This window comes from Lederbergia graminis (assembly GCF_042655485.1).
Lineage (GTDB): Bacteria > Bacillota > Bacilli > Bacillales > Bacillaceae_C > Lederbergia > Lederbergia graminis.
Map to the genome: position 1 here is coordinate 57,672 of NZ_JBHSMC010000010.1, position 57,671 is coordinate 115,342.

Consider the following 57,671-nt stretch of genomic DNA (forward strand, 5'->3'; position numbering starts at 1 on the left):
AAAAATGGTTCGTGAAGCAGTAGAAGAAGGGGTTAGAGAAATCAATAAGGAACTCCGGAAAAAACGTGAGGAATTTGGTTTAGAAACGGCTAAGACCAAATCCAGCGATGAATAGGAGGGCGAAGAAAATTGTCTTCGAATGTGACAACTAATACTAATGGGAGCTCGGTAGCGGAAACGCTACCGGGACACCATGTCCCAGTGGGAAGATGGAAGAAAACATGGACAGAAATGAAACGCAATAAGATTTCTTATTTACTTCTTGCACCATTTTTGATCCTGTTTACGGTATTTACAATAATTCCAATTATTACATCTGTAGCATTAAGTTTTACGTACTACAACATTATTGAATCTCCAAATTTTGTAGGGTTGTCGAATTATCGATTGCTATTTGTAGATGATGATATATTTCTAAAAGCTATAGGAGTTACCTTTACACTAGCATTTGTAACAGGACCACTTGGATATATCCTATCATTCCTATTAGCTTGGTTTATTACGCAAGTACCACAAAAATTCCGATTTTTCTATACGCTATGTTTCTATACGCCGTCCGTAACAAGTGCGGTTGCTATGTCAGTAGTATGGTTGTATTTCTTTGCAGGGGACCGAAAAGGGTTATTAAACCACTTCTTAATCAAACTCGGTATTTTGAATGAACCATATTTGTTCTTGCAAAATGTTGATTCAATTGTCCCTGTAATTATATTCGTTTCATTATGGATGAGTATGGGAATTGGATTCCTTGCTTTCTTAGCTGGTTTACAAAACGTTCCTAAAGAATTGTATGAAGCGGGTAAAATTGATGGTATTAGATTCCGCTGGCAAGAACTATGGTATATAACACTACCTTCTGTAAAACCACAATTATTATTCGGTGCTGTTATGCAGGTGGTTCAGTCATTACAAATCTTTGATGTAAGTACCCAGCTTGTAGGATTCCCGAGTCCATTGTATGCAGGACATACAATTCTATCCCATTTACATGACTATGCGTTTATCCGTTTTGAAATGGGATATGCATCAGCAATTGCTGTTGTCCTATTCCTCATCATGCTCGGCCTAAATAAATTTATCTTTGCAATACTGGGGAGGGATTAAAGGATGAGAGCTGGAGTCGCCAGAAAAAGAATTGATTGGGGAGGAGTTTTTCTATATACCTTTCTGACAATAGGCGGATTGTTGTTCCTGGCACCATTAGTGTACATGGCATCAACATCTGTAAAACCTGTCAGTGAATTATTCCTTTTCCCACCGAGGTTTTTCCCGATCAACCCAACATTAATTAACTTTCGGGACTTATTCTTTATAACAGGTACAACAACTGTACCGTTTTCACGCTATATATTTAATAGTGTGGTCGTAACATCTGCAATTGTAATTTTTGGGGTCCTTATCTCTGCTATGGCTGCGTACCCATTAGCAAAGCATACGATGCCGCTAAAAAGTACAGTATTTAACTTAATCGTTACAGCTTTAATGTTCTCGCCAGTAGTATTACAAATTCCTCAATACTTAATCATCAGCCAATCTGGAATGATGAATACGTACTGGGCAATGATACTACCTGGACTAGCAGCTCCTGTTGGTATTTTCTTAATGATTCAATTCCTGAAGCAAATTCCGGATTCGTTACTAGAATCGGCAAGGATAGAAGGTGCCAATGAATGGGTAATTCTTTGGAAAATTGTTGTACCTTTATTAAAGCCAGCAATTGCCACATTCGCACTATTTAGCTTTATCTCAGCTTGGAATGATCCATATGCTTCTACGATGTATGCAACGAAAGATCAGATTAAGACGATTCCATTTGCAATTACATCCATTAGTGGTGGAGCTGGTGTTGTAGCGCGTGTTGGTACATTTGCTGCTGCAAGTTTCTTGATGATAATTCCAACAATTATGGTGTTTATCATCACTCAGCGAATGGTTTTACAAACAATGGCTCATTCCGGAATGAAGGAATAGGAGGTGGCTAACATTGAAGAGATTTTTGCCTAAATGGATATGCGCTGCAGCTGCAGCCACTATGTTATTGGCTATTCCCGTAACAAGTTCAGCGCAAACTCCTTACGAAGGCTATATATGGAATACGGAAGGACAAGACGTTCGTTCAATAAATGGATATGTGTATGATAGTTCAATAGATGGTGCGTTTTTACCATCAGGGCCACTGAATAACCCAGAGGATGTTTTTATTGGACCTGATGACACAGTGTATATTACGGACACTGGAAACAATCGCATTGTCCATGTGGATAAAAATAATGAATTAATAAAAGTAATTGGAGATACAGAGGGGCCTGGACTTCTTAATGGACCAAAAGGTACTTTCGTTAAAGAAGATGGCACAGTATATGTGGCAGATACTAAAAATCAACGTATCGTACTTTTTGATCACAATGGAAAGTTTATTAAAGAACTTCCAGCACCAGATAGTCCTTTACTAGGTAGAAACTTCACGTACTCTCCTTCTAAACTAGCAGTAGATAAACGTGACTATCTTTATGTCGTGAGTGAAGGTAATACAAGAGGTTTGATGCAAATAGATTCTACTGGAGACTTTAAAGGATTCTTTGGTTCTAACGATGTTCCTTTCAGTCTTACAAATTTAATTGTTAGATTAATTGCAACAGAAGAACAAAAAGCAAAGTTACCATCTGTCCAAGCACTAGCGTTTTCGAACTTGGCACAAGATGAAGACGGTTTTATTTATACGACAACATTAGGAACGGACTTTAACCAAATTAAGCGTCTATCCCCGGTTGGTGTTGATACATTAAACCATGGTATGAATAAATACGGTGACTTAATAAGTTATGGTGGGCCATTTGAAGTTTCATCTTTTGTCGATATTTCAATAAATAAAGACGGACTGATGACTGCACTAAACTTAACAACTAGCAGAGTCTATCAATATGACAAACTAGGAAATCTATTATTCGTATTTGGTGGAAATGGTGCTCAAAACGGTGTTTTCACTACGCCATCAAGCTTAGCTGAAAACTCAGAAGGCATCATATATGTTGTGGATAAAGCACGTGCTAGAGTAGATTTATTCAGAACAACACCATTTGCTGATCTTGTACATGAAGCATCCAGATTATATGTAGAAGGCTACTATGAAGAAGCACGTGATCTTTGGGAAGAAGTTATCCAGCTAAATGGTAACTTTGATATTGCATATCACGCGATTGGGAAAGCGCTATATAAAAATGAAGAATATAAAGAGGCAATGGAATATTTCCGAAAAGCAAATGCTAGAGAAGACTACTCAGAAGCATTTCGTCAGTATCGTGTAGAATTTGTTCGTGATAATTTTGCTTGGTTCTTCGGAGGAGTAATTGTTTTATTCCTAGTTATTCGCTACGGAATTCCATTAACGAATAAGCTTATTCGTAAACGTAGGTTGAAGAAAATGGAAGAAAGCTCGCTTGTGAAGGAGGAGGAAGCGTCTTGACCACACTTAAAAATATGAAACAAGTAATGGCTCATCCACTAGATTTCTTCTATGAATTGCAAAACCCAAGCCGCTTGAAATGGTCTCACGGCGTTATATTAATACTCCTTGCTTTTGTTGCGAGAATGGCTTCACTCTTATTAGTAGGCTACCATTTTGAAACTCGTGAAGCATATCAAATTTCTTATGGGCATGAGCTTATATGGATAGTAGTTCCTTGGATTACATGGTGTGTGGCTAACTGGAGTGTTAGTACAATTTTAGATGGTGAAGGTAAATTTAAGGAAATCTTTGTTGGTAGTGCTTATTGTTTAGCACCGTACATCGTGTTTATTATTCCGATCACGTTATTAACGAATGTAATCGCTCTAAGTGAAGGGGAGTTTTATCGAACACTTTCTATGTTTGTATTTGCTTGGGTTGGATTGCTGATTCTAATTAAAGTGAAAGTTCTTCATGATTTTGAATTAGGAAAACTGATCTTTATTACGTTTATTACGCTACTAGCAGTGGCAATAATCTGGTTCCTAGGGATATTGCTATATGGATTATTAAGCCAATTCATCAGTTTCTTCTTTGATATATTCAAAGAAATACGATTTAGGCTGTAGGAGGTGGGAAATATAATGAAGGACCAGTTGGCAAATTCAAAGAAAAAAATATCTATTTTCTTCATTTGTCTGCTTCTAATTTTTAGTTTGCTACCATTCAATGGTTTTGCCGAAGAAACAGATGGGGAAGAGGAAGCAGCAACTACTGCTGAAACAACTGCTGAAGAGGAAGCAGCAACAGATACAGAAGCTACTGATGAAAACGCTGGTGACACAGCAGCAGATGAAGAAGAGGGAGAAGTAGAATACTATCCGATTACAGCAACAAAAAAGGTAACAGAAAATGCAAATCTAGAACTCTATATAGATGAAAAATCTGGAAATATTAGACTTGTAAATAAGAAATCTGGTTATGAGTGGCTAGGATCACCACTAGTACCGACTTCTACACTAGCAAATAATAAGAAGTTTATGGATTCGCCTGTTCATATAACAACTACAGATGGATCAAGTATTTCCCAGACGTACACGTTAAAGGAAACAGGAAATAAACTCGAATACACTGACATTGAAAATGGTATTCGAGTAGACTTTGAACTAGTGGAGGAAAAACTTCGCTTTGCAGTAGAATACACGTTAACAGACGACGGTTTTATTGTTAGAGTTCCAGACGACTCTATCAAAGAAGAAGGTACAGTACGTCTAATTTCACTTGAAGTATTACCGTTTTTCAATTCTGCGGATGAACAGTTAGATGAAGGTGCAGTGTTCCTGCCTGATGGTTCAGGTGCACTAATGAAAGTTAGGAAAGTACATCCGAAATATTACAATAGTTACTCAGAGCCTGTGTATGGACCTGACCATACATTCTTAGAGCAACTAGGTGAAGTATTAGCAAGTGGATTTACAATTGGAGATGCTCCAAAAGAAGAAATCGCATTACCTGTATATGGAATCTATCAAGCTGGCAAAGGCTTTTTAGCTATCCTGACAGAAGGGGAAGAAACAGCTAATATTAATGCAACGCCTGCAGGAGTACGTAACATTCCAATTTATCGCGCAGGTCCAGAATTTGTGTATCGTAGTCAAGACGTAGTGTTTATCGGATCATCTGGTAGAATTCCACTTTTCCAAGGTAAAAGAACGGAAGCCGATCGTGAAGTGAAGTTTATCCTTCTAGAAGATGAAGAAGCACACTACGTTGGAATGGCACATGCATATCGTGAATATTTGCAAGAAACAGCAGGTCTTGAAAAAGTAACGGAAAATACAACTCCACTTCATGTATTATTAGTGGGTGGTATTCTCCGAGAAGAAATAGTTGGGTCAACGTTTATTGATATGACAACCTTTGAACAAGCAAAAGAAATAATCGAAAAATATGCTGATGCAGGTGTGGAATCATTAAAAATCACCTTCAAAGGTTGGACGAAAGATGGATTATATGGTAACCAACCTGAACATAAAGCTGAACGCAAATTAGGTGGCAAGAAAAAGCTAGAGGATTTAGCAGAATTTGCGAAAAAACAAGGTGTTGATTTATATCTTGATGCAAACTATGTTAGACCTTTTAACGAAAGTAAAGGGCTAAAGCCAACGAAAGATGCGGTTAGAAGTATTGACAGGGAAGTAACGGAAAGTCCGAATTATCATGTGTCTAGTCGATTAGGTAATGTCGATCAAGTATTCTACTTAATGCGTCCTGACCATGCTGAAGAATATGCAAAAGATGAAATTGAAAAATATCAAGATTTAGGAGTATCAGGGGTTCATTTAAGTTATATGGCAGATATGCTTTACTCTGATCAAAATCCAAAGCATCTTTATACTAGAGCTCAAACGAAAGAATCTTGGGTAAAAACAATCTCATTATTCCGCGAGAAAATTGGTAAGGTGTCAGTAGATTATGGTCATGCATATGCATTAGGTCATGTGGATGAAATTAACCAAATCCCAATGGATTCCAGCCATTTCGTAATCTTAGATGAAACTGTTCCATTCTATCAAATTGTTATTCACGGTCTCGTACCTTATTCAGGACAACCTTCCAACTTGAGAAATGATTCAAAAGTGGAATTGTTGAGAATGATTGAATACGGTGCAACACCGAGCTTTGAACTTACGTATAAATCAACAGATAATCTCAAGAGAACAATGGAAGACCGCTTATTTAGCTCAACCTTTGATTTCTGGTTTGATCGTTCTGTTGAAGAGTACAATCGCTTCAAAGAAATACATGAACTAACAAAAGGTCAGTTAATTGTTGGGCATGAACAAGTACAAAATAAAGTGTATGTAACAACATATGAAAATGGTACACAAGTGATTGTTAACTATAATAGATCACCAAAGTCAGTGGATGGCTCAGTAATAAAAGCCTTAGACTATGAGGTACGTAAAGGGGAGAGAAGATAATCATGAAACTATCGATGAAAACTCGTCATATAGTAGAGGGATATTCATTTGTATCCATTTGGATTATTGGATTCTTTCTCTTTATGGCTGTCCCACTGGGTAGATCATTGTTTTATACATTCAATGACTTAAAACCAACACGTGATGGACTTGTTGCAACATTTGTAGGTTTACGAAACTATCGTCAAGCTTTTACGACGGATATACATTTTGTACCTTTATTAACAGAAACAATGAAAGATATTGTCACGAACGTTCCATTGATTCTAATTTTTGCGATGTTCAGTGCTATCTTACTGAATCGACACACATTTGGTAGGACATTTTTTAGGGGAGTATTCTTCTTACCGGTCATTATTGCTTCCGGTGAAGCACTTCGTAAATTATTACAACAAGGTGCAGCGAACTTGCCAATTTTTGCGGATTGGGGTTTGTTCCGACAATTGAGTAATTTCATCCCTGAAGTTGTTCTTATGCCATTACTTGAGTATGCGGATTCATTAACACTAGTAATGTGGGATTCCGGTGTTCAGATATTAATATTCTTAGCTGCATTACAGACGATTTCACCATCGTTATATGAAGCAGCGAAAATAGACGGAGCAACCAGTTGGGAAATTTTCTGGAAGATCACTTTCCCGATGTTAATTCCAATGATCTTCGTAAACACGTTATTTACCATTGTTAACTCGTTTACGAATCCGGACAACGGAATTATGAACCACTTACTACACACTGTGTTTGTATCGAATGACTATGATTATGGTTCTACAATAGGATGGTTATACTTTATCTTCATCTTCCTAGTATTAGGCATAGTGTTCTTAGTGTTCCGAAGAGGAATGGCGAGTAATAATAATTAAAGAGGGGAGTGTATTCAATTGGATCTTCCTATCGTTGGTAAGGTGCAAGATCTAGTTCAGAAACGTGTGACCAATGAAAAAAAGTCATTATATGCACGACGATCTAGATCATTTATCGGAAATTTGTTTTATTATTTACTGTTATTTAGTTTATCGTTCGTTTTCCTTTATCCGTTGCTATACATGATTTCACAATCATTAATGCGACCATCAGATGTTGCGGACGCTACGATACAATGGATACCGAAACAATTTGAATTAAATAACTATGTGGAAGCTTTTAAAGCAATCAACTATTGGAATGGTTTATTGAATAGTATTTGGATTTCTTTAGGAAGTGCTATACTCCAAATTATAAGCTGTTCATTTATTGGATATGGATTTGCACGTTACAAGTTTCCTTTGAAAGGATTATGGTTGGCTTTAGTTGTCTTTACATTCCTAGTTCCACCAACAACAATCGTTGTTCCACTGTACATTTTTTACAGTGATTTAGGATGGATTGATACACTATTTCCATTTATCTTCCCTTCAGCAATGGGATTTGGATTAAAAGGAGCATTGTTCGTTCTCATCTTCATGCAATTCTACCGTGGTCTTCCTAAAGTTATGGAAGAAGCTGCTAGAATTGATGGAGCAGGTGCTTTTAGAACGTATTGGACTATCATGTTCCCATTAGCGAAACCAGCGATGGTAGTAGTATTCTTGTTCTCCGTCGTTTGGCACTGGAACGATGTATTCCAACCAAATATGTACTTGTTACTACCTGAATTCTTTAACTTAGCGCAAAACCTAGCAACATTTAATGGTAATGCCAATGCGGAAGGTTTGGATCAAGTAGCAAGACAAGTGGCACAAGGGGAAGCAATTGGTTTTGCTCCAACATTAATGAACCAAATTATGGCAGCGGTTATGTTGACTATTCTACCAATCTTAATACTGTATTTATTTGTACAGCGTGCCTTCGTTCAAGGGATTGAAAGATCAGGTATTGCCGGAGAGTAATAAATACTACAAAGGATATCCGCATCCTGTCTTAGGATGCGGATATAACCTTATATGTAGAAAGAAAGTGGTGAATTCGTGGAACCAATTATTAAAGTAGAAAATGTTGTGAAATCTTTTAATCAAGGTAGTAAAAAAATCGATGTATTAGATGGTATTAATATGTCAATTGAAGCAAATCAATTAATAGCGTTAAGAGGAAGATCAGGTTCCGGTAAAACAACTTTACTAAATTTACTCGGTGCTCTAGATCGACCTACTAGCGGTGATATTTATTTTGACGGAAATCATATTAATAAAATGAATGAGAAACAAAGATCCGAATTGCGTAGAACAGAGATGGGATTTGTCTTTCAATCCTATGGGTTAGTTCCACTTATGTCGGTTGAAGAAAATGTTGAATTTGGTTTACGAATTGCGGGAGTTCCGCGATCGGAATGGAAGGAAAAAATAGCTGAATCAATTGAATTGGTCGGATTATCAAAAAGAAAAAAACATCGTCCTTTTGAATTATCAGGTGGAGAACAGCAAAGGGTGGCAATTGCACGAGCTATTGCTTCAAAACCAAAAGTAATCCTAGCCGATGAACCTACAGCTGAATTGGATAGTAAAATGGCTTTTCGAATTATCCACGCATTTCAAGAAATAGTAAAGAATAGTTCGACAACCATTATTATGACAACTCATGATCCTGGCATCTTAGAAATACTAGACCATGTCTATACATTGGAGGATAAGAACATTGCCTATCGTAAACAAGAAATTATTGTCTAAACCATCTTTTAAAGGTTTAAGTATTGTTGTTTCCTTAAGCGTTGTACTCACTGGTTGTTCCTTTTTGCCGAAAGAAGAGCCTGTATTAGCACCACCTTTAGTAGAACCAGCAGAAATGGATTATGAAACTGTTGAAGTTACAAAGGGCGATTTAATTAAAAAAGTCCAAGGTGCAGGAGCGCTCGTTTCTGAAGCACAACATGACTTGTTCTATTCTAAAGACGGGGGTAGATTAGAAGAGGTCTATGTGACAACAGGTGACACAGTAAAGAAAGGTCAACTGCTAGTAAAATTGGAAACTGGTAACTTAGAATTTGATATTAAACAAGTAGAACTAGATTTAAAGAAAGCACAGTTAAGATTGAAGCAATTGCAGGAAGCAGAACACGTAGATAAATATGGAATTGAAATTACGAAATTAGATATTCAAGGTATCCAGAATCGTCTTAACCTCATGTATAATCAATTAGCTGAAGCAAAGATTACTTCACCAATAAATGGAGTCATCACATATGTTACAGACATTGATCAAGGTCAACATGTACCTGCATATCAACGAGTTGTACAAGTAGCAGATACAAGTAAACTAAATTTACAATATACTGCTATCTCTGATTCAGATGTCGTTGATGTTAAAACAGGTATGGAAGCAATCGCTGAAATTAATGGTGAAAAAATTGCAGGAGAAGTTATTCAAACACCAATTGACATCCCAGCTGATGTTTTTAAAACTAATCCGGAGCATTATGGTAGGACAGTTGTAGTTGGTTTTGATGAACTGCCAGAAGGAGTTTCTGTAGGATCGATTATTAGAATGGAAATTATTACTGCTAAGCAAGAAGGTGCACTTATTATTCCAAAGAATGGTCTAAGAACGAGTGCAGGCAGAAACTATGTACAAGTCCTTAAGGATAACACAAAACGAGAGGTAGATATTGAAGTAGGAATTATCTCTGCTACAGAAGTTGAAGTTGTTAAAGGACTCGAAGAAGGGGACGTCATCATCTTAAAGTAGGGGGGATAAGTACGTGGCAATTTTTAAACTAATATTCCGAAAAATGCTCAACAACCGCTGGCTAACGGGTAGCTTATTCCTTGGTTTAATAATCACTGTGTCCCTTGTTTCGAGTATTCCAACTTATACTTCGAGTGTGCTACAGAAAATGTTAATTTCTGAGTTAGAAGACTATCAGGTGAAAAATAATGAGTTCCCAGGTGAATTTACGTTCTCAGATACGTTCTCAAAAGCAAACATTGATAATGGTGGGGAAGCATTACTCGCAGTAGAACAAATAAAGAAGGACATTGTAACGGAAGCGAACCTACCAGTACTAACAGATGTGGATACTCTTGCAACAACTCCACTGAAGGTTGTGTACGGTGATGGTCGTGATGATGGTAAATCTCTTCAACCAGGGAAGTTAATTGCATTAACGAATTTAGAAGAAAACATTAATTTAGTAGATGGAAAGTTTCCAAGTCCAGAACCCGTGGACAATGTGTATGAAGTACTAGTAACAGAACAAGCACTTATGAAAAGAGATACTGTTATTGGAACGGAATATATTGTCCAAGAGGGAGATATTCAATTCCGTATAAAACCAGTAGGTGTATTCCAACCTGGTGGAAATGAAAATCCGTACTGGTCGCTAATAAAGGATAACTTTTCGGAAGATTTTATAATACATGAAGATCTATTCCGAAGTCTCATTGTGGAAGAACATGAGAATTTACTAGGAATAGGCAGATTCAGTACAGCATTTGATTATTATGATATTACAGACAAGGATATACCTAGGTTACTAGGAGTAGAAAACTCTTTAAAAACAGAGATCAACAAGGTAAAAAGTGCGTCGATTCTATTCCAATTCCCGATAAAGGATATTTTACGTTCGTATATTACGAAAGGCGAACAACTAACCATCATGTTGTGGTCGCTAAATGTTCCAGTTTTGATCATGCTCGTCGTTTACTTATACATGATTTCAAAACTGATTATAGAGCGACAATTAACAGAGATATCAGTTTTAGCGAGTCGTGGAGCAAGTCGCTGGCAAATTCTCGGTATCTATTTTATCGAAATATTGATATTAGGTGTACTAGCCTTTTTCATTGGACCTTATTTAGGTTTACAACTAGTTAAAGTATTAGGAGCATCGAACGGTTTCTTAGAATTCGTTCAACGGTCAACTTTACCGATTGAATTATCAGTGGATGCATATATATATGCTCTAATAGCAGTCATTGCTTCTATTATTATGATTATGATTCCTGTTTACAGGGCATCAGGACAAAGTATTGTAAATCACAAGCAGGAGTCTGCTAGAAAGTTCGGAAGACAAAACTGGTATACAATGATTTTTGAATTATTGCTATTCGGTATTTCTGTATATGGATTAATGAATTTCAATCGTAGACAAGAAGAACTATTAGCAATTGATGGTAATCCATCTGATTTGATGATTGATCCAATCTTATTCTTTATCCCTGCACTATTTATTATTGGTCTTGGTTTGATCGTATTGCGCATATATCCATGGATACTAATGGGGATTTATAAAATTGGTGAAAGATTTTGGCCAGTATCCCTATATAGTACATTCTTACAAGTAAGTAGATCCTCCAGACAATACCAATTTCTCATGCTGTTTTTAGTGATGACGATTGGAATTGGGGTATTTAGTGCAAGCGCAGCTCGAACAATTAACAATAATTTGGAAGAGCAAATTTATTATCGTCATGGTGCGGATATTAAAGTATCAGTACGCTGGGAGAGTACTCAGACAAACCCAAGCTCTTACTATCCAGTTACTGGGCCAGGAGGATCTGGTTCAGGTGATGTGGAGCAACAGACACCAGACTTTACAGTGAATGAAGTTGTATTTACTGAGCCAGACTTTACTCCATTTACAGAAATTCCGGAAGTAGAGCAAACAGCTAAGGTGTTTTTGAAAGAGAAAGTGACAGCCGGAACTAATTCAAAAAGTATTAGTCATGCATCTTTAATGGCGATCGAGCCGAAGAACTTTGGTGAGGTGAACTGGTTTAAATCATCTTTACTACCACACCACTGGTATGATTATTTAAATTTGCTTGCTAAAGAACCGAGCTCCGTTCTTATTTCCCGCGAAATAGCAACTAAACTTGGGGTAGATGCAGGCGATTATATTCGATTAAACTGGGGTAGATACGATGGAGCTGAATTTGTCGTATATGCAGTCATCGATTATTGGCCAACTTTTAACCCATTAGAAAAGGCTCCAGATTCTGATCATAATGCCGGACTAATCGTAGCAAACTTACCGTATGTCCAAAATATGATAAGTATAGAACCATATGAAGTTTGGATGAAGTTAAAAGAAGATGCTACTCGAGAGGAATTCTACGAAAGTATTTCAAATAAAGGAATTCCAATCCTAGCGATGAAAGATATTTATCCAAATCTAGTTGATTTAAAAAATAGTGGTTTATTATTAGGCTTAAATGGAACGATGACGTTAGGATTCCTAATATCATTAATGATTTCATTCATCGGTTTCATCTTGTATTGGGTCCTAACAATCAAGTCGAGAACACTACAGTACGGTATATATCGAGCAATGGGTATTCCGATGCGGAAATTAATTGGTATATTAGTTTCTGAACAAGTACTAACATCCGGTGTGGCATGTGCACTTGGCGTGATTATTGGAGGAATAACTAGCATTCTATTTGTTCCATTATTTAAGCTATCCTTTAACATTAAGGAAATGATGCCTCCATTTGAAGTTGTATCGGACGCAAGTGATGAGATGAAGATTTATGGGTTTGTGATTGTTATGCTTGTTCTCGGCTGTTCTATTTTAATAGGATTCTTGAGAAGCATTAAGATTCATCAAGCGATAAAGTTAGGTGAGGATTAATATGATAGATTGCCAAAACTTAATGAAAATATATAAAATTGATGATGATAATGAGGTTATCGCCCTTCAAGGACTTGATTTACAAGTAGAAAAAGGGGAAATGATGGGCATTATCGGAAACTCTGGGAGCGGAAAGTCCACCTTATTGAATATGCTAGGTGGACTGGACCGTCCCACGGCAGGTAAATTGATTGTAGATGGTAAGGATTTACTGCGCCTTTCGGATAAAGATTTGGTGAAGTATAAGCTAGAAACAGTCGGATTTGTATGGCAAAACAATGCTCGTAACTTAATTCCTTACTTAACCGCTGTAGAAAATGTGGAACTTCCAATGTTAATTAAAGGCAAGCATAAACGCGAACGTGCCAAGGAATTGTTGGAAATGGTAGGAATGGGTCATCGTATTAATAATAAGCTACATTCCTTATCAGGTGGGGAACAGCAACGTGTCGCAATTGCCATTTCGCTTGCAAACAACCCAAGTCTTATTCTAGCGGATGAGCCGACAGGTAGTGTTGATACGAAAACGGCGGATATTATCCTAGATGTTTTACGAAATCTAAACCGTGAATTAGGTGTAACAATCGTCATCGTTACCCACGATACGCAACTAACAAGAAAGATGGATCGTGTTGTTGCGATTCGAGATGGGAAAACATCGAGTGAAATATTACGTCGCTCTGCCTACCTAGATATGGAGTTAGAAGAAGAACAAGGCGAAGACGATGATACACATGTGGAATTAACTGTCCTGGACAGTGCACGAAGAATCCAGGTGCCAGAGGATTATTTAGAGGCAATAGGAGTAAAAGATTCCAATAAAGTAAGGATGGAAATAGAAGACGGCAAAATTATCATTCTTAATCCGAATGAAGCAAAGAAAAAAGTCAAAGTATAACAATCTCCTCCATTGTGCCTAAAACTTTTTATCTTTGAAAGAAAAAGGGTATATGTGTATAATGTATTTAATTATATAATTTAAAAGTTTTCTAGGGTTCCGCAACTAGTTGTTGGTCTGGTCCGAGAGAAAACTCACGCAAAGTCGTGTCACGGAAGGATAAAAGCCTGGGAGAAACTGTTTACAGTTTTCTCTCAGGCTTATTTAGTTTATGACGTTTGGAGGAGTCAACAAATGAATAAAAACTGGTTAAAAGTATTTATTGCAGCAATAATAGAAGTTGGTTGGGTAATAGGGTTAACTCATGCTTATGATTTCTGGACATGGACTTGGACAGTCATCGCGATAATTGTCAGTAATTATTTAATGATTACCGCGGCTAATGTACTTCCTGCTGGAACAGTCTATGCTATTTTTGTTGGGTTAGGAACAGCAGGTACTGTTATATCTGAAATAATATTTTTTGAAGAACCATTAAAATGGGAAAAAATCATCTTAATTTGCATACTGTTAGTCGGAGTCATCGGATTAAAAGTAGTAACGGATGAAAAACAAGAGCAGGGAGTTGAATCTTAATGGCGTGGTTTACATTAATATTAGCAGGCTTATTAGAAACATTTGGTGTTGCTATGATCAACCAGTTGTCTGTGAAAAGGAATTGGCAAACCGTTATCTTACTAATTTTAGGATTTGGCTCCAGTCTTGCTTTACTCAGTTATTCATTGCGTTATATCCCAATGGGTACCGGTTATGCGATATGGACAGGAATAGGTGTTGTTGGCGGCGCCCTAGTTGGAATGATATTTTATGGAGAATCTAAGGAGTGGAAACGACTAGTCTTCATCGCTATGGTTCTAGCCGCTGCTATAGGATTAAAACTAGTATCTTAATTTATTTCGAATGGTAGATTACGACTTTCCGTTAAATCGCTAGGACTTTATTTGCTTGGGCTGTGTTGCATGCCAAGCTAGAGAGTGTTTTATAATAGGGGGCACGATGGAAGTTTCATCGTGCCCGTTTTACGTTAGAATAAAGTGAAGTGGTCACAATGGAAGCTTTACCATGCCCGTCTCCCGTGTATTTCAAGGTGGGAGGTAACGCAGGAGGCTTCATCGAGCCCAGTTCACGTCAGAATCAAGTGAAGCGGTCACGCAAGAAGCTCCATCGTACCCATTTCACATCAAAATCAAGAGAAGCGGTCACGCAGGAAGCTTCATCGTGCCCAGCTCACGTTAGAATCAATGAAGGTGGTCACGTTGGAGGGTCCATCGTTCCCAGTTCACGTTTGAATCAATGAAGGCGGTCACGCAAGAAGGTCCATCGAGCCCAGCTCACGTTTGAATCAATGAAGGCGGTCACGTTGAGGGTCCATCGTACCCATTTCACATCAAAATCAAGAGAAGCGGTCACGCAGGAAGCTTCATCGTGCCCAGCTCACGTTAGAATCAATGAAGGTGGTCACGTTGGAAGGTTTATCGTGCCCAGTTCTCGTTAGAATCAAAGAAGGCGGTCACGCAAGAAGGTTTATCGTTCCCAGTTCCCATTAGAATCAATGAAGGTGGTCACGATGGAGAGTTCATCGTTCCCAGTTCCCGTTAAAATCAAGTGAAGCGGTCATGCAGGAAGCTTCAACGCGCCCAGCTCATGAGAAAATCAAGGTGATAGGTCACGCAGGAGTCTTCATCATGCCCAGCTCCTGTCAGAATTAAAGAAGACGGTCAATCAAGAAGCCCCATCATGCCTAGCAACATCAAATTCAATATAAAAGGTCACATAAGACTCCGCCGTCCATCAATAGTCACACGAAAGGCATTTCTACCTTCAAATCTCCTCCATCCTCAAACCCTATTAACAAAAAAAGAGCTAAATCTAAAAAGATTTAGCTCTTTTCTCTCATTATTGAACAGCTTCTTTTTCTTCGCTAATAGCTGAACTATCCTCAAATAGTCTTTCAATCTTTTCAAAGCAGCGATGGCAAAGTGAGTAGTTAATAAAAGCGATAAAAGCGAAGATGAACAATGCCAATGGCGGTATAATCAGAAAGACGAAAAATAATGCTACAGATGCAATTAAAACTAATAGAGTAGTTGGGAAATATGCTAGCGAGATAATAAACGTATTCTTTAAAACATCCCTAAGTCGTAAATTATAATGAACCATGACAGGGAATAAAAATGCTGACATAAAAGTAAATAATAAAGCAATTAAAAATAACGGAACCAGTAGTGCTAAGCGTAGTCCGGACTGTGTCTCAATAACAAAGATATAATCAACATAGAGCAGGACTGCGAAAGGAATCCATAGAAGCCCTACTAGGAAGCTTTGTTTAAAGTTCAGCTTAAATTGCTTTATAAATGGTTTTAATACGGTTGTTTCACCTTTTATTTTCCATTGTCTAATTACGCTATGCATAGCTGCTGTGGCAGGAAATATGGTAACTATTGGAATGCAAGCGATTACCCAAATGAGATTAAGAATAAAGATGTTTGAAAGTTTTTCTAAAAATATATAGATTCGATTATTTAATATATTGTTCATAGCGGTCACCATCTTCAATGTTTATTAATTTAAAAGTATCATATTATCAGAGAAAAAGAAAGACTTGATGTAAGCGTTCTATTAACTATTTTTGAAATAGAAACTAAATTAGTATTTAATAGAAAATTTTAATATTATGGTTGACAAGGAAACCTGTAAACGATATCATACATCATGTAAACGATACCACATGTCGAAAAAACAAAGAGAATTGTCGGATGCTAAATAAGTATTATAATTCTGTTAATTTTAACCCATATACAAACACCATAGACTATTAATGCATGTGGAAGATATTAATTAATTTAACTAATAAAGAGGAGGAATACTTAATGAAGGGGAAAATGAAAGTTTTCTTGTTTCTAGTAATTTTCGCTGTTGTTATTGCTGGTTGCTCTAGTAACAAAAAAAGTGATAATGACGCTAATGGCGATAATGCAGCAGGAAATGTACCAACAGAAATTACGTATACACATGAGTTTGATCTAGAAGGAGAGATTGACTTTTGGTCATGGGATGAAATGTTTGAGGATGTAATTGTGGAATTTAATAAATTATATCCAAACATTAAAGTAAACTTGACCGTATTACCAATGGGAGAATTACATGATAACTTAGCAACTACTATCGCTGCTGGTAGAGGGGCACCTGATGCAGTTCATGTAGAGCAAGGCCAATTCCCTAGATATCAAGCAGAAGGACTATTAGTAGATTTCCTTCAGCCAGAATATAATCTCCAACGTTATAAGGATTTACAATCAGAATATAACTGGGAGCGTTGGAAATCTGTTGATGGTAAGAGATTACTAGGTTTCCCGTGGGATGTAACAGCTGGGGTATTCTATTATCGTGAAGATATTTATGAGCAAATGGGACTTCCAACAGATCCAGAAGAGTTAGGTGAATATTTACAAGACCCTGAAAACGTATTAGATGCTGCGCGTACTTTAGCAGCAAATGATATTTATATGTATGAATTTAGAGATTCACCAGCAATTCAATATGGAGATGCGGTTGGTTATTTCGATAGTGAATTAAACTATACTCGTAATGATGAAAGAATGATAGAACTTTTAGATTTTGTGAAAGAAGGAGTTCAAATAGGTTGGGCACCGCAAATGTCACTTGTTTTTAGTGATGAAGGGAAGCAGTTAGTGAAGCAAGGTAAAGCAGCATCATTCCCTGCAGGAACAAATGGTTCACGACATCTGGAAGAAGCATTCCCAGATTTAAAAGGGAAGTGGCGTGTAACGAAGGTGCCTGCTGGTGTTAACTTTGGGTTAGGTGGTTCTACATTCTCGATCCCAGAACAAAGTGACAGCAAAGACGCAGCATTTGCATTCCTAGAGTTCCTCAACTTCTCGGAAGAAGCTTGGAAAATATATGTAGATAAAGCTGTCCAACCAGCATGGAAACATATTACTCAGCTTCCGTGGTATTTAGAGCATACAAATGAGTACCTTGGAGGACAGAAGGATTTTGCGTTTTATGAAACAATTGTAGATAATATTCCAGTTCGTCGTGTAACTCCTTTAGATGGTCCAGCTTGGCCACTATATATCGACAAGATTAATGAATCCATTGATAAAAACATTGATTCAAGAACAACTCTTCAACAAATTGAAGACAATACATTGAAACAACTCGGTCCAGATATTGAAAAACTAAAAGAAGAATATGGTATGGAGTAAGTGACAGAAAGAGCACCACTATAAACAGTGGTGCTCTTTGAATATATTGGAAATAGCACTTTAATTTAGTATCTGACTATGGTAAAATAACTACAACTGGTAATAACCATGTGTCCAGTTAGAAAAACATCATTAGGATTACATGTAAGGAGAAAAAAATGATTAATAAGGATAGTCGCTTACCACTTTACTATCAATTAACCGACATTATTATTGAAAAAATTGAATCTGGTTTTTATAAGGAACATGATAAACTTCCTTCTGAACGAGAGCTGTGTGAAATGTATGATGTAAGTCGTACGACAGTTAGACAAACGATGCAAGAACTTGAGAAAGAAAACTATATTTACAAACAGCATGGTAAAGGAACGTTTGTATCTCCTAAAGTGATTAATCAAAGTCTTGTTCAATTTTATAGCTTTACAGAAGAAATGAAAAAAATTAATAAGGTTCCATCCACGAAAGTGTTGGATTTTAAAATTATTTATCCTAGTAGTAACATAGCTAAAAACATGAAGATAGAAGAAAGTGCACAAGTATATGAAATAACACGTTTGCGTTATGCGGATAATGAACCAATGATGTATGAAACATCCTATGTACCGGTACATCGATTTCCTAATTTAACAAAGGATGATTTAGAAAATAATCCGATGTATAACATCTTTCGCGATCATTATTCAGCAACGATAACACGTGCTAACGAGAGCTTTAAAGTTACAATACCTACTGACCTAGAGGCAGAGAGATTGCATATTCAAGAGGGAGAGCCGAGTCTTCTCATTATACGAACTACATATGAAAAAGATTTGGTAATTGAATACACGGTTACGATTGCTAGAGGAGATAAATTTACGTACACGGTGGAACTCAAGTAGATAATTTTATCTACTTTCAATTAAGTGGTAGTGACAACATTACAATATTGGGAGATGAAAAAATGCAAAGTTATCAAGCGGAAACATGTCATACGATTAGGGAGATAAAGCAACAACCAGAACTATGGAGGAAAGCGATAGAACAATTATCAGCTAAAAAAGAGGAAATCGAGCGCTTTTTACGAAATATAGAAACAAAGCATAAGCATGCTCGAGTAATATTTACTGGAGCAGGAACAAGTGCATTTGTTGGCGAAACAATCTACCCATATATACGAGATGCTATTCGTAAAAGAGGATGGGAATCAGAATGTGTATCCACTACAAATTTAACAGCTACCCCATATTATTATCTAGATAAAGAGATTCCAACAATAATAGTTTCCTTTGCACGTTCAGGAAATAGCCCTGAAAGTATTGCCGCTGTTGAAAATAGTGAAAAAATAGTAAACGATTTTTATGAAATTACGATTACATGTAATAAGGATGGAGCACTAGCACAAAGAGTTAGAAATACACAACAACAGCTTGTCCTCGTACTACCAGAAGAAGCAAATGATAAGAGCTTAGCAATGACTAGCAGTTATTCAACGATGATGATTTCAGCACTTTATTTATTTCACAACAATAAGGAAGTCTTTGAGAGAGAAACAACTGCTACAGCAGAAGCAGGTAAAAATATGTTAGCGTTGAGTAGTAAGTCGATTGAAAAATTAATGAAGAATGATTTTTCAAGACTTGTATATTTGGGATCTGGTGTATTTGAAGGGCTTTCAAGAGAGTCCGCTTTAAAGTTATTGGAGCTATCAGCTGGGAAGGTTGCAACATTATATGATACAACCTTAGGTTTTCGTCATGGACCAAAATCTTATATTAATAAAGATACGAATATCATAGTCTATCTTTCTAATAATCCGTACACAAGAAAATATGATGTGGATATGTTGAAAGAATTATATGCATATAAAGATCGTGGTCCTATCGTGGTGCTAACTGGAATAGAGGATCAAGACTTGGTGAATTACTGTGATGATGTCGTAACACTTCATAGTGATTTAGAAGATATACAATTAGCGTTTGCTTATATTATTTTTGCACAATTACTAGCTTATGAGAAGTCTTTACAAATCGGTTTATCTCCTGACAACCCATCTCCAACTGGGGCAATAAATCGAGTCGTTCAAGGTGTAACAATCTATCCGTATGTGGGGGAAAAGTAAGATGAAGACGACAACAAATAGCTTATTACTTTCAGCACAAGCTGGGAAGTACGCAGTTCCAGCATTTAATGTTCATAACCTAGAAATAGCGAAAGCAGTGTTAGAAGTTGCGGAGGAATTACAATCACCAGTTTTACTTGCTGCAACACCAGGAACGATAAAATATATGGGAGAAGAATTTTTAATCGGCATTATGGAAGCGGCACGGAAAAAATATACGATTCCTTTTGAAGTACATTTAGATCACCATGAAAATGTAAGCGATATTAAAAGTTTAATAGATATGGGAGTCGGCTCGGTAATGATTGATGCGAGTCACTATCCCTTTGAAGAAAATGTAAGCATTGTCACTGAAGTAGTACAATACGCACATAAAAAAGGAGTCGTAGTCGAAGCAGAGTTAGGTAGACTTAGTGGGATTGAGGACGATATGAGTGTTGATGAAAAAGATGCCATCTATACAAATCCAAGAGAGGCACTTGAGTTTGTGGAACGAACAGGTATTGATTCATTAGCAGTGGCCATTGGAACAGCACACGGGCTTTACAAAGGAGAGCCGAAATTAGATTTAGAACGCCTCCAAGAAATTCGTGCAGTTGTGGATATTCCACTAGTTCTTCATGGTGCATCAGGATTACCAGAAGCACTTGTCCAAGAGACTATTGGTATGGGGATAACGAAAGTAAATGTTGCTACTGAATTGAAAAATGCTTTCGTTGCTGATTTAAGAAAATATTTGATTGAAAATCCAGATGCCAACGATCCAAGGAAGTATTTTGCTGATGCAATTGATTCGTTGAAGAAAGTGGCAAGAGACAAAATATTTATGTGCAAAAGTTTGCAGAAAGCGTAGATTGCAATGATATTGACAGTAACTCTAAATCCAGCAATTGATGTATCCTATCATGTACAACATTTTCAAATAGGTCATGGGCATCGAGTAGAAAATGGCAATAAGACTGCAGGTGGGAAAGGGTTGAATGTCTCTCGGGTTCTGCAACAATTAAATAGTGAAGTACTGTGTACTGGTTTATTAGGTGGAAGCACTGGTACTTGGATTAAGAATCAACTAGACAGTGTAAACTTAATGCATGATTTTTTGGAAATTACGGGAGAAACAAGAACATGTTTAGCTATGTTAGACCCTATAGCAGGAACACAAACAGAATTAATGGAAAGAGGACCGACAATTTCGAAAGAGGAAGTGGAACGTTTCCGAGACCATTTTAAACATCTGTGTCAGAAAGCAAATATAGTTATCGCTTCAGGTAGTATGCCAAAAGGGATGCCAAGTCCATTTTATCAGGAAATGGGGGAAATTACTCGAGAATTACATATACCATTTCTTTTAGATACAAGTGGAAACGCACTTACGGAGGGAATTGAAGGTAGACCTTTCTTGATAAAACCAAATGAAATGGAACTTCGTGCGTATGTTGGTAGAGAGCTTTCAAATGAAGAAGAGATGTTAGAGGCAGCAAAGATAATTTGTAATAAAGGAGTACAGTATGTATTGCTTTCATTAGGTTCTAAAGGTGCTATTTTAGTAGGACAAGAAAATATATTGAAAGCTGAGATTCCCGAAATGGAAGTGAAAAATCCAGTCGGATCAGGAGATAGTATGTTAGCAGGGATGGCATATGCTCTACAACAAGGGTTCTCTATTTCCAAGTCATTAGCATTCGCCTGTGCATGCGGGATGGCAAATGCAGTCGAGGAACAAACAGGTTATGTTGAAAAAGTAGTAGTGGAAAAATTAGTTCCACAAGTTAAAGTGACTCCTTTAAATGAGGGGAGATAAATATGAAATATAGTGCTTGTTTTGATATAGGTGGAACTTATATAAAGTTTGGTGTTATTTCAAGTAGTGGAGGAATTTTTACTACTGGAAAAGTAGCAACTCCTAAGGAAAACGCTGCAATCCAAATTCCTGAAATAATTGCCCACCAAGTGGCATTAATGAGTCAAAAATATGAGATTCAAAATATTGGAATCTCTGCATGTGGATTAATTGATCATGAGCGTGGAGAAGTATTATTTTCCGCTAATATTAAGGACTATTCCGGATTACAACTTGCAAGAATAGTAAAGGAAAAAACAAATTTACATGTGTCTGTTGAGAATGATGTTAGATGTGCTTGCCTTGGAGAAGTTTGGCTAGGTGCAGCTCAAGGGAAGCAGGATGTTGTTCTTCTCACACTTGGTACTGGAATTGGGGGAGCAGTAGTAATAAATGGTCGGTTAATGCGAGGAGCAGGCTATTTAGCAGGTGAACTTGGTCATATGTCTATTGTTCATGATGGCGAAAGTTGTCCATGTGGTTTTAAAGGCTGTCTAGAACGGTATGCATCAACAGGAGCACTTGTCCGTCATTATACGAGAATCTCTGGTAACGACAGTGCAAATGGTAACGACAGTGCAAATGGTAAGGAGATAATGGATTTAGTGAAAAAACAGGATCCTCATGCAAGAGCAGCATATGATAATTTTTTAGATTACTTATCTACTGGTCTCGTGAATATTACTCACCTCTACAATCCTGAAGTTATTATTATTGGGGGAGGAATAACAGCACAAGGAAAGTCATTATTAGAAGATATACAAGAAAAATATCAACATAAAGTGATGGATGTATATAAAGTGTCTACAGAAATTACATTGGCTAGGTTAAGGAATCATGCGGCATTGTACGGCGCTTATACAGTAGTGAATCAGGTGGAGGAGATGGTTAGATGAAGAAAATACAATTTCAATTGGCAGACGCTCTAGAGAAAGTATTCCCAGATCGTCAGCCAAGAGAATTTGCTCAAAGGGAAATTTCTATATTCCTGGAAGAACAATATTCATTTCAAATTGCGTATTATCAGAAAGCAGATAGTAGTGATTATGTTAATATTCAGATCATAACAAACGAAGGAATAGAAACGACTATTAGCAAAGTGGAGAAAGTTCCATCTAATTTACCTGCTTATCCCGATAACTTCGATGATAATTATATAACGACAACTCCAGGATTATTACCTGATCTCCTATTACCAGCGGAGAATAACAGGATGGAATTGGAGAAGGATGGTTGGAATGCGCTTTGGGTTGATTTGAAGGCGCATTCAGGAGCAGGCTTGAATACGGTGGTAATCAAGATTACGGATTTAGAAGGAAAAGAATTATGGAATGAGCAGCTCTCATTATGGGTTATTCCTCATTCTTTGCCAAAGCAGAAATTAATCCATACGGAGTGGTTCCATACGGATTGTTTGGCAGACTATTATGGTGTTGGGGCTTTTTCTGATGAGCATTGGCGTATTGTCGAGAATTTTGTAAAAACAGCTAGTGAAAACGGCATAAATATGATCTTAACACCTGTGTTTACGCCTCCTTTAGATACAGAAGTTGGTGGAGAGCGAACAACGGTTCAACTAGTAAAAATAACGTACGATCAGAATAAGTATCATTTTGATTTTTCACTACTAAAAAAGTGGTTGGAAATGTGTAAACGAAATGGGATTCAATATATAGAAATTGCCCATCTTTTTACACAATGGGGAGCGGAATTCGCACCAAAAATTATCGTGAAAGAAAACGGGGAGTATATCCGTAAATTTGGGTGGGATATAGCTGCAGACAGTGAATTATACAAAGAATTTTTAGCTGCATTTCTACCAGCATTAACTGAATGTTTACGTGAGAATTGGGATCCTGATAAGGTTTATTTCCATATCTCGGATGAGCCTAATGAAGGAAATGTCGAGACATATAAAAAGGCAAAGGAGATTGCGGAGCCATATTTAGAAGGTTTTCATATCATTGATGCACTAAGTGATTATTCATTCTATAAGAATGGAATTGTGAGGAAACCGGTAGTTGCCAACAGTCATATTGATGAATTCATTAGACATGGAGTTCCGAATTTATGGACATATTATTGCTGTGGACAAACTAAATTTGTAAGTAATCGTTTCATGGCAATGCCTTCTGCAAGAACTAGAATAATTGGCACACAATTATTTAAATATGACATAGAAGGTTTCTTGCATTGGGGCTATAACTTTTATAACAGTCAGCTTTCAAAACTAAAGATTAATCCGTTTGACATCACGGATGCGATTAATGCGTTCCCATCTGGTGATGCATTCCTCGTGTATCCTGGAGAAAATGGTACACCACTAGCTTCCATCAGATTAAGAGTATTTGCACAAGCACTCCAAGATTTGCGTGCGTTTCAATGGCTAGCTGAATTGAAAGGAAAAAAATACGTAATAGACTTAATGGAAAAAGAACAAACCATAACTTTTTCAGAGTATCCAACTGAAGCGGAATATATATTAGGACTTAGAGAAGCTGTAAATGAGGAGATTGCAAAGCTATTAGATTAATAGGGAAATCCACCATTGAAGCAACTTGCTCTAGAAATAGAGAAATTAAAAGAAGAGTATGGATTAAAATAAACTGTATGAAAAAAACTGACTTCTGTCATGTAAGAAGTCAGTTTTTTTCTTTGGAAAGTATTGACCTCATTGAAGGTAAGCGTTATCATGTAGTTAACTGGTAATGACAACACTACATCACGGAGATGCATCTAACTGGCCGAATTAATTCTTTTTCACTCATCTGGTAATGACAACATTACAACAGGGAAGGAATGATGTTATAGGTTTAAAGGTTTATAGATTAGTTCTTAATGAGTTTGTCCGAATTATACTTACTTTTCAAAAGGGGATGTAAAAGGATGTATAAAACAATCGATAAGAGACTCTGGGGAATTCTCGTATTAATTTTTGCTTTGTTATTGATTTCAGGTTGTTCCAGTAAGGATTCGGGTTCTGATGGAGAAAAAGGTAAAGGGGGAGATAATGGAAATGTTAAAGATGAACTATTTGTAATTGATCCGAGTATTTCAGGAGAAATAACATTTTGGGCTTGGGGAGATGCAGGTTTAATATATGACGATGTAATTGAAGCATTTAATAAAGATTTTCCTAATATTACTGTAAAACTTGTGGATGGATTGCCAAGTGGTGAAATGCATGATAAATTGCAGACTACACTTGCTGCAGGAAGCGGTGCACCTGATGTGTCTCAGGTTGAACAAAGTTTCTTTGCTCGATATTCATCCGGGGATATGCTAGCAGATTTACTTCAACCTCCTTTTGACGCAGGTCGTTATGAAGGAATGGTATCTGATTATAATTGGGAACGTTTTAAATCTATTGATGGAAAAAGACTTGTTGGTATGCCTTGGGATGTAACACCAGGAGTATTTTATTATAGAGAAGATATATATGAAGAGATGGGATTGCCAAGTGATCCCGAGGAACTCGGTGAATTTCTTCAGAGTAAAGAGAATGTTTTAGATGCAGCCAGAATATTAGCTGCAAATGGAAAGTATATGTATGAGTGGCGTGATTCACCTGCAGTTCATTATGGTGATGCAGTTGGATATTTTGACTCCAATTTCAATTGGACTAGAAATGATGAAAAAATGGCAGAATTACTTGATTTTGTAAAGCAAGGGTCTCAACTTGATTGGGCGGCTCAAACTTCTGTTCTCTTCTCAGATGAAGGTAAACAAATGGTGAAACAAGGAGTAGTTGCATCCTTCCCAGCTGCTACATGGGCTGCTCGTGATTTGGAAAGATCATTTCCAGAGCAAGCAGGTAAATGGAGAGCAACATATATGCCATTAGGATTAAGTGTTGGACTGGGAGGATCGGCTTTTGTTATACCTGAACAAAGTCAAAATAAGGAAGCTGCATGGGCTTGGGTACAATGGATAACACAGACAGAAACCGCATGGAAGTTGTTCCTTGATGATTCAATTCAACCTGCTTGGTATCATATAACTTCCTTACCATGGTATCAAGAATTAACAAATGAATTTCTTGGTGGACAACAAGATTATAAGTTGTACTCTAGTATTGATGAGCAAATTCCTGTTCGTCGGTTAACGACGCTTGACGGTCCAGCTTGGGGAATATATATAGATAATGTCAATGAATCGATTGATAAGAATATAGATTCTAAAACAACTCTAAATAAGATTGAAGATACTGCAATGAGACAGTTAGGAGATGATATAAAAAAATTAAAAGAAGAACTAGGCATTGAATAATATTAGAGGCTGAGACAAAACGATTAGACATGGATGTAAATCCGACAATGTAAGGGTAGTTCTACCGCTACGGAAATACACTACGCTTTCCTTGGTGCAAGCTATATGAAGAGATTGCTAATTGAGAATAAAGTCGATAAAAAAAGATGACTCCGAATAATATTAAGGAGTCATCTTTCTTTATGATTATCACTTATTCCATGATTCACTTCTTATTTGTGATGGTGTTTTACCTACATGTTGTTTCACAACTCGTGCAAAGTGATAGGAGGTTTTAAAGCCGACTTTATAAGCGACTTCTTCAATCTGCAACCCTGTATTCCTTAATAACTCTAAGCCAGCTTCCACTCTCCGCTTCCATAAATACTTTTTAGGTGTTGTGTTTTCGTACTTTTGGAATAAACGAATTAAGTGTTCTTGTGTCACACCACTTACCTGTGCTATATCATTCAAAGATAAGTCTTCATGATATTGATGGCTTATTATTTCTTTTGCCTTTAAAAGAGCAGGGTGTCCGCGATGTAAATTAATTTTCTTGCTCTCACTAATGTATAACCAAATAGCAGCTTCACCTAAAGACTGCAAGACAGGGGAATCCTCTTGTGTATAGTCAAGTTGAATAGCTAAAATGAGACTGGTCAGTTCATTCATTTTTTCTGATATCGGTATATATAGTGGTAATTGTTCTAGCTTTTCTAACCACATTTCATCGATATAAGCAGGTGTTACCGAAATCCAACGATGCCAAGTTTCCATATCTTTGGCAAATAAAAAGGTTTCTTTATGTCCTGGTTTTAATAATACTACTGATCCGACTGGGATTTGGTTTTTCACACCGTCAATAGAAACGTTCATTGCACCTGTATGGAGTAATACTAATTGCAAGTCGTTTTGTATCCTGGGACCAAAATGTCCACCAGGGGGATATACAATCGTGCCTGCAAATGCATCACTAACCAAAAATGGTGTTTCAGTACCTGATTTATCTGCCAGTTCCATTTTAAATTCCTCCCTTGCTTTATCACCGCAAAGCTTGCCAGGGTTGTTTATACTAATGAGATTTTCTTATTCAAATCTTCTCTAACCACTTCCGAATCATGGCGGACATAATGACATACATAAGATTTACGCCAGCGATCTGTTGAACGGTTCTTACCAGAAGAGTGGATCAATAAATTGTGAAAGAATACTATATCTCCTTCTTTCATGACCACTGGAATCTGTTTAGAAAGATCTACACCTTCAGTTTCGTCTGTCCAAGCTTCATGTTCAGAAGAATCCTTTACTCTTCCGTGTGGACGTAATCCATCTTTGTGACTTCCAGGTATTACCCACAAGCATCCATTTTCTTCATCGACGTCTTCCATTGCAATCCAAGCTGCTGTTAATGTATTAGGTTCATTATCAATATAGTAATAGTCTTGGTGTGCCGCTTGCCCAGGTGTCCCTGGAGCTTTAAAGAAGTACATGCTTTGAATCCCGACCGCTTCATCACCCAATAGTTGCGCCAATGCTCCCCTTATGATTGGAAGTTTCATCATTTGTTCTGAGAAACTATCGTGTAAATGTGGATTGAAGAGACGTAATGAAAATCGGCCATCATCATTCAGTTGTTTATTTGGACTTGGCTTTGCCCAATCCACTACGTTTTCTGCTGAACGGATGTTATAGATGTGCGAATTATATACATGTATCAGATCCTTGCTGCATCCTTGACTGACTACTAAATATCCATCCCTTTCATATTGACTAATTTGCTCTGCAGATAAAGGTGTTGTTATTTCAGTCGTTCTAAAAGTTTTCATGTACATTCTCCTTTTAATTAATTTTTTGTTATTGCTTAAATAAAAGGATAGTAGATTATATGAAATAAATGAATGCCCTTACTTAACAAGTTTGTGTCTGTAATTGATATTTTATTATTTTATCCCTATTTTGTTTCTTTAGCAAAGTAGGAATTAAAAATGACTACTGAATGGTACAGTAGTCATCAGTTTCTATGGAATTGATTGATGGTCAACGTCGCGAACCCGATACATACTCATTAATTTATCTACAGAAGGTAATTCAGAGCTTAATTTACCTACTCCATCTTGGTACCAATATGCTGTAGATGAAAACCAGTATGGTTTTAAACGTTCAGGATTCCAAGGACTAACAAAATCGATTTTTAAGCTTTTCTCAAAAGAAATAGCATCCTGGTCATGAAATCGATACATACTTATCATCGAGCGTAACGTATCTTTCAGTGGCACTCCATGTAATGGACCGTAAAATTCACCATCTCGGAAATACCAGCCACCATTAAAATAATCTTCTAGACCTGTACCAGTAAAGGTAGGTGGTTCTCCTTCTTTCGTATCAATATATACATATTCAGGGGCTTCTAAATAAGAAAGGTAATTGAAATCCTCTGCTTGCATGGAGATACAGCAGCCTACATAATGGCCACGACCCTGCGCCTCTATAAGTGGTAGTGGATCAGAACCTTGTAAACGATCTGTCCTGAATAAACAATGAAACCTTCCTTCACTTTCTGGCTGTGCGTCTGTTTCTTGGTAGTTAGCATTCAAGAATACTTCAGGTGCTAGGCTACTATGTAAGTTTTCGATTTCAATCCGAACTTTGTTATAAGGCATTGGAAAATAACTATAAAAACCACCACTAGACATACCAATATATTGAGAAAGATAATGACGGTATTCACAATGTCCAATACCAAAAAAGTCACCAATTGGAGCTTCAACTGACGGTGTATCACTTCCATCCCAATAAATCCGTAAAATTAACTTTTTTAATATGGATGGATCTGTAGGGATATGTGGTTCCCAATGAGCCCAAAACCATCTAGGGATTGTGATCCAAATTCTAGAAATAACACCTGGTTTTTCAGAGCTCACAAATACTTCCTTTTCCCCTGGATGGACAGTAATTGTTTTCTTCTTCGTAATCGGATTATTGGTCGTAAATTGGTTTGACTTGCCTTTTCTCAATTGACTTATTGAATGTAACAAATTCTCACCTCATTTTTAAGATATAATGTTGTCATTACCAGTTTAGTTGAATTATATCATGTATTCTTATAATTTCATATAGGAAGTGTTGATTAAACAATAGTTTAACCAGTCATCTAAATTAGGTAGTGAGGTAATTACTTTATAGTAGATAATCTAAACCTTGTTATCATTTTTAATACAGGTACTATGATTCTGATATTTTTGATGAATCAAACTATGGAACTATAAATGTGATTTATCCAAAGTAACTGTAAAGTCTCAAATGTATAAAACAAGGAGTAGAGTGGATAGTTTAATAGAAGTCCATAATTATAATATTATATAAAATATTTTCAAAAAACCTATTGACTATTACGAGTGTAAACGTTAACATAGCGATAAGAGAAATTAAATAGAAGCTAGGTACATATAACTAATATGTAAACGATTGCACATTTTGTTTCATACGAATGTACTAGAATCATAACTTACTAAATTAAATAGTAGGGTGAGGATACATTGCATAAAATTATTTGAATAATGGGACATGTAAACGCTTAATAGGTGAAAATATGACACTGTCATATTGTATTTTATACTAGCTATTTATTGTTTAGAAATATGTAAACGTTATCCGATATTAGGCATAATGTTCTATTTCTAATCATAAATTATCAGAAAAATTAAAGGAGGTGGTTAAAAAGGAGTATCGTCTTGTATCACTTCGAATGCTTTCAAAATTTAAAGGGGGAAAAGAAATGAATAAGAAGTTTAGTATTCTTGCCTTTTTGTTAATCTTTTCTTTGCTGTTAGCAGCATGTTCTGGTGGCGGTAAGAAAGAGAGCAATGGCTCCAAAAATGGTGAAGATAAAAAGGATGAAGGATTAGCACCTGTAGAAATGCTACATGACTCCAGCCTTGAAGGAGAAATCACCGTTTGGTCTTGGGGAGCATGGGAAGAACAAATAGAAATTTTTAACGAACTTTATCCAAATATAAAAGTTAATCTTGTGCAACAAGAAATTGGTGCATTGCATGATAACTTACAAACTACATTAACTGCAGGTAAAGGGGCTCCTGACGTATCACACGTATTAAACGTTGATCGCTACGGTACTCCAGGTTTACTTGAAGACTTGTTAGATCCACAATATGACATGGGAAGATATAAACACTTAGCTGAACCATACGTATGGGAGCGTTGGATGTCACTAGATGGTAAGCGTTTACTAGCTCCACCTTGGGATATCGGTTCAGGTGTATTCTATTATCGTGAAGATATTTATGAACAAATGGGTCTACCAAGTGATCCAGAAGAATTAGGAGAATTCTTACAAGATCCAGAAAACGTGTTCCAAGCAGCACAAACTCTAGCAGCAAATGATATTTATATGTATGAATTTAGGGATTCACCTGCAATCCAATATGGTGATGCAGTAGGGTATTTTGATGAGAACTTAAATTATATGCGTAATGATGAAAGAATGATTGAATTACTAGATCATGTTAAACGCGGAGTGCAACTTGGATGGGCTCCTCAACTTTCTGCTTTCTTTAGTGAAGAAGGAAATAACTTATTAAAACAAGGTAAAATTGCTTCATTACCAGTTGCTTCAAACGCTTATCAACAATTTAGTAGAGTTGTTCCTGAACAATCTGGTAAATGGCGTGCTACTAAAATGCCATTTGGCGTAAATGTAAGCTTGGTTGGTTCTTCTTGGGTAATTCCATCTCAAAGCCAACAAAAAGATGCAGCATTTGCATTTGTTGAGTTCATGTCTGTTAATGAAGAAGCTTGGAAATTGTACCAAGAAGGTGGAATTCAAACAGGCTGGAAACATATTGCAGAGCTACCTTGGTATCAAGAGTATGAAAATGAGTATTTTGGCGGTCAAAAAGACTTTGCATTCTACAATACGCTAGTACCAGAACTACCTGTACGTCGTTATACTCCACTTGATGGTGCTGCATGGCCATTATACATTGACAAAATCAATGAATCCATTGATAAAAATATTGATTCACGTACGACACTTCAACAAATTGAAGATAATACGATGAAACAACTTGAATCAGATATTGAGAAACTGAAAGAAGAATATGGAATAGAGTAATAATTATCACAAAGAGAAAGTCTTACCATTTGGTGAGGCTTTCTTTTTGCTTGTGATTTTGTAATAAGTCATTTTCTTTGAAAGCGTATATATTTTTCCTTTATAGTAAAGGTAATAAGCGTAAGGAGGAGATTTGACATGGCAAAAGTAGCCTTTTTGTTAGCAAATGCTTTTGAGGATTCCGAGATGGTTAATCCTTATAACGCTGTGAAAGAAGCAGGACATGAAGCTGTTATTGTTGGATTAGAAAAAGGAGTAACAGTAGAAGGTAAAAAAGGCGCTAGTTACACTACCGAAATGACAGCGTCTGAAGTACAAGCTAATGATTTTGATGCTGTCGTAATACCAGGTGGATCAGCGCCAGAGGCATTACGAGTTAATGATGATATTGTGAAATTTGTTCGAGAAGTTAATGAACAAGGTAAACTCATCGCTGGTATATGTCATGGTCCTCAAGTAATGATAAGTGCAGATGTATTAAAAGGGAAAACAGCTACAAGCTTTGTAGGTATAAGAGATGATGTAAAATTAGCAGGAGCTGAGTATAAGGATGAAGAAGTGGTAGTAAGTGAGAATATTATTACTTCACGTACTCCAAAGGATGAACCTGCTTTTATACGTGAAATATTAGCTAAATTGTAATAATGTATAAGTGAAAAAGGGGTCCTTCAAAACAGTTACGAAGGATCCCTTCTATTTATTAGTTGAAGGGTATACATTTAATGGTAATGCTATGTGTAATTTCTCCTATTTGTAATAAAAGCGTTGACTAGCAGTATTGTAAACGTTATCATTTTTCATAGATATCCTGGTAATGACAAGTTACCGGATATTGGAATTATCCTGCTTTTGAGTAAGTGGTCGATCTATGATCACGAAAACATTATCATATCCGAAGATGAATCTGTTTTTAAATAAATAGATAGTGGTTCATCATCGGTAAAGTTTGGAAGGGAGGCAGATATTTGTCTTAAAATGTCGAAATAATCAGTTTTGTAAACGTTTTAATAAGAAGGGGAGACGTTAAATGAACAAGAAATTTTCGGTATTTATATTTTCTATCATCTTTGTATTAGTTTTATCTGCTTGTTCTGGGAAGAAAGATACTTCTGGACCAAACAATGGTGGTAATGAAGATGATTCTAATGAGCAGGATAAGATTCCATATTTACATGATTCTAGCCTAGAAGGAGAAATTACTTTTTGGTCATGGGATGACATGTTTGAAGAAGTTATAGTGGAGTTCAACAAGGTTTATCCAAACATTAAAGTGAATTTTACAAGACCTGATGCGCTAGAAGATAAACTACAAACAACAATTGCTGCTGGTAGCGGCGCACCGGATGTATCACACGTAATGGATATATCCAGATTTGGAGCACCAGGATTGTTAGAAGACCTATTAGACCCGCGTTATGATATGGGGAGATATAAAGAATTAACAGCCCCATATGTATGGGAACGTTGGATGTCACTAGATGGTAAGCGCTTATTAGCTCCGGCATGGGATATCGGACCTGGAGTTTTCTATTATCGAGAAGATATTTATGAACAAATGGGACTTCCAAGTGATCCAGAAGAATTGGGTGAATTTCTACAAGATCCAGAAAATGTGTTCCAAGCAGCACAAACTTTAGCTGCAAACGATATATATATGTATGAGTACAGAGATTCGCCAGCAATCCAATATGGAGATGCACTTGGATATTTTGATAAAGATTTAAATTATACTCGCAATACGGAGAGAATGGTAGAGTTACTAGATTTAGTTAAGCGAGGAGTACAGATTGGCTGGGCACCACAAACTTCTGTACTATGGGGAGAAGAAGGGAAGCAAATGTTAAGACAAGGAAAAGTTGCTTCTTTCCCAGCAGCATCCAATGCAGCACGTAACCTTGCTGATATTGTTCCGGAGCAAGAAGGAAAATGGCGTGTGACGAAAATGCCTTTAGGTGTTAGTGCTAGTTTAGTAAGTTCGTCATTTGTTATTCCAGCACAAAGTCAAAACAAGGATGCAGCATTTGCATTCCTAGAATTTATCACTTTTGATGAATCTGCATGGAAGATTTATGTAGAACGTGCAGTTCAATCTAGTTGGAAACAAATTACTAGCCTTCCATGGTACCAAGAATATCAAAATGAATATTTAGGTGGTCAAAAGGAATTTGCATTTTATGACACTTTAGTCGATGATATTCCAATTCGTCGCTATACGCCATTAGATGGACCAGCATGGCCATTGTATATTGATAAGATTAATGAATCAATTGATAAAAATATTGATTCAAGAACGATATTGCAGCAAATAGAAGATAATACAATGAAGCAATTAGGACCAGAGCTTGAAAAGTTAAAGCAAGAATATGGAATAGAATAAAACGCAGTGAGCGCAGGAGAATCAATTTGATTTTTCTGTGCTTTTTTTGTGAAGATTAACTTTCCATTTTTGCAACAAAATGACAACTGGCAAACTAACATAATGACATTTACCGATGTATATGTAAACGGTATCATTTGTACATAGAAAGGCCTAGACAATAGAAAGGAGGTTTCAGCAATTAAAATAGATTATATAATGGGTAATTCGAACTTGTTTATGAAAAAAAGCAAAGGGGGCTATCTAGTGAAAAGGAAGTTTCGTATTTTAGTCTTTTTAATCATCTTTTCATTCGTTTTAACAGCATGTTCCAACAACAAAAAGGACGTGGGTGGGTCTGATACTGATAAGGATAAAGGGAAAGGACCGGAGGAAATCACCTTTACTTATGATTCCGATTTAGAAGGAGAAATTACCTTCTGGACATGGGACGGTGGAATGTGGGATGACATTATTACAGAGTTTAATAAGTTTTATCCGAATATCGAAGTAAAGAAAGTAGTCGTTGCCATTGGTGAGATGCACAATAATTTGCAGACGACTTTAACGGCAGGAAGTGGAGCGCCAGACGTATCACAAGTGTTTGCTCCTCAATTTCCACGCTATCAATCTGCTGAACTTGTAGAAGATTTATTACAAGCACCATTTGATGCAGGTCGTTTCAAGGATGATATGTCTGATCATGCTTGGAATCGTTGGATGTCCCCAGACGGTGAAAAATTACTTGGTATGCCATGGAATATTACTCCGCTCGTTTGGTTCTATCGCGAAGATATTTACGAATCAGTAGGACTTCCAAGTGATCCAGAAGAATTAGGTGAATTTCTTCAAGATCCTAACAATGTATTAGATGCTGCACAAACATTAGCGGCTAATGACATTTACATGTTTGAATTTAGAGATTCACCTGCTATTCAATACGGTGATTCAGTTGGATATTTTGATTCTGAATTTAATTGGACACGAAATACAGACAAAATGGCTGAATTACTAGACTTTGTAAAACAAGGTGTGCAAATAGGCTGGGGACCACAAATGAGTGTACTCACAAATGATGAAGGAAAACAATTACTTAAGCAAGGAAAAGTGGCATCATTCCCAGGTGGAATTAACCTTTCTAGACAAATTGAAGGAGTAGTTCCAGAACAAGCAGGAAAATGGCGAGCAACAAGAGCTCCAATTGGATTAAACGTAAACATGGTTGGATCCACATTTATTATTCCAAAACAAAGTGAAAATAAAGAAGCAGCATGGGCTTTTGTAGAGTGGATTACAAGAGCGGAAGAAGCATGGAAGCTTTATGCAGATCTAGCAGTACAGCCAATGTGGAATCATATTTCTTCTCTTCCATGGTTCCAAGAGCATACAAATGAGTTTTTAGGCGGACAACAAGAATTGAAATTTTATGATACTCTGGATGATTTAATTCCAGTTCGTAATTATAGTCGTTTAGACAATATGGCATGGCCATTATTTATTGAAAAGGTAAATGAATCGATTGATAAAAATATTGATTCGAAAACAATACTCAATCAAATAGAAGAGAATGTGTCTAAGCAACTTCAAACAGAGATCGAAAAACTAAAGCAAGAAATGGCAGCAGACTAGAAAAGCTAGTAATCTATCTATAATCAGAAATCAAAACCCCTATTTCAAAATATATGGAATAGGGGATTTTATCATCCCCCGAAAGAAGACTCCCTCTTCAAGCTCGTGAAGGGCTTAAGCCCAGAGATAAGGGGGAGATGAATTTCGGTTGGTGGTAGCCAAAACCTCCCTCCATTTGATACAATAAGAACATACATTCTGTTTTGGGGTGAGGTGAAAATAATGCTAGTAAAAAAAGCGTTCAAATTTCGAATCTATCCAAATAAAGAACAAACAATCCTCATTGAAAAAACTTTTGGATGCGCTCGTTTTGTCTACAACTATTTTGTAGGAAAACAAATAGACAAGGATTCCTATTGGTATGTTGTGAATGAAATGGTTCAGAATGGTCAACTTCCTGGTAATAATTGGAAAGGGGAATTTTTCCATAAAAACAAGTCAATGAAAGATCTTCCTGAGTTGAAGAAACACTACCCATTCTTAAAAGAAGTAGACAGTATTGCACTGCAAAAGTCTGTTGAAATTGTGAACGATGCCTATACGCGCTATTATAAAAAACAAAATGGTGAGCCACGTTTTAAGTCAAAAAAGAATCCCATCCAATCGTATACAACAAAATACACAAACGGAAATATCGCTATTGTGAAAAACAAAATAAAAATTCCAAAGCTTGGATACGTACGATTTGCAAAAAGCCGTGAAGTACATGGGCGAATTATTAATGCCACTATCAGGCGCAATCCAAGTGGTAAATACTTCATTTCTATTTTGTCCGAAACGGAAGTACAAGCGATGAAAAAGACAGGGTCAACCATTGGGATTGATGTAGGATTAAAGGATTTTGCAACATTGTCGGATGGTACAATCTATCCTAATCCGAAGTTTTTCCGTACATTAGAAGAAAAGTTAGCAAAAGCACAACGTATTCTTTCCAGACGAAACTTAGGATCATCCAATTGGCTCAAGCAACGGATAAAAGTGGCTCGTATTCACGAAAAGATTACAAATGCAAGGAAGGATATGTTAGACAAGATTTCCACTCAAATTGTCAAAAACCACGACATTATTGGGATGGAGGACTTATCTACGAAAAACATGATGAAAAATAAAAACCTTGCCAAGGCCATTAGTGAAGTCTCATGGTCCAAATTTAGAACCATGTTGGAATATAAAGCAAGATGGTATGGAAAAGAAGTAGTGGCCGTGGCGAAAACCTTTGCCTCCAGTCAACTATGTTCCAATTGTGGTCATAAGCATAAAGACGTTAAAAACCTGACTTTGCGTGAATGGACTTGCCCGAAATGTATGTGCCATCACCGAAGTCGTGATATTAACGCAAGTATAAATATTCGTAATGAAGCATTGCGATTAACCGCAGGAACTGCGGGGATAGCCTAATCCATAATTAACCGATAGGTTAGTGTTCTTAGGAATCCCCCACTTCAAACAGCTCATAAGAGCGTTAAGTGGCGGGTAGTTCAATGTGGATCTCTAGTTGATATAATGGCGTTGAGAAGAAAGAGGACTTACTATCATACTATATTAGAGTAAAATGATAACGTTTTCTTTTTGGTCTGTCTTTATAACAAAGGAGTAACGAAAAAAGCTTGTCAATATTCAAAAAAAAGGAGACTATTCATGTCACAAGTAAAAGAAGATTTGTATCAAAATGGCTTGCAACGTCAGTATTCTGGGAAAGCAGAAGCAGCAGCTTTTTTGTTAGGTGGTATTGGGACAGGGAATGTATCGATAGGAAGTAGAGGAGATTTTAGAGATTGGGAGATTTTTAATCATCCGGGCAAAGGGGCCACTTTACCAAATACCTATTTTTCTATATTTGCACAAGCTGAAGGGGAGGAACCGGTAGTCAAGGTGCTGGAATCAAAGTTAAATCCGCCATATACACGTGCCCATGGATATCCACCGGGAACTGCAGCAGGTTTACCACGTATGGAAAAATCCACTCTACGTGGTGAATATCCATTTGTTTCCGTCCAATTTGAGGATAAAGATTTACCGGTAGATGTTAAGCTTGAAGCGTTTACTCCATTTGTGCCACTCAATCCTGATGATTCTGGAATCCCAGGTGCTTACATAACATACAAAGTTACTAATACAACATCGGTACCTGTGAAAGTGTCGATAGCAGGTTCAATTATTAATCCAATCGGTGCAACCTTTGACCAAATTGGAAATTTACAAATACAAAAATGTAGTCAGAATAGCAATCTATTTAAGCAGGAAAGTGAGCTTTCTGGACTAATTTTACAATCTACTAAATTTGAGGAAACTGAGCGTGAGTATGGGAATATTGCTCTAACAACTACCAATCCACATACGACATATAAAAGGGCATGGTTAAGAGGTGCATGGTTTGATCACCTCCATGAATTCTGGGATGATTTCTCTGAGAATGGAATGTTAACAGATTTACAGTATGACACACCTGCAAATGATGAGGCGACAGATACAGGAACGCTTGGCGTATATGAAACGGTATTACCAGGTGAAACAAAGGAAATGAATTTCATGTTAACGTGGTATTTCCCAAATCGTCTGAATGGCTGGAGCGAATGGATAAAAGTAAAGGAAGAAGGCAGAGAATTAATTAAAAACTATTATACAAATCATTTTGATAGTGCATGGGCAGTTGCTCAATATCTTGTAAACAATAAAGAACGTTTAACGAAGAAATCGCAATCCTTTCAACAAGCGTTATTTAACAGCTCATTACCATACTATGTGATTGATGCGATCGCAAGTAATATTACGGTACTTCGCAGTACGACTTGTTTTTGGTTAAAAGATGGCCGTTTTCTAGGATATGAGGGCTGTCAGGATGATTGGGGTTGTTGTGATGGGAATTGTACACATGTATGGAACTATGCACAAACACTAGCATTTCTGTTTCCCACATTAGAACAAAACATGAGGGAAACGGAGTTTTTGGAAGAAACAACGGATGATGGAAAAATGAATTTTAGAGCGATGCAAATGTTTGATTCACAGTGGATGTTTGGGTCAAATCCAGCTGAAGCTGCAGCAGATGGTCAAATGGGTACCATCATGCGTGTTTATCGAGAATGGAAGTTAACAGGTGATGATGAATTTTTAAGACGAGTTTGGCCTGCGATGAAAAATTCTCTTAAGTATGCTTTACTGCAATGGGATACAGATGATGACCTAGTATTTGATGGAAAGCAACACAATACGTATGATATTGAATTTTATGGACCGAACCCATTAACAGGTGTGTTCTTTCTTGGAGCACTGAGAGCTGCAGAAGAAATTGCAAAATATCTTGGAGAAGAAGAAACTGCTAATATATATAGAACAGTATTCGAGAAAAGCGCAAAACGTTTGGAAGAATTAACGTGGAACGGCGAGTACTATATCCAACAATTAGATGATGTTGACCAATATAAGTATCAACATGGGATGGGTTGTCTTTCCGACCAGTTACTAGGCCAGCAATTAGCACATTTATTTGGATTAGGATACTTACTACCAGAAGAACATGTAAAAAAAGCAGTATATTCCATTTATAAATATAATTTTAAAGAAGATTTCAGCAAACATGCGAATCCACAAAGAACGTATGTATTAAATGATGAAAAAGGACTTCTTTTATGTTCATGGCCAAATGGTGGTCGTCCAAAATTACCATTTGTATATTCCGATGAAGTATGGACTGGAATAGAGTACCATGTAGCAACACACTTAATATATGAAGGTTTTATTGAAGAAGGACTAACAATTGTTAAAGCTGTACGGGATCGTCATGATGGTATCCGCCGTAATCCTTGGAATGAAGTCGAATGTGGACACCATTATGCGAGGTCTATGTCCAGTTGGGGCGTGCTCATTGCTTTAAGTGGTTTTGAATTTGATATGACCAGAAATGAAATTAAATTTAATCCTCGCATTAATCAAGATGACTTCACTACATTTTGGAGTACAGGGAAAGCGTGGGGTACCTATACCCAAAAGAAAAATATAAATGGTGAGTGGGATACTGCCGTGAAGGTACTATATGGAGATGCAGCAGGCATAACCGTTCATGCGTGCGGGAAAAAGTGGACGATAGAATAAAAGATAAAAAGATTGAAAGTTCTTTAAAATAGTAATACAATTAATTATAACATCATGATGAAAAACATTACTTTATCATCCTCATGAGGAGTTGCTTCCCTATTTTAGATGCTCCCATGAGGATATTTTGAATCATAAATACAAATAAGAAAAGGATGATGCTTATTGAAAATTGTCATTACTGAGTTCAATTGGCCATCGGGAAACCTGCTTTTACAGGAAAAAGGTTGGCAAGTTGTTTATGATCCAGAACTTTGGACTAATCGGGAAAAATTGCAATCTGAATTAAAGGATGCAGATGCAATAATTGTTCGAAATCAAACAAAAGTTGATGTGGAATTGATTCATTCAGCTCCACGATTGAAGGTAATTGGTAGACTTGGAGTGGGACTCGATAATATTGATTTGGAAGCAACTGCTCAACGAGGGATTGTAACCGTTTTCGGTAAAAACGCAAATGCTACATCTGTTGCTGAATACGTCATTGGCTCTATTTTTCAATTTTCAAGGAAAATAAGAGATGCGAGTCATGATGTAAAAGCTGGGGGCTGGAATCGGAAAGCATTCACAGGTGTAGAGCTATTTGGAAAAACTCTAGGCCTAATAGGAGTAGGAGAGATTAGCCATCGTGTTGCAATTCGTGCAAAGGCACTTGGAATGAATGTAATTGGCTATGATCCCTTTGTTGCACCATATGATTTTCCTGTCATGGAGTCAGGAATTCAATTGATGGAATATGAAGCAGTTGTACAGAATGCAGATTTTCTAAGTCTGCATGTACCACTAACAAGAGGAACAAAAAATTTAATAAGTGAGCACACACTGCATCGGATGAAATCTACCTCTATCATAATTAATAGTTCTCGAGGTGGCATTATAAATGAATTTGATTTGTTCCATGCATTGAAGAATAACAAAATAGAAGGAGCTATATTAGATGTATTAGAAGACGAGCCACCAAATGAAAATCATCCTCTACTTACCTTGGAAAATTGTATCATAACCCCACATATAGCTGGCTTAACGGAAGAATCACAAAGTAGAACATCCGAGTTAGTTTCCAAAGCGGTAATAAGTGAATTAGAAGGAAAGGTTTCTTTATGTAGGGTGTAGGTTATTTGACACATAAACTTTAACACTCCTATAATTATTAGATAATGATGATATGATAAAAAACATAGTGGAGGGATTAACATGATAAATAAAGAGAGAATTGAACCGATTCCAGATCCGCGCTTACCTACACCACTTTATTATCAATTACAAACCATTTTAAACGCTAAGATTGATAATGGAGATTGGCAGCCTGGAGACCTCATCCCAACAGAAAACGAACTAATAAAAATGTACAATGTCAGTAGAACTACTGTACGTGAAGCAATTAATGCATTAGTTAATGAAGGAAAACTGGAAAAAAGACAAGGGAGAGGTACAACTGTTTGTAAACCTAAAATTGTAGAAACTCTAGGGCATTTAACTGGATTTAGTGAAGAAATGATAAACAAAGGATATGAACCTGGAGCAAAACTATTATTAGAAGAACGAATCGTTGCACCTGATAAAGTTGCTGAAAAATTAAATCTTGCAAAAGGGGCAGAAGTTTACCATATAAAGAGAGTTCGACACGCCAACAATGAACCAATTGCTATTGAGCAGACTTACTGGCCGTTAGAAATTGCCCAATACTTTGCAGGTGAAGATTTATCTACTGCTGCTTTCTACTCTTTAATTGAAAGCAATGGGGTACAATTGAAAGATGCCGAAGAGTTTATTAGTGCTTCTGCTGCATCAAAAGAGCACGCACAGCATCTCGATATAAAAGAAAACACTCCGTTATTGAAATTAGAAAGAATTACATACTCCTTACGTGGAGTACCAGTGGAATATTGCTTTAACGAATTCCGTTCGGATCGCTACAACTATAGAGTTCACCTACAAAGATAGATAGGAAAAATTGTTGAATATACAACACTTGATGGCAGGTGTACGTCAAAACTTGGTCCTAATCCGTATCCACGGAAGAACAAGTAAGCTTACCAATAAAATGGAGGTGTAGTGAAAGTGAATATAACAGATAAAGTACAACCATATTCATTGTTCATTGATGGGAAATGGTTAAAAACGAAACAGCAATTAGCGGTGTATAATAAATTTTCTAACGAGGTGATGGCAGAAGTTTCGATTGCTGATCACCAAACAGTAGATCATGCTATTACAGCTGCTGTTAACGCATTTCAAAGCACAGAACTTACACCTTATGAGCGGTATGAAATTTTAAAGAAAACGAGTGAGCTATTAATCCAGAATAAAGAAGAGCTCGCGCAAATTTTAACAGGTGAAGTAGGGAAAACGATTAGAGAAGCTCGTACCGAAGTAGAGCGGGCTGCTCAAACATTTGAAATTTCTGCTGAAGAAGCGAAACGAATTGAAGGCGAATACATTCCAATTGAAAGCTCGCCTGGTTCTGAAAATCGCTTAGCTTTCTCGATGCGTGTACCGGTTGGGGTAGTCTGTGCTATAACCCCTTTCAATGTACCGTTAAATTTAATCGCTCATAAAGTAGCTCCTGCTCTTGCTGCTGGTAATACCGTAGTTTTAAAACCTGCTAGTTATACACCGATTGTAAGCATAAAACTTGCGGAATTAATGGAAAAAGCTGGACTGCCAAAAGGATACTTAAACATAGTGGTTGGATCTGGTTCAGAAATAGGAAAGCAATTAATGGCGGACGAACGTATAAATTTATTCACATTTACGGGGAGTCCAATGATCGGTCAAAAATTAAAACAAGAAACAGGAATCAAGAAAGTATTATTAGAGCTAGGTAGTAACTCTGCGGTTATTGTCCATGAAGATGCAGACTTGGATTTAGCGGTGAAGATGTGTGTCGGAAAAAGTTTTGCTACTGCAGGTCAAGTTTGTATATCTGTACAGCGCTTATATGTGCATGAGAATGTGTATGATGCATTTATGGAACGATTTATAGAAGAAACCAACAAATTACAAATCGGTAATCCATTTGAAGAATCAACAGATGTAGGCCCGATGATTAGTGAGAAGGAAGCAATACGAGTGGAAAGCTGGGTCCAAGAAGCTGTGGAAGCTGGAGCGCAAGTAGTTACTGGTGGTAAAAGAGATGGTGTGTTTTATGAACCAACTATATTAACAAATGTTCATGATGATATGAAGGTTTCTTGTGAAGAGGTGTTTGGTCCGGTTGTCGGTGTTAGGAAGTATTCAGATCTTGATGGTTGTATTCGTTCTATTAATCAATCAAAATATGGTCTTCAAGCGGGAATTTTTACAAGGAACTTGAACACTGCTTTCCATGCAGCACGGAAGATTCATGTTGGTGGGGTAATCGTAAATGATGCTTCACAATATCGTGCGGATTTAATGCCATATGGAGGCGTGAAAGATAGTGGATCAGGAAAAGAAGGTCCGAAATATGCTATTAGGGAAATGACGGAAGAGAAGGTTGTTGTGTTAAATTTAAATAGTTGATTTCCGCTCCGACGTACACGATGTACTAGTGCAGGCGTTGCCACAGGATGTGGCGAATTTAGCCTGCTAGGCGGACGCTTTCCGCGGGGCTAGCGGTGAGTCGCTTCAGTCGCGCCGCCTGCTGCATCAATTACAGTATCTTTTACAGTTTCCTATATTGAAAAATATAAAAAGAAAGCCCAACTATCTAGAAATTCGTTTCAAGAAGATAGTTGGGCTTTTCTTTGTCTAGCTCCTAGCGCCTAGCAAATTTACGATTTCTTCCTACGATAAGTCAACATCGATTCGCCTAAAGGCTCATCGTGTTTCCTTTATCTCGTCAGAAATCTTAAGCAGAGGAGCGTCGACTAAGAGCGGCACGTCCTGTGCAGGCTCAAGCTGCGACGTCCTGTCGCTTCGCCTGCATTAGTACGTCCTGTACGTCACAACGTCGACGTAACCTACATCCTGTAGGCCCACGTCGCTGAACAGTCGCTTCCGCTTTTCGTTGTCCAGCTCCGGGCGCTATCGGCTCGAGGTCAAATAACCTGCCCCATTGAAAGGCAAAGAACGCCTTTCATTGGTGCAGGTTATTTGCTTGTCGCGGGCCCGCACGATGCGGGTCAGGAAGGCGTTGCAACAGGATGTTGCGTTTTTAGCCTTCCTTCATGTTCAAGCGTCCTCCGCTTTTCATTGTCTAGCTCCAGCTCCTAGCGCCTAGCAAATTTACGATTTCTTCCTACGATAAGTCAACATCGATTCGCCTAAAGGCTCATCGTGTTTCCTTTATCTCGTCAGAAATCTTAAGCAGAGGAGCGTCGACTAAGAGCGGCACGTCCTGTGCCAACGTCGACGTAACCTACATCCTGTAGGCCCACGTCGCTGAACAGTCGCTTCCGCTTTTCTACTAATGCGCTCCCATTTCGATGAATTCTCCGCCGCATGGGCCGGCGTCTTGGTTAAGTTCGCGGTCAACTACTGTGCCGTCTGCCATATATAGTGGACGATAGTGGTTTCCAATTTTTAGGGTGGAGCTACCACAGTAGTGTCCAATTAATGCACGTCTGAAGCGATCTTTCGATTCGTTAGGATAAGACCCATGAATCAAGTTACCATTAAAAAATAAAACGTCTCCAGCTTTCATATTAACTGGCATCGGTTGTGCGCCTTCGGGAACTTCTACTTCCATTGCATATGCAAAAATATCTTTTCTTCCGGATGGTTTTGCACATTGAAGTTCAGCATCATTTGTTTCCGGAACGATAACTAAACCGCCATTTTCTTCGTCCGCATCATCAATTGCCATCCAAGCAGCAACACATGTACCAGGCTCTACTTTTAAGAAAAAGTTATCTTGATGTAATGCTTGGCCACGTGCACCAGGCGGCTTAAAGTAAAACATACTTTGTGCAGCGAGTGCTTCTTCTTCGAAAATATCATGTAAAACATTCATCACTTCTGAATGTAACATATAATTTTTGGCTTTTTCATCCACTTTGTGAGGGTGCATCATTCGTGGATATTGCTTTAAAATGTCGCCACCAGCCTCTTCAGGAGTAGCTGCTTTAAAGCAACCTGGAATTTCACCTTTTGCATGTAGCTTTGTAAAATGATCTTTTATATCTTCAATTTCTTCTTTATTCAAAACACCTCTAACAAGTAAATATCCATTTGCATCAAAGAACTTTTTCTCTTCCCCTGATAACGCCTTTAATTGATTAATCGACACAAAAACCTCTCCTTTAATAAGTTTAGTATCAAAATTTCTATCTTCAATGTAAATCATATTCACCGTTTCGGGAATGAATAGAATAATTATTTACCTGCACAAAAACACTATTCTTCTCTAAATTGATTACGATATTCAGAGGGTGATATTCCATGTAATTGCTTGAATTTCCTAGTAAAGTAGAATGGGTTTTCAAATCCGACTTCATGTGCAATTTCACTTATTTGTTTATTTGTATGCTTTAAAAGTAATATCGCGCGTTGCATTCTGATTTTTATTAAAGTGCTAATGACGGTATCGCCAACTTGTTGTTTAAATAAATTGGCAAATCTAGATTCAGATAAAGCAGCATAGCTTGCTAATTCTTGTACACTTAAATTTTCGGAAAAACGATGTTTCATTACATCCATTACTTCGGTGATGCGAGGATCATAATTGTAAAAAACATTATTCCAGTTTTCCCGTGCTAACAGAAGGATAATTTGATGTAAGTCATTGAGTAATAAGTCCTTTTGGTATGAACTTGAATCAAAGTGATCATTGATAATGTTTTGAAATGCATGAATGATTCTCTTTTGAATAGAGGAATCGGTTATATGTAATGTGTACATTCCTTTTTCGGGTTCAGAAAATGTGAAAAACTGAAACCAATCCGGTGCTGGAATGAAATGGGACCAATAAAATTCCCAAGATTGATTTTCTCTTACTTCATACATATGTGCAGTGTTCGGTTTAATGATAACCACATCTCCAGCATGACTATGATGATGAAAGGAACCTATTTGGAAGTTTCCTTCCCCTTCGACGGTAAATATCAATAACCAATCATTTCTACCTTCAGGGCGGCTTGTAACATAACCGTATTTTTGCTGATAGTGCCCAGATACTAGTACACCCGGTTCCTTATACATTTTTATCAACTCCTAAAAAATATTCCATTGACAGCTAAAAGAACATGATGTTATTATATAGCCATGAAATGAATATTGAGAATTATTATAACATTCTATTCGGTAATTAACATCTTCATATTTGTAAAGGAGGTAATAGTTTGGGTAAGAAGATTGCTATACAAGCCCAACTATGGGATAACGCAAATCTAGAAAACGATTTCACTCCGATATTCAATGAGATTTTAGAAGCTGGTTATGATGGAGTAGAGTGTCGTTTTACTGTGATGAAGCAAAAAAGTAAATTAAAAGATTACTTGAAAGATCACTCTCTTACATTGTTAGGACTTCATGCACATCCATCTGTATTTATTGAGAATGGTGAACTGAAAAATGAATTTTATTCACTACTCCATGATATGAAAGAGTTTCATATTCCTTTTCTGCTTGTAAGTGGACATCCAACACCAACCGAAGAAGCACAGCTCTCCTTAGTTAAATCACTATCAATTTTAGCAGACGAATGCCAAAAAAATAATATTCAATTAGTCTACCATAATCATGATTTCGAGTTTGCCAATGGCTATGAGTTATTTGATCGGATCATTGATAATCAAAATATTGGTATTGCACTAGATATTGGTTGGCTGTACCGTGCTAATTATCCTCTAGATGAATTTATCAGTAAATACACTAACCAAATTAAATATTTTCATATTAAAGATACTACCAAAAAAGAATGGAAAGAATTAGGTACTGGTACTGTCGATATTGTAAAAGCAATTGCTACAATTGAGTCCATTGCGATGGAATGGTGGACAGTAGAACAGGATAATTCTGTTTTACCTCCTTTTGAAAGCGCAAACAAAAGCAGGGAGTTTTTGACGAAGTTAGGATATTAATCAACTACTCCTTAGTTTGGAGATGGAAAATGAATAATAGTAGATTGCAAGATGTTCGTCGCATTCTTAGCCAAAAGGATACAGAAACAATTTTAATGACACAGCAAAAAAATGTTTCCTGGTTTATCGGTGGTAGAACCCATATTAATATCGCTTCAGAGCCATCCTGTTGCTTCGTGTTAGTCACAAGTGATGAGTGTGTATTGATTGTGAACAACATTGAAGCTAAAAGAATCATAGATGAGGAACTAGCGAGTGATATAGCAAATGAAATAACAGATACAAAAGTTTGGAATTGGTATGAACCTCACACTAGAGATACGATCATTCAAACATTAACAGCTGGAAAATCTATAAAAACAGATGTGGAGCTAGAGAATGATTTTCTAGAAATAAGATCGATTATTCCGGATTCAAGATTGGATGAGTTAAGAAAGCTGGGGGTTTTAACAGCTCAGGCAATAGAACAAACAGCAAAGGATATTCAGCAGGGAGACTCCGAATATAAGATAGCTGGTAAGCTTGCATTTCAATGTTATGAGCGTGAGTTAGATCCTGTTGTAAATTTAATTGCTGTAGATGAAAGGGCTTTCTTAAGAAGACACCCACTTCCTACAAGTAAACACCTTGATACATATGCGATGTTAGTCGTATGTGCTAGGAAGGATGGATTAATTGCTTCTGCGACTAGACTTGTTCACTTCGGAGAAATATCGGAAGAAATAAAACAGAAACACGAGGCAGTAGTAACGATTGATGCTCAAATAATTGCTGCTACAAAGTCTGGAACATCATTAAGTCATCTATATGAAGAACTGAAGCAGTACTATCATGCTTCAGGATTCGGTGAAGAATATCAATTTCACCACCAAGGTGGATTAACAGGTTATGCAACGAGGGAGAGATTATCCACACCATCAGAAAAACTCAAAGTGAAAAATGGACAATTATATGCTTGGAATCCGACAATCGCTGGAGTTAAGTCGGAGGATACAATTCTTGTTCAAAATCAGCAAGCTGAAATAATAACGGTAACAGATGAATTCCCTTCTATAGACATAGAAGTGGATGGGAAGGTGTATCAGAGGCCTGCTATTTTACAAAGATATTAATCTATCTGAAAAAATATAGGATGGTGAGGATAAAGTGAAAAAGTTTAATGTTGCGGTCATCGGTGCTGGAGATATGGGGACTAATCATGTGCGAGGCTGGAGAAATGCAGGGCATAACGTCGTTTCTATTACCGACTATGATTTGGAACGTGCTAGAAAGCTAGCTGAAAACAATGATTATCCAAAGATATATTCTGATTACAAGGAAGCGATTAATGATTCAGATGTAGATATTGTATCTATTTGTTTGCCGCTCGTATTTCATGCACCAGTAACAATTTATGCAGCAGAGCGTGGGAAACATGTTTTTTGCGAAAAGCCTCTTGCTTCGACTCCTGAAGATGCAGCAAGGATGGAAGAAGCGGTTAATAAAGCAGGAGTTCAATTCGGAATTGGTTTTCAACGTAACTTTGCAAAAGGGGTTGCTGCTGCAAAACAATGGGCAGAAGAAGGGAAGTTCGGAAAACCACTAGTTTTTAACTCTGATTTAATGCAAGAAGTAAGACCGAAGATTGCTATGCATGATAATAAAGGTAATAAAGGACCGATTATGGATGCTTGCTGCCATTACTTCTTCATGTGGCAAACTGTATTTCAATCAAAACCTAAGAGAGTATATGCTCGTGGCGGTATCATTGCGAAGGATCGTCCAGAAATTGCACATTTCCAAGAACTTGCGATTGATACTGGACTAATTACAGTGGAGTATGAATCAGGTGATATTGGCTCCATGAACGTATCATGGGGACTTGCCAAACATACGAAACTTCCATCTAATCGTGATAGAGTTTACGGTCCTAAAGGTGGAGCTGTAGGTGGATTTAATAATTTTGGGTCAGATATTCACATTGACCTTTATATAGGTGACAAACATGAAAAAGTAGTTTTCGAGAAAGAAGACTTATTTGAAACAGAATTTCGAGTCTTTGCGAAAGCAATAGAAGAAAGGAAAAAAGCTCCAGTTGGTTTCAAGCAAGGGAAAGAAATGCTTCAACTTACTTATGCTATTTTTGAATCCATTAAGACAGGTAAAGTAATTGAATTATATAGTGAGGTAGCGAAGTGAAAGTAGGATTCTATCATTCTTGTTTTATGAATTGGGATTTGGAAAGGACTTTTGCATGGGCGCAGGAACATGATTTCCACGGGATTGAATTACATGGAGGTCCCCGCTATGAACATATTCAATGGGCAGATGTTGCTAGTGGGAAAGATAGTGGAAGACTATTACGGCTACAAGAGGAACATCACATTCCTATCACAGGGATTATGTTTGGTGCGATTCCATTTTTATCACCTGATAAGAATAAACGAGCTGAGGCACTAGAGACAATTACTACTCTGATTAAGGCTGCTTCAAACATTGGGATAAAAGTAGTTTCAACTTTTACTGGAAGAGACCCAAACAAAACATTAGAGGAAAACTTAGATTTATTTGAACAAGTTTTTCCTAGAGTTGCAGAAATTGCAGAGAAAAATAATGTTACCCTAGCCTTTGAAAATTGTCCGATGTATGAGTTTTGGCCATATGAACATAACATTGCTGTTTCCCCTTTTATGTGGAAGGAATTGTTCAGTCGTGTACCATCAGAATCGCTTGGCTTAAATATCGATCCATCCCATTTAATTTGGCAGCAAATTGATGTTACGAAAGCGGTACACGATTTTAAAGACAGAATTGTATTAGCTCAAGCGAAGGATACTGAAATTCTCCCGAATGTACTTCGTGAAGAAGGCATGCTTTCTTGTAAATGGTGGCGTCATCGTGTTCCGGGTCAAGGTGCAGTTGATTGGAATCAGTTCATCACTGCGCTTCATGAAATTGGCTATGACGGTATTTTAAGTATTGAACATGAGGATCCAATTTGGAGTGGGACGGATGAAAAGGTCGAAAAGGGATTGTTATTTGCGAAGCACCATCTTGAAAAGTTTATGTAATCCATAAGGAGACTGATTATGTTTGATGTGAAAATTGCCTATTTACCAATCGGCAGAGTGAATTTTGATATGGAATCTGCCAACAAAATATATAAAGATTCAGCTGCATTGTTAAATGAAATTAGTAATGAAGTGTATGAGCCTAAAAAAATCATTACTTCACCAGATGATTTAGATGCAGTGTTGAGAAATGAAATGCCGTCAGAGGTTGATTTTGTTATTTTTCAAATGGCGACATTTGCAGATGCAGAATTCATTGTCAAAGTAATGGAGTACTATTCAAAGCCAATTATTGTTTGGTCTGTTAGAGAACCAGAAGTTGGGGGAAGACTTCGACTCAACTCTTTAACGGGTGGTAATAGTTCATGCCATGCATTGCGTTATTACAAGCGGGATTTCGATTTTATATATGGAAATCCTTCTGAATCAAAAGTGCAACGCAAATTTGCTAGTAAATTTGCTGCAAAACAAACGCAAGAAAAACTACAACAATTAACCATTGGTGTACTTGGAGATCATCCACCAGGCTTCTTTTTCTCTAGTGTAGATGAAATGGAATTACATCGAACTGTAGGAGCAAAGGTTCATAATATCGATTTATACAAGATGTTTCGAGAGGCTTTAGAACTTCCTGAAGAAGAATGGAAGCCGATGCTAGAAAGAGCTTCTAAAAAAGTAGTAGGTCTTCGAAAAGATGATGAAGCAACAATAAAATTTGCTCAGTTTTCGACGCGTTTAAAACAATATGTCGATGAACATAAAATCAATGCTACAGCTGTTCGATGTTGGCCAGAATTTTATACTGAATTAGGTGCTGCTGCATGCTCCACACTTTCTCAATTTATAGAAGATGGAATAGTTTCTTCTTGTGAATCTGATATAAACGGTGCGGTATCGATGTTCATCCAGCAGGAATTAAGTGGGGGGCAGCCTCCATATCTAGGAGACATGGTGTTACTGGAAGAAGAAAAGAATAGTGTAGTTTTCTGGCATTGTGGAGCAGGTGCTTATTCATTAGCAAATCCATCTACTGGTGCGATAGCAGGCGTTCAACCAAATAGAAAAATGGGCTTTGCGTTAGATTTTGGCCTAAAGCCTGGTCAAGTGACCATATCTAGATTAAGTAAGTCCAGTGATGGGTATCGCATGTTAATTATGCGTGGAGAAGCATTAGACGAACCTAAAAAGTTCAACGGGACAACTGTTTCGGTTTGCTTAGATGGGAATGCGGAGGAGATGGTACATTCCCTCATGATGGAAGGGTTTGAACCTCATTACTCTATCGTATACGCAGATATTGTAGATGAGCTGAAAGAACTGTGCAAGCTGTTAAAAATAGACACCGTGGAAATGGGGTAATCAGAAGGGATTGTGGTTAATGGGAAGACAGAGAAAGCCAAAAGTGGCCATCGGTCAAGCAGGTGGCCCAACTGCAGTTCTCAATTCTAGTTTATATAGTTTCATTGATAAAGCATATCAAGACTATGAAGTTTATGGAATTAAACACGGATTCCAAGGATTAGTTAATAAACAATTTGTAAAATTTGATAATAAATTGCTAAAGCAATTAGAAAAATCACGGGATGTACCAGGAGCTTTTCTTGGATCTGGTCGCTACCCGATGAATGAAAAAGATATGTATCAATCTATCCAAAATCTAAAAGAACAAGAAATTCATGCACTCGTATTTATTGGCGGAAATGGAACGATGTGGACGTGCCGCCAATTGGAAATTATTGCTCAAAAAATGAATTATGACCTAAGTGTTATTGGGATACCGAAAACAGTAGATAATGATCTGCATGAAACAGATCATTCTCCAGGATTCGGTAGTGCGGCTCGTTATGTCGCATTATCTGTAAGAGATATTGGTAAAGATTTGCAGGCAATGCAAAATTTTGAGTCAGTACGCATTATCGAAACAATGGGAAGAAATGTTGGTTGGTTAACAGCTGCAAGTATGTACTTAAAAGAGACAGAAGTCCAACCTCCACATTTCATCTACGTACCTGAAAGGCCATTTATACTAACAAATTTCCTTCATGATATATCAGAAACAATGAAATCAATTGGTCATGCCACCGTTGTTGTTAGCGAAGGTATAAGGGATGAAAAAGGAGAACTAATCTCCCAATTATCTCTAACTGTTGATAAGCATAATACAGTTCTTGGAGGCGCAGCAGCATTTCTTGCAAAAACAGTTTCCAAGGAGCTAAATTTAGCCTCTCGACCAGAACTTTTAGGTATGAACCAACGTTGCTCCCAACTATATGTCTCTCCTCAAGATAGAATCGAAGCAGAAGCGTTGGCAAAAGAAGCAGCGCACTTCTTACGAAAAGGCAGTTCCGGCATAATGGTGACGATTATTCGTGAGTCACTTCAAACAGACAAATATATGTTTAAAATCGGCTGCACGGACCTGGCAAAAGTAGCAGGCCTTGAACGTCCATTACCAACACATTTCTTAGATGAAAAAGGAACAAAAATAACAAATGAATACAGAAACTGGCTAAGAGATATCGTGGGATCAGATATAAAAGGCTATCCAAAAGGGCTTACTGAATTAGAGTTGAGCAAGTAAGCTGCCTTACTCGCAAATTTACAAAAACGGTATCATCATCTCGAAATATCATTTTGTATTAATTCAAGATCGGAAAATTCTAGAGAGTAGGGGGATATGAATGAAACTTACTCTATCAAAGAGCCGGACAAAGGTTAAAACCAAAGCGAAAAAACAATCCATCTGGTCAGAGTACAAGAAACATAAATTATTGCTATTGATGCTACTTCCAGGTTTGATTTGGTATTTAATATTTTATTATGGTCCTTTGTACGGCATACAGATTGCTTTTAAGAATTATAGAATTGCTGACGGAATTACAGGTAGTGAGTGGGTAGGACTTGATCATTTTATTAGAATGTTTTCTACGGATGGCTTTACAGAAATTCTTGGAAATACATTAATCATTAGTTTTTATCACATATTGTTCGGTTTTACTGCACCGATTATCTTAGCTTTGCTATTGAATGAAATTAGATCAAATGTTTTTAAAAGAGTTTCACAATCCATATCCTATTTGCCACACTTTTTTTCTTGGGTTATCCTCGGAGGAATTTTAGATGTTTTACTATCACCGACGAATGGAGTTGTGAATCATCTTATTCAACTAATTGGTCTAGATCCGATTTATTTTCTAGGTGATCCAAAATATTTTCGATTTACACTCGTCACCTCAGCAATATGGAAAGAAATCGGTTGGGGGACAATTATCTATTTAGCAGCGCTCTCTAGTGTTGATTCACATCTTTATGAAGCTGCAATTGTAGATGGCGCAAATCGATGGAAACAAACCTTGCATATTACAATCCCAAGTATCATGCCAGTAATAGCGATCCTGTTCATCCTTAGAATTGGAAATATACTAGATGCTGGATTTGACCAAGTACTAAACCTATATAATCCTGCGGTCTATAGTGTTGGTGACATCATTGACACGTATGTATATCGGGTGGGTATTAATGGTATGCAATACAGTTACACAACTGCTGTAGGTCTCTTTAAAAATGTCGTTGGCTTTACGATGATTTTAATCGCCAATTATGCCATAAAGAAATCTGGTCAGGAAGGTTTGTTCTAATCGGGAGGTGGGAGTAAATTGTATCGAATGACAGTAGGGGAAAAAGTATTCCAAGTTTTCCTGATCGTATTCATTGTATTTTTATGCGTCATGATGTTATATCCTTTTATCCATATGCTGGCTGTTTCGTTTAGTACTCCAACAGAAGCGATAAGACCTGGCTTGCACCTATTCCCATTAGAATTTTCTTTAGATGCATATAAGAACGCTTTTTCATCAAATCAAATATGGGTGGGATTTGGAAATACCATCTTTCGAACGGTAGTAGGGACAATACTAGCATTAGTATTTATGTCATTAACTGCTTATCCACTTTCAAAGAAATACTTACCACATCGCACGTTCTTTACATTATTGATTGTTTTTACAATGTTTTTCCAAGGTGGATTAATACCAACTTATCTATTAATTAAAGAGGTTGGGTTAATGGATTCACGTTTGGTGTATGTTTTAGCTCCGCCATTTTTTATCAGTACATTCTCTTTACTAATTTTACGAAACTTTTTTATGCAGATTCCTGCGGAGTTAGAAGAATCAGCAAAGATGGATGGTGCTAGTGATATAAAAATATTATTCTCCATCATACTGCCATTGTCCAAACCAATTCTAGCAACAGTTGGCTTATGGATGGCTGTAAATCAATGGAATTCATGGTTTGATGGACTTTTATACATTCAAGATACAGACAAAATGGTGTTGCAAACATATTTAAGGAGACTTGTAATTGAGAACAATACCCAGGAAATGCAGGCGATGATGGATCAAACTGGTGGTCAAGATGTTGTACCCGAATCTATTAAAGCAGCCACGATTATGTTAGCAACAATACCAATATTGGTCGTATATCCGTTCCTGCAAAAGTATTTTACGAAAGGGATATTCATTGGCTCTGTAAAGGGATGAAATGTACCCGGAAGAGTGTTGAATATATAAAACCATTTTGCAAGGGGATGAAGAGATTGCATTGGCTAAAAAGAAAATCGTATTTTGCTATGATTGCTTCGCTAATATTGATATTCGGAGTTCTTGCAGCATGTTCAAAGAAAACAGATGGTGATCCCGGAGTCATTTCATGGTTGAGTTTCAATCCACCAGAAACAAATGATTCACCAGTTCAAAAGGCACTAGAAGAATTATTTGATGTGAAATTCGAAAATATTCGAGTAGAACGCAATGATTATCGTGGCCAGATAAACATGAAAATTAGTACTGGGGATGTACCGGATGTCATTTATTTGGATGGACCAGGAGATGTGGATGATTTAGCAAGGCAAGGTGTACTAACAGAGATATCTATTGAGGAAATAGAGGAATTTATGCCTGAATATGCAGACTCACTACGGGAAATGGATCCTAATATTTTTGAATATGCACTTGTAGATGGAAAGAATTATGGAATACCTCTAATGTGGCCGACAGGAGATTTACCATTTTTACCTGGATATAATGGCGATTGGTTGAAAAAGATTGGGTATGATGAAGCACCAAAAACTTTAGAAGAATTTGAAGATGTATTACGTAAGTTTCGGAATAATGATCCAGATGGTAATGGAAAAAAGGATACGTATGGTATTTCAGGTCAAGGGGCAAATGATCGATCATTTAGTGCAGTTTTTGCTGCTCATGGAGTGAAAGCTAATTGGATGGTAGATGATGATGGTAAGATCTATCATGGTTTAACAACTCAAGGAGCAAAAGAAACTTTGAAACTATTAAATAAATGGTATGAAGAAGACTTAATAGACCCAGAATTTGTCACGAAAAATCCAACAGATGCGCATAATGACTTTATTAATCAGAGAGTCGGGATTCGTGATTGGCAATCCTTCCAATTTGAACCGAGGTTAGGGATTATTGCACCACAATTTTACGCAGCTAATCCAGATACAGAAATAATTATCGGAAAACCTTTGGAAGGTCCTTATGCTAAGAATGTAGCTTATGCGTATGGTGCAAGAAACGGCTACATCGTGTTTGGAGCTCAATTGGAAGACCATGAAGAGAAGAAAGAGAAGATTTTGGAAATCTTAAATGCATTAGCTACAGATGAAGAAGCTTACTTACTTTCTGTTTATGGAATTGAAGGAGAACACTATGAAATGAAAGACGGCGTTCCGATGATGAATGCAGAGTACTCCAGTGAAGCAACAAAATATAAAATTGGTGCTGGTACGTTTTATGGGATGTTTGGCCAGAAATCTAAATTGATGGAAAAATATGATCATAGTAAAGAAACTCTTAAATATATGGAAGAACGTGTAGAAGGAGTTGAGAATATTAGGACATTTATAGGGGTAGTTCCGGCACAAGATAAATATCCTGATATGCAAAAGGTTGCTGATGAATATTATATAAACTTTGTTACCGGCAAACTCGATATAGATGAGAATTGGGATAAATTTATTAGTGATTGGGAAAAAGCTGGTCTAAAAGAAATTACAGAAGAGTTCAATGATAAATACTCAGAAACTTATAAGATCAAATAAGATAATTCACATAGTTTGGTAGTTTGGAAAAATTTATACACAAAAGGGGGAATTCCCTAGATCTAGTACTGTTTTTTGTTCAATTAATATTAATACTTGCACAAAGGGGGAAAAGAAAAATGAAAAGGTTTTCAAAATTATTTCTTGTACTTTTATTAGGTGGACTAATTATTCTTACAGCCTGTTCAAACAAAACGGATACTGGTGGAAAAAAGAATGAGGGAGACGAAGGAAAAAAAGAAACAAAAATAGAATATGTTTTTGGACCTGAGACAGAAGGTGAAATAGACTTCTGGACGTGGTCACCTGATTTTTACGAGGATATGATAGCTGAATTCAACAAAACGTACCCAAATATTAAAGTGAATTTATCTGTTATGGGTGCAGGGGAAGTAATGGATAAAATGGCTACTACATTAGCCGCTGGTACAGGTGCGTGTGATGTATGTATGGTTGAGGTTGGAGGCTTCCCGCGCTTTGTTGTTGGAGATCTTTTAGAAGACTTATTCCAACCACCATATGATATTGGACGATATGAAGATTTAGTACCTGATTTTATTTGGCATCAGTGGAGATCATTAGATGGTAAGAAAATGTATGGAATACCTAATGGGATTGCACCAGGTGTCTGGTTCTATCGTGAAGATATTTATGAACAAATGGGATTCCCGAATGATCCTGAAGAATTAGGCGAATTTATGCAAGATAAGGATAACTTCTTACAAATGGCGCAAACATTTGCTGCAAATGATATGTATATTATGGAATTCAATGACTCACCGTTTATTCACATGGCTGATATGATTGGGTACTATGATAACGATCTTAATTATTTACGTAATACACCTGAATTGGCTGAAATGTTAGACCTAGTGAAGGAAGGTGCACAACTAAATTGGGCACCACATTTAGGAATAGGTAGTGATCAAGGAAAGCAATTAATTAAGCAAGGAAAAATAGTTTCATATCCAAATGGCGCATGGGGAGCAAGAGCATTAAGCAATATAGTACCTGAACAAGAAGGTAAATGGAGAGCTACTAGGATGCCATTAGGTAATACAAATACAATCGGTGGTTCTACTTATGTAATTCCAGCACAAAGTAAAAATAAGGAAGCAGCTTGGGCTTGGTTAGAGTGGCTGAATTTATCAGAAGATGCATGGAAGATATTTACACAAAACAACTTACAACCGGCTTGGAGACATATTGTAGAAACACCTTGGTATCAAGAATCTACTAACCCGTTCTTAGGAGACCAAAAAGCAAATGCTCTATATGCAGAAATTTCGGAGCTTACACCTAGACGAATTTGGACTCCACTAGATGGAAAAACATGGCCAATCTTTATCGAAGAGATTAATAAATCAATTGCTAATAATATTGATTCAAAAACCACGTTACAGACGATTGAAAATAATGTGATGAAACAGCTAGGTGCAGATATAGAAAAATTAAAAGAAGACGCTGGTTTAAATTAGTAGAGATGAAATAAAAATAGGGGTTGTTCTAAATTGGATATTGGAACAGCCCTCTTCTATTTAAGAGTTTAATAATATAAATAGCTTAAAAATAGATTAAATGAAACTATACACTTAGGAGTGAGTGGAATGATACAGTTTGCGGCACATTTAGAAATGAATTTTACTAATGAAGTTTCTTTTCAAGAAAGATGGAAAGTAGCTAGTCAATTTGGGTTTCAAGGTTGCGAATTTGTGTGGAGGCATCGAGATCTATCAGAGGTAATAGCACTTTCTGAAAAATATCCGATGCAGGTTAGCTGTTTGGGAGGAGCAACAGGTTTTGAGGCTGGAGGAGGAAGACCTCTATTAACGAATCCAGAAGATCGTGAACAAGTAGCAAAAGATGTAGAAACAGCTGTTACATATGCCCAAAATGTTAATTGTAAACGGTTAATTTTTGTCCCAGGCAATTTGGATTCTAGTCGCAGTATCGAACAACATCGGGAAGAAGCAATTGCTACCTTTAAATATGTTGCTCC

General features: G+C 37.1%; 48 protein-coding genes and 1 riboswitch (2 of these 49 cut by a window edge). Of the genes, 42 read left to right on the forward strand and 6 right to left on the reverse strand.

Annotated features, from left to right (window positions below):
* The 14 genes from ACFPM4_RS07515 to ACFPM4_RS07580 all read left to right on the forward strand — a co-directional run.
* Window positions 1-115 carry the 3' portion of an extracellular solute-binding protein gene (locus tag ACFPM4_RS07515; RefSeq protein ID WP_382349652.1) on the forward strand. It extends 2,864 nt beyond the left edge of the window, so the window shows 115 of its 2,979 coding nt (coding positions 2,865-2,979); its start codon lies beyond the left edge, outside the window; the stop codon is at window positions 113-115.
* Between the two features lie 14 nt (window positions 116-129).
* A complete protein-coding gene (locus ACFPM4_RS07520; RefSeq protein ID WP_318281024.1) occupies window positions 130-1,104 on the forward strand; it encodes a carbohydrate ABC transporter permease in 975 nt (324 codons plus the stop codon).
* 3 nt (window positions 1,105-1,107) lie between these two features.
* Window positions 1,108-1,971 carry a carbohydrate ABC transporter permease gene (locus tag ACFPM4_RS07525; RefSeq protein WP_382349656.1) on the forward strand — a complete coding sequence of 288 codons (864 nt, stop codon included), beginning with the start codon at window positions 1,108-1,110 and terminating at the stop codon, window positions 1,969-1,971.
* Between the two features lie 13 nt (window positions 1,972-1,984).
* The gene (locus ACFPM4_RS07530) at window positions 1,985-3,463 is read left to right on the forward strand and encodes a hypothetical protein (RefSeq protein WP_382349659.1); all 1,479 of its coding nucleotides are present in this window, start codon (window positions 1,985-1,987) and stop codon (window positions 3,461-3,463) included.
* Entirely contained in the window at window positions 3,460-4,074 is a 615-nt protein-coding gene (locus ACFPM4_RS07535) for a Yip1 family protein (RefSeq protein WP_144923550.1), read from the forward strand. Before ACFPM4_RS07530 ends, ACFPM4_RS07535 begins: the two co-directional genes overlap by 4 nt.
* A gap of 15 nt (window positions 4,075-4,089) precedes the next feature.
* Window positions 4,090-6,429 carry a DUF5696 domain-containing protein gene (locus ACFPM4_RS07540; RefSeq protein WP_382349663.1) on the forward strand — a complete coding sequence of 780 codons (2,340 nt, stop codon included), beginning with the start codon at window positions 4,090-4,092 and terminating at the stop codon, window positions 6,427-6,429.
* A gap of 14 nt (window positions 6,430-6,443) precedes the next feature.
* Window positions 6,444-7,292: a carbohydrate ABC transporter permease gene (locus ACFPM4_RS07545; RefSeq protein ID WP_382349666.1), complete on the forward strand. Its 849-nt coding sequence runs from the start codon at window positions 6,444-6,446 to the stop codon at window positions 7,290-7,292.
* A gap of 18 nt (window positions 7,293-7,310) precedes the next feature.
* A complete protein-coding gene (locus ACFPM4_RS07550) occupies window positions 7,311-8,297 on the forward strand; it encodes a carbohydrate ABC transporter permease (protein WP_382349669.1) in 987 nt (328 codons plus the stop codon).
* A 78-nt stretch (window positions 8,298-8,375) separates the two neighbouring features.
* Window positions 8,376-9,071 (forward strand): ABC transporter ATP-binding protein, encoded by a 696-nt coding sequence (locus ACFPM4_RS07555; protein WP_186324732.1) that lies wholly within the window; start codon window positions 8,376-8,378, stop codon window positions 9,069-9,071.
* A complete protein-coding gene (locus tag ACFPM4_RS07560; RefSeq protein WP_186324733.1) occupies window positions 9,040-10,086 on the forward strand; it encodes an efflux RND transporter periplasmic adaptor subunit in 1,047 nt (348 codons plus the stop codon). The genes ACFPM4_RS07555 and ACFPM4_RS07560 overlap by 32 nt, the downstream gene beginning before the upstream one ends.
* A 13-nt stretch (window positions 10,087-10,099) precedes the next feature.
* Complete coding sequence (locus ACFPM4_RS07565; protein WP_382349674.1) at window positions 10,100-12,973, forward strand: ABC transporter permease; 2,874 nt, start codon at window positions 10,100-10,102, stop codon at window positions 12,971-12,973.
* A gap of 1 nt (window position 12,974) precedes the next feature.
* Window positions 12,975-13,871: an ABC transporter ATP-binding protein gene (locus ACFPM4_RS07570; protein WP_144923568.1), complete on the forward strand. Its 897-nt coding sequence runs from the start codon at window positions 12,975-12,977 to the stop codon at window positions 13,869-13,871.
* 80 nt (window positions 13,872-13,951) lie between these two features.
* Window positions 13,952-14,047: riboswitch (guanidine-I (ykkC/yxkD leader) on the forward strand.
* Between the two features lie 58 nt (window positions 14,048-14,105).
* The gene (locus ACFPM4_RS07575) at window positions 14,106-14,447 is read left to right on the forward strand and encodes a DMT family transporter (RefSeq protein ID WP_382349678.1); all 342 of its coding nucleotides are present in this window, start codon (window positions 14,106-14,108) and stop codon (window positions 14,445-14,447) included.
* Window positions 14,447-14,761, forward strand: coding sequence for a DMT family transporter (locus tag ACFPM4_RS07580; protein WP_382349681.1), 315 nt, complete (start codon window positions 14,447-14,449; stop codon window positions 14,759-14,761). Before ACFPM4_RS07575 ends, ACFPM4_RS07580 begins: the two co-directional genes overlap by 1 nt.
* A gap of 1,006 nt (window positions 14,762-15,767) precedes the next feature.
* Here the strand turns inward: ACFPM4_RS07580 and ACFPM4_RS07585 are convergent.
* Entirely contained in the window at window positions 15,768-16,409 is a 642-nt protein-coding gene (locus ACFPM4_RS07585; protein ID WP_382349684.1) for a YesL family protein, read from the reverse strand.
* Between the two features lie 332 nt (window positions 16,410-16,741).
* On the opposite strand from ACFPM4_RS07585, the gene ACFPM4_RS07590 reads away from it, so the two are divergent.
* The 8 genes from ACFPM4_RS07590 (at window position 16,742) to ACFPM4_RS07625 (ending at window position 26,307) form a co-directional block, all read left to right on the forward strand.
* On the forward strand, window positions 16,742-18,100 hold the full coding sequence (locus tag ACFPM4_RS07590) for an ABC transporter substrate-binding protein (protein WP_382349687.1): 1,359 nt from the start codon (window positions 16,742-16,744) through the stop codon (window positions 18,098-18,100).
* Between the two features lie 158 nt (window positions 18,101-18,258).
* Window positions 18,259-18,978: a GntR family transcriptional regulator gene (locus tag ACFPM4_RS07595; protein WP_144927459.1), complete on the forward strand. Its 720-nt coding sequence runs from the start codon at window positions 18,259-18,261 to the stop codon at window positions 18,976-18,978.
* A 62-nt stretch (window positions 18,979-19,040) separates the two neighbouring features.
* Window positions 19,041-20,198, forward strand: a complete 1,158-nt coding sequence (locus ACFPM4_RS07600; protein ID WP_382349692.1) for an SIS domain-containing protein — start codon at window positions 19,041-19,043, stop codon at window positions 20,196-20,198.
* Window position 20,199: 1 nt separating this feature from the next.
* Window positions 20,200-21,051, forward strand: a complete 852-nt coding sequence (gene gatY, locus ACFPM4_RS07605) for a tagatose-bisphosphate aldolase subunit GatY (protein ID WP_382349695.1) — start codon at window positions 20,200-20,202, stop codon at window positions 21,049-21,051.
* A gap of 12 nt (window positions 21,052-21,063) precedes the next feature.
* Window positions 21,064-21,999, forward strand: a complete 936-nt coding sequence (gene pfkB, locus ACFPM4_RS07610) for a 1-phosphofructokinase (RefSeq protein WP_382349698.1) — start codon at window positions 21,064-21,066, stop codon at window positions 21,997-21,999.
* Window positions 22,000-22,001: 2 nt separating this feature from the next.
* The gene (locus ACFPM4_RS07615; RefSeq protein WP_382349701.1) at window positions 22,002-22,934 is read left to right on the forward strand and encodes an ROK family protein; all 933 of its coding nucleotides are present in this window, start codon (window positions 22,002-22,004) and stop codon (window positions 22,932-22,934) included.
* The gene (locus ACFPM4_RS07620; RefSeq protein ID WP_382349704.1) at window positions 22,931-24,571 is read left to right on the forward strand and encodes a DUF4091 domain-containing protein; all 1,641 of its coding nucleotides are present in this window, start codon (window positions 22,931-22,933) and stop codon (window positions 24,569-24,571) included. The genes ACFPM4_RS07615 and ACFPM4_RS07620 overlap by 4 nt, the downstream gene beginning before the upstream one ends.
* 353 nt (window positions 24,572-24,924) lie before the next feature.
* Window positions 24,925-26,307 carry an ABC transporter substrate-binding protein gene (locus ACFPM4_RS07625; protein ID WP_382349707.1) on the forward strand — a complete coding sequence of 461 codons (1,383 nt, stop codon included), beginning with the start codon at window positions 24,925-24,927 and terminating at the stop codon, window positions 26,305-26,307.
* A 189-nt stretch (window positions 26,308-26,496) separates the two neighbouring features.
* On the opposite strand, the gene ACFPM4_RS07630 is transcribed toward ACFPM4_RS07625, so the two are convergent.
* The 3 genes from ACFPM4_RS07630 to ACFPM4_RS07640 form a co-directional block, all read right to left on the reverse strand.
* On the reverse strand, window positions 26,497-27,306 hold the full coding sequence (locus ACFPM4_RS07630; protein ID WP_382349710.1) for a helix-turn-helix domain-containing protein: 810 nt from the start codon (window positions 27,304-27,306) through the stop codon (window positions 26,497-26,499).
* A 47-nt stretch (window positions 27,307-27,353) separates the two neighbouring features.
* The gene (locus tag ACFPM4_RS07635) at window positions 27,354-28,112 is read right to left on the reverse strand and encodes a phytanoyl-CoA dioxygenase family protein (protein WP_382349713.1); all 759 of its coding nucleotides are present in this window, start codon (window positions 28,110-28,112) and stop codon (window positions 27,354-27,356) included.
* 192 nt (window positions 28,113-28,304) lie between these two features.
* A complete protein-coding gene (locus ACFPM4_RS07640; protein ID WP_382349716.1) occupies window positions 28,305-29,321 on the reverse strand; it encodes a glycoside hydrolase family 172 protein in 1,017 nt (338 codons plus the stop codon).
* Window positions 29,322-30,061: 740 nt separating this feature from the next.
* On the opposite strand from ACFPM4_RS07640, the gene ACFPM4_RS07645 reads away from it, so the two are divergent.
* The 9 genes from ACFPM4_RS07645 (at window position 30,062) to ACFPM4_RS07685 (ending at window position 42,998) form a co-directional block, all read left to right on the forward strand.
* The gene (locus tag ACFPM4_RS07645) at window positions 30,062-31,417 is read left to right on the forward strand and encodes an ABC transporter substrate-binding protein (protein WP_382349719.1); all 1,356 of its coding nucleotides are present in this window, start codon (window positions 30,062-30,064) and stop codon (window positions 31,415-31,417) included.
* A 138-nt stretch (window positions 31,418-31,555) separates the two neighbouring features.
* A complete protein-coding gene (locus ACFPM4_RS07650; RefSeq protein ID WP_144927426.1) occupies window positions 31,556-32,059 on the forward strand; it encodes a type 1 glutamine amidotransferase domain-containing protein in 504 nt (167 codons plus the stop codon).
* Between the two features lie 385 nt (window positions 32,060-32,444).
* Window positions 32,445-33,794 carry an ABC transporter substrate-binding protein gene (locus tag ACFPM4_RS07655; protein WP_382349723.1) on the forward strand — a complete coding sequence of 450 codons (1,350 nt, stop codon included), beginning with the start codon at window positions 32,445-32,447 and terminating at the stop codon, window positions 33,792-33,794.
* A gap of 246 nt (window positions 33,795-34,040) precedes the next feature.
* Window positions 34,041-35,402 (forward strand): ABC transporter substrate-binding protein, encoded by a 1,362-nt coding sequence (locus ACFPM4_RS07660; protein WP_382349726.1) that lies wholly within the window; start codon window positions 34,041-34,043, stop codon window positions 35,400-35,402.
* 222 nt (window positions 35,403-35,624) lie between these two features.
* Complete coding sequence (gene tnpB / locus ACFPM4_RS07665) at window positions 35,625-36,800, forward strand: IS200/IS605 family element RNA-guided endonuclease TnpB (RefSeq protein ID WP_382349729.1); 1,176 nt, start codon at window positions 35,625-35,627, stop codon at window positions 36,798-36,800.
* 240 nt (window positions 36,801-37,040) lie between these two features.
* Window positions 37,041-39,494, forward strand: a complete 2,454-nt coding sequence (locus tag ACFPM4_RS07670) for a GH116 family glycosyl-hydrolase (RefSeq protein ID WP_382349732.1) — start codon at window positions 37,041-37,043, stop codon at window positions 39,492-39,494.
* A gap of 165 nt (window positions 39,495-39,659) precedes the next feature.
* Window positions 39,660-40,607 (forward strand): hydroxyacid dehydrogenase, encoded by a 948-nt coding sequence (locus ACFPM4_RS07675; protein ID WP_382349735.1) that lies wholly within the window; start codon window positions 39,660-39,662, stop codon window positions 40,605-40,607.
* Window positions 40,608-40,688: 81 nt separating this feature from the next.
* A complete protein-coding gene (locus ACFPM4_RS07680; RefSeq protein WP_382349738.1) occupies window positions 40,689-41,438 on the forward strand; it encodes a GntR family transcriptional regulator in 750 nt (249 codons plus the stop codon).
* A gap of 117 nt (window positions 41,439-41,555) precedes the next feature.
* Window positions 41,556-42,998: an aldehyde dehydrogenase family protein gene (locus ACFPM4_RS07685; protein WP_382349741.1), complete on the forward strand. Its 1,443-nt coding sequence runs from the start codon at window positions 41,556-41,558 to the stop codon at window positions 42,996-42,998.
* 886 nt (window positions 42,999-43,884) lie between these two features.
* On the opposite strand, the gene ACFPM4_RS07690 is transcribed toward ACFPM4_RS07685, so the two are convergent.
* Together ACFPM4_RS07690 and ACFPM4_RS07695 are read right to left on the reverse strand one after the other, a co-directional pair.
* Window positions 43,885-44,706 (reverse strand): phytanoyl-CoA dioxygenase family protein, encoded by an 822-nt coding sequence (locus ACFPM4_RS07690; RefSeq protein WP_382349744.1) that lies wholly within the window; start codon window positions 44,704-44,706, stop codon window positions 43,885-43,887.
* 107 nt (window positions 44,707-44,813) lie between these two features.
* Window positions 44,814-45,617 carry a helix-turn-helix domain-containing protein gene (locus ACFPM4_RS07695; protein ID WP_382349747.1) on the reverse strand — a complete coding sequence of 268 codons (804 nt, stop codon included), beginning with the start codon at window positions 45,615-45,617 and terminating at the stop codon, window positions 44,814-44,816.
* Between the two features lie 140 nt (window positions 45,618-45,757).
* Between ACFPM4_RS07695 and ACFPM4_RS07700 the strand changes: the two genes are divergently transcribed.
* From ACFPM4_RS07700 to ACFPM4_RS07750, 11 genes are all read left to right on the forward strand, one after another.
* Entirely contained in the window at window positions 45,758-46,498 is a 741-nt protein-coding gene (locus ACFPM4_RS07700) for a sugar phosphate isomerase/epimerase family protein (protein WP_382349750.1), read from the forward strand.
* A gap of 29 nt (window positions 46,499-46,527) precedes the next feature.
* Entirely contained in the window at window positions 46,528-47,610 is a 1,083-nt protein-coding gene (locus tag ACFPM4_RS07705; RefSeq protein ID WP_382349753.1) for a M24 family metallopeptidase, read from the forward strand.
* A 34-nt stretch (window positions 47,611-47,644) separates the two neighbouring features.
* Window positions 47,645-48,676: a Gfo/Idh/MocA family protein gene (locus tag ACFPM4_RS07710; RefSeq protein ID WP_382349756.1), complete on the forward strand. Its 1,032-nt coding sequence runs from the start codon at window positions 47,645-47,647 to the stop codon at window positions 48,674-48,676.
* A gap of 26 nt (window positions 48,677-48,702) precedes the next feature.
* Window positions 48,703-49,548 carry a sugar phosphate isomerase/epimerase family protein gene (locus tag ACFPM4_RS07715; protein WP_382349759.1) on the forward strand — a complete coding sequence of 282 codons (846 nt, stop codon included), beginning with the start codon at window positions 48,703-48,705 and terminating at the stop codon, window positions 49,546-49,548.
* Between the two features lie 18 nt (window positions 49,549-49,566).
* On the forward strand, window positions 49,567-50,907 hold the full coding sequence (locus ACFPM4_RS07720; protein ID WP_382349762.1) for an L-fucose/L-arabinose isomerase family protein: 1,341 nt from the start codon (window positions 49,567-49,569) through the stop codon (window positions 50,905-50,907).
* Window positions 50,908-50,926: 19 nt separating this feature from the next.
* The gene (locus ACFPM4_RS07725) at window positions 50,927-52,129 is read left to right on the forward strand and encodes a diphosphate--fructose-6-phosphate 1-phosphotransferase (protein ID WP_382349765.1); all 1,203 of its coding nucleotides are present in this window, start codon (window positions 50,927-50,929) and stop codon (window positions 52,127-52,129) included.
* A 100-nt stretch (window positions 52,130-52,229) separates the two neighbouring features.
* Complete coding sequence (locus tag ACFPM4_RS07730; RefSeq protein ID WP_382349768.1) at window positions 52,230-53,186, forward strand: ABC transporter permease; 957 nt, start codon at window positions 52,230-52,232, stop codon at window positions 53,184-53,186.
* Between the two features lie 27 nt (window positions 53,187-53,213).
* Window positions 53,214-54,089, forward strand: a complete 876-nt coding sequence (locus ACFPM4_RS07735) for a carbohydrate ABC transporter permease (protein ID WP_382349905.1) — start codon at window positions 53,214-53,216, stop codon at window positions 54,087-54,089.
* Between the two features lie 56 nt (window positions 54,090-54,145).
* Window positions 54,146-55,672: an extracellular solute-binding protein gene (locus ACFPM4_RS07740; RefSeq protein WP_382349771.1), complete on the forward strand. Its 1,527-nt coding sequence runs from the start codon at window positions 54,146-54,148 to the stop codon at window positions 55,670-55,672.
* 119 nt (window positions 55,673-55,791) lie between these two features.
* Entirely contained in the window at window positions 55,792-57,150 is a 1,359-nt protein-coding gene (locus ACFPM4_RS07745; protein WP_382349774.1) for an ABC transporter substrate-binding protein, read from the forward strand.
* A gap of 129 nt (window positions 57,151-57,279) precedes the next feature.
* Window positions 57,280-57,671, forward strand: the start of a protein-coding gene (locus ACFPM4_RS07750; RefSeq protein ID WP_382349777.1) for a hydroxypyruvate isomerase family protein. 418 nt of this gene lie beyond the right edge of the window; 392 of the gene's 810 nt are visible here — the first part of the coding sequence; its start codon is at window positions 57,280-57,282; the stop codon falls past the right edge of the window.

What these genes read in the sequence shown, in the direction of transcription:
- ACFPM4_RS07525 (WP_382349656.1), top strand. Translation starts at nt 1,108, where the DNA reads ATGAGAGCTGGAGTCGCCAGAAAAAGAATTGATTGGGGAGGAGTTTTT.
- ACFPM4_RS07540 (WP_382349663.1), top strand. Translation starts at nt 4,090, where the DNA reads ATGAAGGACCAGTTGGCAAATTCAAAGAAAAAAATATCTATTTTCTTC.
- ACFPM4_RS07545 (WP_382349666.1), top strand. Translation starts at nt 6,444, where the DNA reads ATGAAAACTCGTCATATAGTAGAGGGATATTCATTTGTATCCATTTGG.
- ACFPM4_RS07570 (WP_144923568.1), top strand. Translation starts at nt 12,975, where the DNA reads ATGATAGATTGCCAAAACTTAATGAAAATATATAAAATTGATGATGAT.
- ACFPM4_RS07575 (WP_382349678.1), top strand. Translation starts at nt 14,106, where the DNA reads ATGAATAAAAACTGGTTAAAAGTATTTATTGCAGCAATAATAGAAGTT.
- ACFPM4_RS07580 (WP_382349681.1), top strand. Translation starts at nt 14,447, where the DNA reads ATGGCGTGGTTTACATTAATATTAGCAGGCTTATTAGAAACATTTGGT.
- ACFPM4_RS07585 (WP_382349684.1), bottom strand. Translation starts at nt 16,409, where the DNA reads ATGAACAATATATTAAATAATCGAATCTATATATTTTTAGAAAAACTT.
- ACFPM4_RS07590 (WP_382349687.1), top strand. Translation starts at nt 16,742, where the DNA reads ATGAAGGGGAAAATGAAAGTTTTCTTGTTTCTAGTAATTTTCGCTGTT.
- ACFPM4_RS07595 (WP_144927459.1), top strand. Translation starts at nt 18,259, where the DNA reads ATGATTAATAAGGATAGTCGCTTACCACTTTACTATCAATTAACCGAC.
- ACFPM4_RS07600 (WP_382349692.1), top strand. Translation starts at nt 19,041, where the DNA reads ATGCAAAGTTATCAAGCGGAAACATGTCATACGATTAGGGAGATAAAG.
- gatY (WP_382349695.1), top strand. Translation starts at nt 20,200, where the DNA reads ATGAAGACGACAACAAATAGCTTATTACTTTCAGCACAAGCTGGGAAG.
- ACFPM4_RS07615 (WP_382349701.1), top strand. Translation starts at nt 22,002, where the DNA reads ATGAAATATAGTGCTTGTTTTGATATAGGTGGAACTTATATAAAGTTT.
- ACFPM4_RS07620 (WP_382349704.1), top strand. Translation starts at nt 22,931, where the DNA reads ATGAAGAAAATACAATTTCAATTGGCAGACGCTCTAGAGAAAGTATTC.
- ACFPM4_RS07625 (WP_382349707.1), top strand. Translation starts at nt 24,925, where the DNA reads ATGTATAAAACAATCGATAAGAGACTCTGGGGAATTCTCGTATTAATT.
- ACFPM4_RS07630 (WP_382349710.1), bottom strand. Translation starts at nt 27,306, where the DNA reads ATGGAACTGGCAGATAAATCAGGTACTGAAACACCATTTTTGGTTAGT.
- ACFPM4_RS07635 (WP_382349713.1), bottom strand. Translation starts at nt 28,112, where the DNA reads ATGAAAACTTTTAGAACGACTGAAATAACAACACCTTTATCTGCAGAG.
- ACFPM4_RS07645 (WP_382349719.1), top strand. Translation starts at nt 30,062, where the DNA reads ATGAATAAGAAGTTTAGTATTCTTGCCTTTTTGTTAATCTTTTCTTTG.
- ACFPM4_RS07650 (WP_144927426.1), top strand. Translation starts at nt 31,556, where the DNA reads ATGGCAAAAGTAGCCTTTTTGTTAGCAAATGCTTTTGAGGATTCCGAG.
- ACFPM4_RS07655 (WP_382349723.1), top strand. Translation starts at nt 32,445, where the DNA reads ATGAACAAGAAATTTTCGGTATTTATATTTTCTATCATCTTTGTATTA.
- tnpB (WP_382349729.1), top strand. Translation starts at nt 35,625, where the DNA reads ATGCTAGTAAAAAAAGCGTTCAAATTTCGAATCTATCCAAATAAAGAA.
- ACFPM4_RS07670 (WP_382349732.1), top strand. Translation starts at nt 37,041, where the DNA reads ATGTCACAAGTAAAAGAAGATTTGTATCAAAATGGCTTGCAACGTCAG.
- ACFPM4_RS07680 (WP_382349738.1), top strand. Translation starts at nt 40,689, where the DNA reads ATGATAAATAAAGAGAGAATTGAACCGATTCCAGATCCGCGCTTACCT.
- ACFPM4_RS07695 (WP_382349747.1), bottom strand. Translation starts at nt 45,617, where the DNA reads ATGTATAAGGAACCGGGTGTACTAGTATCTGGGCACTATCAGCAAAAA.
- ACFPM4_RS07705 (WP_382349753.1), top strand. Translation starts at nt 46,528, where the DNA reads ATGAATAATAGTAGATTGCAAGATGTTCGTCGCATTCTTAGCCAAAAG.
- ACFPM4_RS07715 (WP_382349759.1), top strand. Translation starts at nt 48,703, where the DNA reads ATGAATTGGGATTTGGAAAGGACTTTTGCATGGGCGCAGGAACATGAT.
- ACFPM4_RS07720 (WP_382349762.1), top strand. Translation starts at nt 49,567, where the DNA reads ATGTTTGATGTGAAAATTGCCTATTTACCAATCGGCAGAGTGAATTTT.
- ACFPM4_RS07725 (WP_382349765.1), top strand. Translation starts at nt 50,927, where the DNA reads ATGGGAAGACAGAGAAAGCCAAAAGTGGCCATCGGTCAAGCAGGTGGC.
- ACFPM4_RS07730 (WP_382349768.1), top strand. Translation starts at nt 52,230, where the DNA reads ATGAAACTTACTCTATCAAAGAGCCGGACAAAGGTTAAAACCAAAGCG.
- ACFPM4_RS07735 (WP_382349905.1), top strand. Translation starts at nt 53,214, where the DNA reads ATGACAGTAGGGGAAAAAGTATTCCAAGTTTTCCTGATCGTATTCATT.
- ACFPM4_RS07745 (WP_382349774.1), top strand. Translation starts at nt 55,792, where the DNA reads ATGAAAAGGTTTTCAAAATTATTTCTTGTACTTTTATTAGGTGGACTA.